This is a genomic window from Mesorhizobium sp. 113-1-2, assembly GCF_016756475.1.
In the GTDB taxonomy this organism is placed as follows: Bacteria; Pseudomonadota; Alphaproteobacteria; order Rhizobiales; family Rhizobiaceae; genus Mesorhizobium; species Mesorhizobium loti_C.
In genome coordinates this window covers 7051787-7109457 of the sequence record NZ_AP023242.1, presented here as the reverse complement: position 1 = coordinate 7109457, position 57671 = coordinate 7051787, and the positions used below count along the sequence as shown (strand labels likewise).

General features: G+C 61.4%; 50 protein-coding genes and 1 pseudogene (2 of these 51 running past the window's edge). 37 read left to right on the top strand and 14 right to left on the bottom strand.

Annotated features, from left to right (window positions below; all coding sequences use genetic code 11):
* Positions 1-1366: the 3' portion of an aminotransferase gene (locus JN279_RS34270; protein ID WP_096454201.1), read on the top strand. The gene continues 35 nt to the left of window position 1, outside the view; the window shows 1366 of its 1401 coding nt (coding positions 36-1401); its start codon lies off the left edge, out of view; its stop codon occupies positions 1364-1366.
* Positions 1367-1546: 180 nt separating this feature from the next.
* Here the strand turns inward: JN279_RS34270 and JN279_RS34265 are convergent, their stop codons facing one another.
* Positions 1547-2446 (bottom strand): helix-turn-helix domain-containing protein, encoded by a 900-nt coding sequence (locus JN279_RS34265; protein ID WP_096454203.1) that lies wholly within the window; start codon positions 2444-2446, stop codon positions 1547-1549.
* Positions 2447-2779: 333 nt separating this feature from the next.
* On the bottom strand, positions 2780-3691 hold the full coding sequence (locus JN279_RS34260) for a LysR substrate-binding domain-containing protein (protein WP_096454205.1): 912 nt from the start codon (positions 3689-3691) through the stop codon (positions 2780-2782).
* Positions 3692-3805: 114 nt separating this feature from the next.
* Here JN279_RS34260 and JN279_RS34255 point away from each other — a divergent pair, with 114 nt between their 5' ends.
* Genes JN279_RS34255 through JN279_RS34240 form a run of 4 tightly spaced genes read left to right on the top strand, consistent with a single transcriptional unit; the run spans position 3806 to position 9162 of the window.
* A complete protein-coding gene (locus JN279_RS34255) occupies positions 3806-4909 on the top strand; it encodes a glycine cleavage T C-terminal barrel domain-containing protein (protein ID WP_096454207.1) in 1104 nt (367 codons plus the stop codon).
* 29 nt (positions 4910-4938) lie between these two features.
* The gene (locus tag JN279_RS34250; protein WP_096454209.1) at positions 4939-6564 is read left to right on the top strand and encodes an acyl-CoA synthetase; all 1626 of its coding nucleotides are present in this window, start codon (positions 4939-4941) and stop codon (positions 6562-6564) included.
* Positions 6561-8312: an acyl-CoA dehydrogenase gene (locus JN279_RS34245; RefSeq protein WP_096454211.1), complete on the top strand. Its 1752-nt coding sequence runs from the start codon at positions 6561-6563 to the stop codon at positions 8310-8312. Before JN279_RS34250 ends, JN279_RS34245 begins: the two co-directional genes overlap by 4 nt.
* A gap of 43 nt (positions 8313-8355) precedes the next feature.
* Complete coding sequence (locus JN279_RS34240) at positions 8356-9162, top strand: crotonase/enoyl-CoA hydratase family protein (RefSeq protein WP_096454213.1); 807 nt, start codon at positions 8356-8358, stop codon at positions 9160-9162.
* 336 nt (positions 9163-9498) lie between these two features.
* On the opposite strand, the gene JN279_RS34235 is transcribed toward JN279_RS34240, so the two are convergent.
* From JN279_RS34235 to JN279_RS34205, 7 genes are all read right to left on the bottom strand, one after another.
* Complete coding sequence (locus tag JN279_RS34235) at positions 9499-10479, bottom strand: 2-dehydropantoate 2-reductase (protein ID WP_096454215.1); 981 nt, start codon at positions 10477-10479, stop codon at positions 9499-9501.
* A 2-nt stretch (positions 10480-10481) separates the two neighbouring features.
* Entirely contained in the window at positions 10482-12008 is a 1527-nt protein-coding gene (locus JN279_RS34230; protein ID WP_096454217.1) for an acyl--CoA ligase, read from the bottom strand.
* Positions 12009-12074: 66 nt separating this feature from the next.
* A complete protein-coding gene (gene ggt, locus JN279_RS34225) occupies positions 12075-13661 on the bottom strand; it encodes a gamma-glutamyltransferase (protein ID WP_096454219.1) in 1587 nt (528 codons plus the stop codon).
* 132 nt (positions 13662-13793) lie between these two features.
* Complete coding sequence (locus JN279_RS34220) at positions 13794-14486, bottom strand: ABC transporter permease (RefSeq protein WP_096454221.1); 693 nt, start codon at positions 14484-14486, stop codon at positions 13794-13796.
* A complete protein-coding gene (locus JN279_RS34215) occupies positions 14483-15196 on the bottom strand; it encodes an ABC transporter permease (RefSeq protein WP_096458646.1) in 714 nt (237 codons plus the stop codon). The genes JN279_RS34220 and JN279_RS34215 overlap by 4 nt, the downstream gene beginning before the upstream one ends.
* A 74-nt stretch (positions 15197-15270) precedes the next feature.
* On the bottom strand, positions 15271-16122 hold the full coding sequence (locus JN279_RS34210; protein ID WP_096454223.1) for a transporter substrate-binding domain-containing protein: 852 nt from the start codon (positions 16120-16122) through the stop codon (positions 15271-15273).
* Between the two features lie 91 nt (positions 16123-16213).
* Entirely contained in the window at positions 16214-16876 is a 663-nt protein-coding gene (locus tag JN279_RS34205) for a GntR family transcriptional regulator (protein WP_096454225.1), read from the bottom strand.
* Positions 16877-17129: 253 nt separating this feature from the next.
* Here JN279_RS34205 and JN279_RS34200 point away from each other — a divergent pair, with 253 nt between their 5' ends.
* The 6 genes from JN279_RS34200 (at position 17130) to JN279_RS34175 (ending at position 24823) form a co-directional block, all read left to right on the top strand.
* On the top strand, positions 17130-18029 hold the full coding sequence (locus JN279_RS34200; protein WP_096454227.1) for a LysR family transcriptional regulator: 900 nt from the start codon (positions 17130-17132) through the stop codon (positions 18027-18029).
* Between the two features lie 174 nt (positions 18030-18203).
* On the top strand, positions 18204-20579 hold the full coding sequence (locus JN279_RS34195; RefSeq protein ID WP_096454229.1) for an aminotransferase class III-fold pyridoxal phosphate-dependent enzyme: 2376 nt from the start codon (positions 18204-18206) through the stop codon (positions 20577-20579).
* A gap of 140 nt (positions 20580-20719) precedes the next feature.
* The gene (locus JN279_RS34190; RefSeq protein ID WP_096454231.1) at positions 20720-21817 is read left to right on the top strand and encodes a polyamine ABC transporter substrate-binding protein; all 1098 of its coding nucleotides are present in this window, start codon (positions 20720-20722) and stop codon (positions 21815-21817) included.
* 209 nt (positions 21818-22026) lie between these two features.
* The gene (locus JN279_RS34185; protein ID WP_202351400.1) at positions 22027-22998 is read left to right on the top strand and encodes an acetylxylan esterase; all 972 of its coding nucleotides are present in this window, start codon (positions 22027-22029) and stop codon (positions 22996-22998) included.
* Positions 22999-23502: 504 nt separating this feature from the next.
* Positions 23503-23907: an MAPEG family protein gene (locus JN279_RS34180; protein WP_244734282.1), complete on the top strand. Its 405-nt coding sequence runs from the start codon at positions 23503-23505 to the stop codon at positions 23905-23907.
* Between the two features lie 298 nt (positions 23908-24205).
* Positions 24206-24823: a DUF2062 domain-containing protein gene (locus JN279_RS34175; protein WP_202351399.1), complete on the top strand. Its 618-nt coding sequence runs from the start codon at positions 24206-24208 to the stop codon at positions 24821-24823.
* Positions 24824-25343: 520 nt separating this feature from the next.
* Here the strand turns inward: JN279_RS34175 and JN279_RS34170 are convergent.
* Positions 25344-26558, bottom strand: a complete 1215-nt coding sequence (locus JN279_RS34170; protein ID WP_244734280.1) for a LacI family DNA-binding transcriptional regulator — start codon at positions 26556-26558, stop codon at positions 25344-25346.
* Between JN279_RS34170 and JN279_RS34165 the strand changes: the two genes are divergently transcribed.
* The 12 genes and pseudogenes from JN279_RS34165 to JN279_RS34110 form a co-directional block, all read left to right on the top strand.
* A complete protein-coding gene (locus JN279_RS34165) occupies positions 26545-27762 on the top strand; it encodes a CaiB/BaiF CoA transferase family protein (protein ID WP_096454237.1) in 1218 nt (405 codons plus the stop codon). The two genes, JN279_RS34170 and JN279_RS34165, sit on opposite strands and share 14 nt — an antisense overlap.
* Positions 27762-28592, top strand: a complete 831-nt coding sequence (locus tag JN279_RS34160) for a 3-ketoacyl-ACP reductase (RefSeq protein ID WP_096454239.1) — start codon at positions 27762-27764, stop codon at positions 28590-28592. The genes JN279_RS34165 and JN279_RS34160 overlap by 1 nt, the downstream gene beginning before the upstream one ends.
* Before the next feature lie 51 nt (positions 28593-28643).
* Positions 28644-30137 carry a sugar ABC transporter ATP-binding protein gene (locus JN279_RS34155; RefSeq protein ID WP_096454241.1) on the top strand — a complete coding sequence of 498 codons (1494 nt, stop codon included), beginning with the start codon at positions 28644-28646 and terminating at the stop codon, positions 30135-30137.
* Positions 30138-30145: 8 nt separating this feature from the next.
* On the top strand, positions 30146-31615 hold the full coding sequence (locus JN279_RS34150; RefSeq protein ID WP_096458649.1) for an aldehyde dehydrogenase family protein: 1470 nt from the start codon (positions 30146-30148) through the stop codon (positions 31613-31615).
* Between the two features lie 8 nt (positions 31616-31623).
* Positions 31624-32466, top strand: a complete 843-nt coding sequence (locus JN279_RS34145; RefSeq protein ID WP_202351398.1) for an HAD-IIB family hydrolase — start codon at positions 31624-31626, stop codon at positions 32464-32466.
* A complete protein-coding gene (locus JN279_RS34140) occupies positions 32459-33454 on the top strand; it encodes an ABC transporter permease (RefSeq protein WP_096454245.1) in 996 nt (331 codons plus the stop codon). The genes JN279_RS34145 and JN279_RS34140 overlap by 8 nt, the downstream gene beginning before the upstream one ends.
* Before the next feature lie 146 nt (positions 33455-33600).
* Positions 33601-34485, top strand: coding sequence for a substrate-binding domain-containing protein (locus JN279_RS34135; RefSeq protein ID WP_244420723.1), 885 nt, complete (start codon positions 33601-33603; stop codon positions 34483-34485).
* Between the two features lie 66 nt (positions 34486-34551).
* Positions 34552-35514 (top strand): dihydrodipicolinate synthase family protein, encoded by a 963-nt coding sequence (locus JN279_RS34130; RefSeq protein WP_244734278.1) that lies wholly within the window; start codon positions 34552-34554, stop codon positions 35512-35514.
* A gap of 3 nt (positions 35515-35517) precedes the next feature.
* A complete protein-coding gene (locus JN279_RS34125; RefSeq protein WP_096454249.1) occupies positions 35518-36294 on the top strand; it encodes an enoyl-CoA hydratase-related protein in 777 nt (258 codons plus the stop codon).
* A gap of 76 nt (positions 36295-36370) precedes the next feature.
* Positions 36371-37984: a GMC family oxidoreductase gene (locus JN279_RS34120; RefSeq protein WP_096454251.1), complete on the top strand. Its 1614-nt coding sequence runs from the start codon at positions 36371-36373 to the stop codon at positions 37982-37984.
* Positions 37985-38008: 24 nt separating this feature from the next.
* Positions 38009-38431 carry a muconolactone Delta-isomerase family protein gene (locus JN279_RS38440; RefSeq protein ID WP_244734799.1) on the top strand — a complete coding sequence of 141 codons (423 nt, stop codon included), beginning with the start codon at positions 38009-38011 and terminating at the stop codon, positions 38429-38431.
* A gap of 29 nt (positions 38432-38460) precedes the next feature.
* Positions 38461-38834 (top strand): annotated as a pseudogene (locus tag JN279_RS34110) (enolase C-terminal domain-like protein); the annotation flags it as partial.
* Between the two features lie 17 nt (positions 38835-38851).
* Here the strand turns inward: JN279_RS34110 and JN279_RS34105 are convergent.
* Together JN279_RS34105 and JN279_RS34100 are read right to left on the bottom strand one after the other, a co-directional pair.
* Complete coding sequence (locus tag JN279_RS34105; RefSeq protein WP_096454253.1) at positions 38852-39745, bottom strand: NAD-dependent epimerase/dehydratase family protein; 894 nt, start codon at positions 39743-39745, stop codon at positions 38852-38854.
* Between the two features lie 63 nt (positions 39746-39808).
* Positions 39809-40966 (bottom strand): mandelate racemase/muconate lactonizing enzyme family protein, encoded by a 1158-nt coding sequence (locus tag JN279_RS34100; protein ID WP_096454255.1) that lies wholly within the window; start codon positions 40964-40966, stop codon positions 39809-39811.
* 291 nt (positions 40967-41257) lie between these two features.
* Between JN279_RS34100 and JN279_RS34095 the strand changes: the two genes are divergently transcribed.
* Positions 41258-42244, top strand: a complete 987-nt coding sequence (locus JN279_RS34095; RefSeq protein ID WP_096454257.1) for an aldo/keto reductase — start codon at positions 41258-41260, stop codon at positions 42242-42244.
* A gap of 86 nt (positions 42245-42330) precedes the next feature.
* On the opposite strand, the gene JN279_RS34090 is transcribed toward JN279_RS34095, so the two are convergent.
* Complete coding sequence (locus tag JN279_RS34090) at positions 42331-43026, bottom strand: FadR/GntR family transcriptional regulator (RefSeq protein WP_244734277.1); 696 nt, start codon at positions 43024-43026, stop codon at positions 42331-42333.
* 353 nt (positions 43027-43379) lie between these two features.
* Here JN279_RS34090 and JN279_RS34085 point away from each other — a divergent pair, with 353 nt between their 5' ends.
* The 12 genes from JN279_RS34085 (at position 43380) to JN279_RS34030 (ending at position 56675) form a co-directional block, all read left to right on the top strand.
* A complete protein-coding gene (locus tag JN279_RS34085; RefSeq protein ID WP_096454261.1) occupies positions 43380-44660 on the top strand; it encodes an ABC transporter substrate-binding protein in 1281 nt (426 codons plus the stop codon).
* Positions 44661-44662: 2 nt separating this feature from the next.
* Entirely contained in the window at positions 44663-45586 is a 924-nt protein-coding gene (locus JN279_RS34080; protein ID WP_244734797.1) for a carbohydrate ABC transporter permease, read from the top strand.
* Positions 45583-46461, top strand: a complete 879-nt coding sequence (locus JN279_RS34075) for a carbohydrate ABC transporter permease (RefSeq protein WP_202351396.1) — start codon at positions 45583-45585, stop codon at positions 46459-46461. The genes JN279_RS34080 and JN279_RS34075 overlap by 4 nt, the downstream gene beginning before the upstream one ends.
* A 58-nt stretch (positions 46462-46519) precedes the next feature.
* Positions 46520-47260: an RraA family protein gene (locus tag JN279_RS34070; protein WP_446720433.1), complete on the top strand. Its 741-nt coding sequence runs from the start codon at positions 46520-46522 to the stop codon at positions 47258-47260.
* Between the two features lie 25 nt (positions 47261-47285).
* On the top strand, positions 47286-48341 hold the full coding sequence (locus JN279_RS34065; RefSeq protein ID WP_096454269.1) for an ABC transporter ATP-binding protein: 1056 nt from the start codon (positions 47286-47288) through the stop codon (positions 48339-48341).
* Between the two features lie 643 nt (positions 48342-48984).
* On the top strand, positions 48985-50406 hold the full coding sequence (locus JN279_RS34060; RefSeq protein ID WP_202351395.1) for an LLM class flavin-dependent oxidoreductase: 1422 nt from the start codon (positions 48985-48987) through the stop codon (positions 50404-50406).
* Positions 50406-51173, top strand: coding sequence for an ABC transporter ATP-binding protein (locus tag JN279_RS34055; protein ID WP_202351394.1), 768 nt, complete (start codon positions 50406-50408; stop codon positions 51171-51173). Before JN279_RS34060 ends, JN279_RS34055 begins: the two co-directional genes overlap by 1 nt.
* A 7-nt stretch (positions 51174-51180) precedes the next feature.
* Positions 51181-52062: a branched-chain amino acid ABC transporter permease gene (locus JN279_RS34050; protein WP_096454273.1), complete on the top strand. Its 882-nt coding sequence runs from the start codon at positions 51181-51183 to the stop codon at positions 52060-52062.
* 2 nt (positions 52063-52064) lie between these two features.
* Positions 52065-53123 carry a branched-chain amino acid ABC transporter permease gene (locus JN279_RS34045; RefSeq protein WP_202351393.1) on the top strand — a complete coding sequence of 353 codons (1059 nt, stop codon included), beginning with the start codon at positions 52065-52067 and terminating at the stop codon, positions 53121-53123.
* A 95-nt stretch (positions 53124-53218) separates the two neighbouring features.
* Positions 53219-54559: an ABC transporter substrate-binding protein gene (locus JN279_RS34040; RefSeq protein WP_096454275.1), complete on the top strand. Its 1341-nt coding sequence runs from the start codon at positions 53219-53221 to the stop codon at positions 54557-54559.
* Between the two features lie 28 nt (positions 54560-54587).
* Positions 54588-55358 carry an ABC transporter ATP-binding protein gene (locus tag JN279_RS34035; protein ID WP_096454277.1) on the top strand — a complete coding sequence of 257 codons (771 nt, stop codon included), beginning with the start codon at positions 54588-54590 and terminating at the stop codon, positions 55356-55358.
* A 48-nt stretch (positions 55359-55406) separates the two neighbouring features.
* On the top strand, positions 55407-56675 hold the full coding sequence (locus JN279_RS34030) for an acyl-CoA dehydrogenase family protein (RefSeq protein WP_096454279.1): 1269 nt from the start codon (positions 55407-55409) through the stop codon (positions 56673-56675).
* A gap of 26 nt (positions 56676-56701) precedes the next feature.
* Here the strand turns inward: JN279_RS34030 and JN279_RS34025 are convergent, their stop codons facing one another.
* Positions 56702-57544, bottom strand: coding sequence for a LysR substrate-binding domain-containing protein (locus tag JN279_RS34025; protein WP_096454281.1), 843 nt, complete (start codon positions 57542-57544; stop codon positions 56702-56704).
* A gap of 90 nt (positions 57545-57634) precedes the next feature.
* Here JN279_RS34025 and JN279_RS34020 point away from each other — a divergent pair, with 90 nt between their 5' ends.
* Positions 57635-57671: the beginning of a bile acid:sodium symporter family protein gene (locus JN279_RS34020; protein ID WP_096458657.1), read on the top strand. The gene runs 965 nt beyond the window's last position; only the first 37 of its 1002 coding nucleotides appear in the window; it begins with the start codon at positions 57635-57637; the stop codon falls past the right edge of the window.

Genomic DNA, 57671 nt, shown 5'->3' with positions numbered 1-57671 from the left:
CGCCCCCACCAATGAGCGGTTTCACCTGATCCAGGCCGCCCCTCTGGCCGGCAGTATCGGTGCGGAAGCTCGCGAACTCATCACATCCTCGGAAGATATCTTCGTCACTGATCAGAGCGGCAGAAAACTGATCGACGGACCGGCAGGCATGTGGTGCATCAACGTGGGACATCGCAACCAAGCCCTGGCCGATACATTGCGCGACCAGGCAATGTCCCTGACCTATTCAACACCGTGGTATACAAGCAACGCTCCCGCGGAGAAGCTTGCGCAGATGCTCGCGGAGCGCGCGCCGGGTGACCTCAACCATGTCTTCTTGACGACTGGTGGTTCATCCGCGGTCGAAACAGCAATACGGCTCGTGCAATTCTACAACAACGTCCGTGGACTGCCGCAGAAGAAGTTGTTGATCTCACGCCAAGGAAGCTACCACGGCTCGACCTACCTGACGGCGTCGCTGAACGGCCGCCCGCGTGATCACGACTGGATGGATGGCGCAGGCGATCTCGTCAGAAAGCTGACTTGCCCCAATCCCTTCCACCGACCGGCGGACTTGTCGCTGGAGGCGTTCGAAGATTTCCTCGTCGATGAGTTCCGCGCGCTCATCGAGCGCGAGGGTGCCCAGCAGATCGCCGCTTTTATCGCCGAACCGATCCAGGCGAGCGGCGGAGTGTTGATGTCGCCGCCGAACTATCTCAAGCGCATGCGAGCGCTCTGCGCCGAAAATGACATTCTGTTTATCGCCGACGAGGTCGTCACCGCTTTCGGACGCCTCGGCCATATCTTCGCATCGCATGATGTGTTCGGAATCCAGCCGGATATGATCACTTTCGCGAAGGGCGTCACCTCCGGATATTTTCCTTTGGGCGGCCTCATGGTGTCCGATCGTCTGCTCAGCGGACTTCGCCGCCTGAACCATCCTAAGGCGAACTTCGTGCATGGTCTGACCTATTCCAGCCATCCCATCGGCTGTGCGGTGGCCATCCGCAATATCGAACTGTTGGAAGATGGCCTGCTTGAGCACGCGCGTGAAATCGGTCCCTATTTTCAGGAGCAGTTGCGGACGCTCGAGGAGCTGCCCCTCGTAGGCGAGGTGCGCGGCGCCGGACTGATGGCGGGGATTGAATGTGTTGCCGACGCCAAGACGGACAATCGTCTCGATCTTGATCTGACCGTCGGCAAGCGGATCGATTTTCACTGCCAGGAGAATGGGTTGCTAGTCCGCCCCCTGATCAACATGTGCGTGATGTCACCGCCGCTGACCATCAGCCGTTCGCAAATCGACATGATGACCGATGCTCTTCGCAAGGGGATTGAAGCCACCGCGGATGACCTGATCCGTGAGGGACTTTGGAAGCCGGCATGATCCGGCCGCCTGCCTTCCTTTTAGGCAGGGCAGATGGCTAGACGACAACCAACCAGCCTGAGCATTTTTGAAGCCGGGCCTGAAGCTCCCTTGGGGTGCCTTCAGGTTCTGAAGCGCAAGCCAGTGAACGCTGAGGATATGGAGCAAGTGCGGTGACGATGCGGGACGCCCTTGGCGATGCTAACCCTTCAGGGTCTGAGAGGGTGTTTCGCCGAAAAGCGACTTGTAGCGCAGCGCAAAGCGGCTCCAGTGAAAGAAGCCCCAATCCATTGCTATGTCAGATACCTTCCGCGGCGAACAACGAGCGTGCAGCAAGTCGCGGCGGGCGCCGTTGAGGCGAAGCATCATCAGGATTCTGTCGAGAGGGATCTGCGTGAAACTTTGGCAGGATGCCCTGAGGTTGAAGGGCGATACACCAAGATCTCGCGACAGCGACTTCACCGAATGGGGCATATCAGGCGCATCGAAAATTCGATCGCGGATCTTTCTATAGATTTTTTCTGTCTGCGCTATGTGCGGCATTTGGCGAACAAGGCTTTTCTGGAAAAGCAGCTCGAAACGATCTGTAATGACGTCCGCGAGCACGTCATCGAAGTCTCCCCACGCGCAGGGATGCGATTGTTGGCGAGCGCCACCGAGCAACGACAGCAGCCAGTCTGCAAGAAAAGCCGCATTCTCTAGCGGCGGTTCGACAAGCTCCGCTATTCTGCTGCGGTCCTCGTCCGCAACAGCATCACGCCTCAGGACGAGCATCAGCAGGTCGCTATCGGCATCCATGAACCCGATGCGATTGGTCCAGTTTAAGGCGAAACCTGAGACGCCGGGCGCTTTTTCGCCGCGGACCAATTCGCTTCGATCGCGTTTAGGGTAGTAATAGAAGATCATGCTGCCTTCAGGCGCCGAGAACATTTGTTCCGTGCCGACACTGATGGTCTCGCGCAAAATCTCCACGCCTGGGAGCAGGATAGCCATGGTTCGACCGTCATAGCCGCCGGTCGAGACCTGTCGGTATTCCTGCCGCCAACCTGGCAAGGACGCTTCCTGCTCCGTTGCGTCATGGAAGGTGGTCTCAAAATACACGCCGCGCGCACCTCCTGCACTACTCTGAAGAATTTAGCGCCGAACCCTCGGTTGAAGAAATTTCAGGACAAGACATCACTCGCTCGCCTGTGCGGCTATCCTAGCGCGGGACGTCGCTCGTCGCTACCGTACCACGCTCCGATTTCAGCCTGACCTGCGATCGTACTATCACCGGATCGTCGACCTCTATCCTTCCCGTTTCGGGTCAGTGCCCAGTTATTGGGCATTTTCCGGAGTCCATCGCGCCGGATGGCCCTCGCCGTTGGTGGGGGCACCACCTGATGCGGCTGCTGAAGCTGATGGTCATCGCCGCGAGCGCTACCTCATGGACGTTCAGCTTGCGTGCTTGTTGGCGTTTTCCGACTTCTGTACGGCGGACAGCAGCCATTCGACAAACAACGGGGCATCTGGATGGCGGCTGCTGCCTGCTGGTTGGATCAGATGAAACGCTTCATCGATAGGCACCGCGAGAGGAAACGGCGCTATCAATCGGCCGGAGGCCAGGGCATGTCCGGCAAGGGAACTGCGGCCCAGTGCTACGCCTGCACAGTCCGCCGCCAACTCAAACGCCGTCAAGGACGAGTCGAGATGCAACCCTGAACCGGCATCGACTTGCTGGGCTCCAGCCGCCTTTAGCCAGATGCCCCAGCCTTCATGATAGCCCAGCACGTGCAACAGGCGATGATGACGCAGGTCTTGCGGACTGTTCAGAGGATTGCGGCCAGGCAATTCGGGTGCGCAAAGGGGCGTGATGGTTTCCCACGTCAGGCGATGGCTGTTGAACCCAGGCCAGTGTCCGGTGCCGTATTGGATGTCGAGATCGAAGTCCTGCGCGTCAAAGGCGTCATTCCAGACGCTTGAAAGCAAGCGGATATTCTTGCCCGGATAACGTTCGAGATATTCGGGCAAGCGCTGAGCCAGCCAATTGACCGAGAAGGAAATGGCGCATCGCACGGTCAGCGAGCTAGTCCGGCGCTGGCCAAACACCTCACGCGTACCGATAGCCAGCCGTTCCATCGCATCCTGCACCTTGGGCAGATAGGCGGCGCCAGATTTGGTGAGCTCCAGGCCGCGCGGGCGGCGGATGAACAGCATATGGTGCAGATGGTGCTCCAACGATTTCACATGTTTGGACACCGCGGCTTGCGTGATGTGCAATTCGGAGGCGGCATGGGTGAAACTGAGCGTACGGGCCGAAGCCTCGAATGCGCGTAGCCATGTCAGAGGCGGCAGGTAACGGTTCATAAGCGCGCTCCAAAACACAGCCATAACTTTTTGTATGGGTATGCCCCCCTAATACGTCCTTTGACGAAACCGCGCCAGCCTGATCATTGGTTGTCGACCATAGGGGAGGGGCCGATGTTTTCAGTTTTCCCAACGGCGCGATTGCGGCCGTCACCGTTTTACGCCTCGGCCGTCGCCGAAGGTATGACCGCGGCAAGCATCTATAACCGGATGATCATGCCCACATCTTATGGTGATCCCGAGGCGGAATACTGGCGACTGATCAACGGCGTCTCTCAATGGGATGTCGGCGTGGAGCGCCAGGTGCAACTGAAAGGGCCGGATGCGGGCCGCCTGGCGCAGATCCTGTCACCGCGCGATCTGTCCAACTGCAAAGTCGGTCAGGGCAAATATGTGCCGCTATGCAACCATAGAGGCACGATCATCAATGATCCGATTCTGCTGAAGCTGGCGGATGACCTTTATTGGCTGTCGATTGCCGATAGCGACATCTGGTTTTGGGCCAGCGCCATTGCTGCCGAACGTGGCCTGACCGTCGAGGTCAGCGAGCCTGACGTCTCCCCCATGGCGCTGCAAGGGCCGAAAGCCGAGGATGTCGTGGCCCATGTATTGGGGGATTGGGTTCGACAGCTGAAGTATTTCTGGTTCAAGGAAACCGAAATCGAAGGCATCCCGGTGGCCGTTCAGCGCTCTGGGTGGTCCAAGCAAGGCGGGTTCGAAATCTATCTGAAAGACGGGACGCGCGGCACTCAGCTTTGGAATATTTTCAAGGAGGCGGGCCAGCCCTGGGGCATTGGCCCAGGCGCTCCTGCCACGGCGGAGCGCACCGAAAGCGGCCTTGTGTCGGTCGGCGGTGATACCGACGACGCGACCAATCCGTTCGAGGTGCGTCTGGGCAAGTACGTTGATCTTCATGTTGCCGATGACGTCGTGGGCATCCAGGCGCTACGCCGGATCGAGGCGGAAGGTGTCAAACGCCATCAGCTCGGTCTGGTGCTTGAAGGCCATGCCCCTGCTCCCCTGGGCTTCCGCCGCCAAGACATCATCCGCAATGGCCAGCGCATCGGCATGATGACCAATTGCGTCTGGTCACCGCGCCTGAAAGCCAACATCGGCTATGCGCTGATCGACGCAGGCGTGCCTGCAGGCGAAACAGTGCAGGTGATGCGCGATCCGGGGCCGGTTTCCGCCAAACTCGTAGAGCTGCCTTTTCTGTAACGCCGGGACCTTGGCCATAGGATCAGAGCATGAGACAGCACTACGACGCCGCCCGCCGCGATGACGCCAATTACGTGGCCCTGTCTCCACTGTCATTCCTGAAAAGGGCCGAGTTGGTCTACTCCGGGCGCGCTGCGGTGACTTATGGCGACATAAGGCGCACATGGGCACAGACTGGCGCTCGCTGCCGTTCGGTCGCGGCGGGGCTGGCGGCTTTGGGCGTGGGGCCGGGGGACACGGTTTCGGTGCTGTCGCCAAACATTCCTGAACTCTTCGAACTGCACTATGCCGTACCCTTGTTGGGGGCTGTGTTGAACACGATCAACACCCGCCTGGAGCCGGAAACCGTCGCCTATATCCTGGCGCATTCGGACTCGACGCTGGTGATTGCCGATACAGCCTTCGCGCCCCTGCTGCGTGAAGCCTTTCGATTGAATGGCAACACGCTCCCTGTGGTTGATATCGTCGATGCGCAGGCGCAGGCTTCTGCCGGGTTCGGCGAACGCAGCTATGACGATCTGGCGGCTCATTCTCCCATGGTATGGGAGCTGCCCAAGGATGAGTGGCAGGCGCTGGCGCTGAATTATACTTCCGGCACTTCGGGGCGGCCGAAGGGCGTGATTTATCACCATCGCGGCGCTTATCTGATGGCGATGGGGACGATTGCCGCATGGGCCTTGCCGCAGCACCCGACCTACCTGTCGGTCGTGCCCATGTTCCATTGCAACGGCTGGACCCATCCCTGGTCGATGGCGATCGTCGGAGCCAACATGGTTTTCACCCGCGATGCGTCGCCAGGCACACTGCTGGAGGCCATGGCGGCGCATCGCGTCACCCATATGGGAGCTGCGCCAATCGTGCTGCAAATGCTCTGCGACGGCCGCGATGCTTCCGCGCAGCCCTTCAATCCCCAGATCAGGGTCATGACCGCGGGTGCACCGCCTCCGCCCGCGGTTCTGGAAAAGGCCACGCAAATGGGTCTCGATGTGATGCAAGTGTACGGTCTGACCGAAACCTACGGTCATATTTCCCAATGTCTTTGGCAGGACGAATGGGAAGCCCTGTCCGTTTCTGCAAGAGCTGAAAAACAGGCGATGCAGGGCGTCGCCTTTCCGATGGTCGAGGACATCCGCGTTGTCGACCGCGACACCGGCACGGATGTACCGCGCGATGGGCTGACACAAGGTGAGATCGCCATTCGCGGCAATACGGTGATGAAGGGATATTACAAGGACGCGACCTCCACCGCGGCGGCCTTCGAGTCTGGCTGGTTCTGGTCCGGTGATGCCGCGGTGGTCCATCCTGACGGGTATATTCAGATCCGGGACCGGCTGAAGGATGTGATCATCTCAGGCGGGGAAAACATCTCGTCCGTCGAGGTCGAGTCCGTTCTATACCGACACCCTGCGATCAGCCTTGCGGCCGTGGTGGCCCGCCCGCATCCGAAATGGGGCGAGAGCCCATGCGCCTTTGTCGAACTGCGCGAGGGCGCGAGCGCGACCGAAGCGGAAATCATTGCCTTCTGTCGCGCCAATATCGCGCATTTCAAAGCGCCGAAAACGGTGGTGTTCGGCCCTTTGCCAAAAACCGCGACAGGCAAGATTCAGAAGTTCATTCTGCGGGCGGCAGCCCGTGACCTGGGGCCTCAGGCATGACTTTTGAAGCACCATTAAAGGACTTGATGTTCAATATCGCCCACATCGCGCCATGGTCCGGCGATGCGATGGGTGATCTCGAGATAGCGTCAGCGATCCTCGAAGAGTTCGGCCGCTTTTGTGCCGAGGAAATCGCACCGCTGAATGCCGCGGGCGACCGCATCGGCTCGCACTGGGACGGAGGTCACGTCCAAACGCCGCCCGGATTCCGTGAGGCCTATGCCAAGTTCATGGACATGGGCTGGCAGGGGTTGCGTCATCCTTCGGAATTTGGCGGGCATGATATGCCCCGCGCTGTCGCCGCTGCGGCGACCGAAATCATCAACGCGGCCAATATGAGTTTTGCGCTATGTCCTCTTTTGACCGATGGCGCGATCGAGGCGCTTCTGCGTTTCGGGTCGCCTGAAATCCAACAGACCTATCTGCACAATCTGGTTTCCGGCAAATGGACCGGCACGATGAATCTGACCGAGCCGCAGGCGGGCAGCGATCTGGCCCTGATACGGACAAGAGCCGAACGCCAGGCGAATGGCACCTATCAGATCTCCGGAACAAAGATCTTCATCACCTATGGCGAGCATGATCTGGCCGAGAATATCATTCACCTCGTCCTTGCTCGAACGCCTGGCGCGCCCGACGGCGTCAAGGGCATCAGCCTGTTTCTCGTGCCGAAACTGCTGGTGGGCGAAAGTGGCGAACCCGGCGCGCAAAATTCGCTCCGCTGCCAAAGCATTGAACACAAGCTCGGCGTCAGAGCGAGCCCGACGTGCATGCTCGAATTCGAAAGCGCCACGGGCTATCTGATCGGCCGCGAAAACGCCGGGCTGGAATTCATGTTCACGATGATGAACGCGGCCCGCTTCGCCGTAGGCGTTCAAGGGGTTGCGATAGGCGAACGTGCATATCAAATGGCTCTGTCTTACGCAAAGGCCCGTATACAGGGCCGTCCAGTCGGTGGTAGCTCCCTTGAGGCAGTTCCCATTATCCTTCACGCCGATGTCCGCCGCATGCTGGCGCACATGCGCGCCACGACCGAAGGGGGCCGTGCCCTTGCCGCCGCTGCCGCGGGATGGCAGGACCGTGCGCAGTTTGCCGCCACGCCGGAACTGAGAGCGGAGGCCCTGGCGATAGGTGAATTTCTTGTGCCGCTGGTCAAGGGCTTCTGCACCGAGATGAGCCTGCAGGTCGCATCAACCGGCGTGCAGATTTATGGTGGCATGGGATTCATCGAAGAAACGGGCGTTGCCCAGTACTACCGCGATGCACGAATCTTGCCGATCTACGAAGGTACAACGGCCATCCAGGCCAATGATCTGCTGGGCCGCAAGACGCTTCGGGACGGTGGATCAACGGCGAGACGCCTCGCTGCATTGATAGCTCAAACAGAAAATGCCCTACGGCAAGGCTCGCCCGTGGCGCAGGAGATCGCCGCGCAGTTGTCCGGCGCGCGGGAAGCATTTGAGTCCGTCGTTGCCCATCTGGTTGCGGTCAAGCCAACGGAGTTGAACGCCGCTTATGCCGGCGCCGTGCCCTATCTGATGCTGGCTGGCAATCTTGTAGCGGGCTGGCAACTGGCCCGCTCGGTCCTCGTCGCCGAAGCGGAACTGGAGGACGGCCAAGATCCCGATTTCATGACCGCCAAGATCGCCACGGCACGGTTCTACGCCCGACACATTCTCGGGGAGACCGACCTTCAGCGAGCCCGGGTCATGGACGGCGCCGCAAGCCTGTTGGACATCGAATTCTGAATAGAACAATCAACCCTCTTCAACTCGGGAACAGGACCGTACAATGGCCATCCAAATCGACATCACCCGATACAAGAACCTTGCCGTGGAGGCTCATGACGAGGGGGTTTGGGTCGTAACGCTGAACCGCCCCACCAAACGCAATGCGCTGGATGCCGACACGATCGAGGAACTGGTCGACTTTTTTTCCACCGCGCCTCGCGCGGGTGTGCGCGCGATTGTGCTGGCCGGGTCGGGGGACCATTTCTGCGCGGGACTCGACTTGATCGAACATCATCAAGCTGACCGCAGCCCGGCGGACTTCATGCATATTTGCCTGCGCTGGCACGAGGCCTTCAACAAAATGGAATATGGCGGCGTGCCGATCATAGCGGCGCTGCAGGGTGCCGTCGTCGGCGGTGGGCTGGAATTGGCGAGCGCCGCCCATATCCGGGTGATGGACAAGACAACCTATTTTGCACTGCCTGAAGGCCAGCGCGGGCTTTTCACCGGCGGCGGCGCAACGATCCGCGTCACCGATCTGGTGGGCAAGGCGCGCATGATCGACATGATGCTGACGGGCCGGGTGTATCAAGGGCAAGAAGCGGTCGATCTGGGGCTTGCGCAGTACATCGTCGAAGGCTCAAGTTTCGAGAAGGCCCTGGAACTCGCCCACAAAACAGCGCAGAACCTGCCCCTGTCCAACTTTGCGATCTGCTCCGCTGTGAGCCATATGCAGAATATGTCCGCGCTGGATGCCGCTTACGCCGAGGCTGTCGTCGCGGGTGTGGTGAACACCCAGCCGGAAGCACGTGCTCGGCTCGCCGCCTTCGCCGACAAAAGCGCGGCGCGTGTGCGGGCCAACTATTGATAGACGTCACGCCTGTCGATATTGAAAGCCTGCACGGAGCGTCTTGCGGCGCCCTGAGAAACGCATTTCCCGGCGATGAAAAAGTTGACGCACTGAAGGAACGCGCCGTTCCGCAGAGTTCCGCGCCGCTGATGCTCGAGGGTCAGCTTCTCGCAGATGCGGCGTGAATTTCCGATAGGGTCAAATGGCAACCGACTGTTGAGGTCGATACCGTCGGTAGGGAAAAGCCGTGCGCATGGGCCGCCTGGCAGCCTGCGACGAGGTGTATCGTCGTTGTGAAGCGTTGAATTCGTCTCTGCCTTTGGCCTTTCGGTGGTTAGGATAGCGCGTCCTGTCTTAGGAATAGCAGCCGCGCTCCACCGCCAGCCTCTTAACCAGTGCCGACACCGTGTCGATAGCCGGTGTCGGTTTGCCGGTCAGCCTTCCAAGTTCCTGCACCGCACTGACCAGCGCGTCGATTTCCATCGGCCGCCCGCGTTCCAGGTCCTGCAGCATCGAGGTCTTGTGCTCGCCGACATCGCCGGCCCCCTTGATGCGGCGGTCCACCCCGATCGGAAAACGCACGCCGAGGCTTTCGCCGATCGCTTGCGCCTCCAGCATCATGGTGCGGGCCAGCGTGCGAGTGCCTTCGTCGGCGACAATTGCGGCCAGCGTGGAGCCGGTCAGCGCCGAGATCGGGTTGAAGGAGAGGTTGCCCCACAGCTTCACCCAGATTTCGCTGCGGATATCCTCGCGCACCGGCGCTTGCAGGCCGGCCTTGACCATTTCCTCGGCCAGTTGCGTCACCCGTTCGCTGCGTTCGCCCGAGGGTTCGCCGAGCGAGAAGCGCTTGCCCTCGACATGGCGGATGAGGCCGGGCGCGTCGACCTCGACGGCGGGATAGACGACAGAGCCGATGACGCGCTGCGGCCCGATCCGCTGCCAGATCGCGCCGCCGGGATCGACAGCGCTCAGCCTGGTGCCTTCGAGTTGCCCGCCGACGCCGTGGAAATACCACCAGGGCACGCCGTTCTGCATGGTGACGACAGAAGTGTGGTCGCCGAGCAGCGGTGCGATCTGGTCAAGGGCCGAGGTGAGGGAATGGGCCTTCAGCGCCAGCACGACATAATCCTGGGCGCCAAGTTCGTCGGCCTTGGCGGCGGCTCTCACCGGCGCCACCGATTCCTCACCGTCTTCGATCAGGCGCAGGCCATTAGCCCGGATCGCTTCGAGATGGGCGCCGCGCGCGACGATCGACAGGTCGGTGCGGCCGGCGATCGCCAGTCTGGCGGCGAGATAGCCGCCGATCGCGCCGGCGCCGAAAATGGTGATCTTCATCGTCAAAGCCCAAGTTTGGCGGCAAGGCCGATGCGCTGCAGCTTGCCCGTCGCGCCCTTGGGGATTTCGTCCAGGATCAGCACCTTGCGCGGCACCTTGAAGTCGGCGAGCCGCGTCGCAGCGTGAGCGCGGATGTCGCCTTCGCTGGCGCTCATGCCTTCGCGCAGCACCACGGCGGCCGCCACCTCCTCGCCGAGCTTGTCATGCGGCATGGCGAAGGTGACGACCTGCGCCACCGCCGGATGGTCCATCAGCACGTCGTCGACCTCGAGCGGCGAGATCTTTTCGCCGCCGCGGTTGATGATCTCCTTCAGCCGGCCGGTGACCCTGAGATAGCCATCTTCGTCGAGCACGCCCTGGTCGCCGGTGTGGAACCAGCCATGCGCGAAGGCCGTGGCGTTGGCCTCCGGGTTCTTTTCATAGCCGGCCGTGACATTGGGTCCGCGAATGACGATCTCGCCGGTCTCGCCGGCTGTCAGCAGCCGGCCGTCTGGCGCCATCACCGCCACCTCTGGTCCGGCGCCGGCGCCGACGCTGCCCGGCTTGCGCTGGCCCGGCGGCAACCGGTTCGACGCCATCTGGTGCGCGGCCTCGGTCATCCCGTAGGATTCGATGACCGGACAGCCGAAGGTCGCTTCCAGCTCCGCCATCACTTGCGCCGGCAGCGACGCCGAGGACGAGCGGATGAAGCGCAGGCGTGCCGCCGCCAGCACTTCGGCATTGCGCGCCGCCCGCGGCAGGATCGCCTGGTGCATGGTCGGCACCGCCGTGTACCAGCTCGGTTTGGCGTCGCCCAGCCACTGGAAGAACCGCAGCGCGTTGAAGCCCGGCGTGCAGTAGATGCTGCCGCCCGCAGCCAGCGACGACAGGACCGCCGCGATCAGGCCATGGATGTGGAACAGCGGCATGATGTTGAGGCAGCGGTCATCGGCGGTCAGGCCGAGCGTCGCGCCGATATGAGCTGCCGAGGCGGCGATGTTGGCATGGCTGAGCGGCACCAGTTTTGGCCGCGATGTCGTGCCCGACGTGTGCAGCAGCAGCGCGATGTCGCCATCCCCTGCCATGTCAGGCGCCGCCTGTGGGCCGATCGGTGCGCCCTCGATGGTGAAACTGCCGGCAGGCGTATCGGGTTGCGCGACGAGCCTGAGCACGCCGATGCCGAGCCGTTCGGCCACCGCCGCGGCCGGCCCGGTCTCGGTTTCCGCGACAAGGATCGCCTTGGCGCCGATGTCGGTGAGGTAGAAATCGAGCTCGTCGGCGCGGTAAGCGGGATTGAGCGGCGCCGTTGAGGCAGTGGCCGCCACAGCGACGAAGGCTGTGGCCATCTCCGGCCCGTTCGGCAGCACGATCGCCATCCGGTCGCCCTTGCCGATGCCGAGCGCATGCAGCCGCTCGGCCGTGGCCTTGATCAGGGCGCGCAGCCCGCCATGGGTCAGTGTTGCCCTGTCGGGCGCCAGGATCGCCGGCGCGTCATCGTCGCCGGCGGCGAGACGGCGGGAAAGTCCTTGCGAATTTGCTTTGCTGGTCATGGTCACCGACTATCGTTCCAATCCGTTAAAATAAGCCGCGACACACAGATGCGATGCAGCCGGCCATCAATATCCTAGCGCCATCCCGTCCTTGCGCGGGTCGGAGGCGCCGGTGAGCGTGCCCTTTTCCCAGTCGATCAGCACCGCCTGGCCGCCGCCAAGCGGCTGATGCGGCTCGACGACGCGATGGCCGCGCTTGCGCAAGCCTTCGACCGCCGCGGCGGGAACGCTGCGCTCCGCCTCCACGGTGTCATCATTGTAGAACACACGCGGCGCATCCAGCGCCTGCTGCGGGTCCATGCCGAAGTCGATCATGTTGGTCAGAAGGTGGACATGGCCGAACGGCTGGTAGCCGCCGCCCATGACGCCGAACGGCATCACCACGCGGCCGTTCTTCGTCGCCATGCCAGGCATGATCGTGTGCATCGGCCGCTTGCCGGGCGCAATCGCGTTCGGATGCGCCGGGTCGAGGCGGAAGCTCGAGCCACGGTTCTGCAGCACAACACCGGTCTTCGGAGCGACGACGCCGCTGCCGAAGGAATAATAGGTCGAGTTGATGAAGGAGACCGCATTGCGGTCGCGGTCGACGATCGAGATGTAGACCGTGTCGCTGCCGGGCAGTTCCAGGCGCGGCAGATGCGTCATGGCGCGGTCGCGATGGATTTCGGCGCGCAGCCGGTCGGCATAGGCACCGGACAGGAGCTGTTTCACCGGCACCGGGACATGGTCCTGGTCGCCGATGAAGCGGTCGCGGTCCTGATAGGCCAGCCGCCCGGCCTCGATCTCCAGATGCAGGCGCTCGGCGCCATTGGGGTCAAGGCCGCCGAGCTTGAAGCCGGACAGCACGTTCAACATCAAAAGCGCCGTCAGCCCCTGATTGTTCGGCGGCATCTGGTGGATGTCATGGCCGCCATAGGTGGTGCTGACCGGCGCCACATAGTCGCCCTTGGTCGCGGCGAAATCCTCTTGGCTATGCAGCCCGCCCAATTCCCTGAGCCGGCGCACCATGTCGTCGGCGACAGCGCCTTCGTAGAAGCCGGCGCGACCCTGTTTGGCGATTATCCGCAAGGTGGCGGCGAGTTCCGGCTGGCGGTGGACCTCCCCCGCCCGTGGCGCCTTGCCGCCGGGCAGGAAGATGCGCGCGGCGTGTTCGTCGGCGGTAAGGTCGATCTCCGGGTCCGCCCAGTCGAAGGCGACGCGATCATGCACGACATAGCCGTTCTCGGCATAGTGAATGGCGGGTGCCAGCACCTCGGCAAGGTCCTTGCTGCCATGGTCCTCGAGCAGCCGGCACCATGCGTCGATGGCGCCCGGCACCGTCACTGCGTGCGATCCCTGCTTGGGAAGCTCGCTGAAACCCCTGTCCAGATACCAGTCCACGGTCGCTGCCGCCGGCGCGCGGCCAGAGCCGTTGAAGGCCAGCACGTCCCCTTGTCCCGACTGGCAGTAGAGCACGAAGCAGTCGCCGCCGATGCCGGTCGATTGCGGCTCGACCACGCCCTGCACAGCGGCGGCGCAGACCGCCGCGTCCATGGCATTGCCGCCAGCGCGCAGCATCTCGATCGCCGCCAGCGTCGACAGCGGGTGCGATGTAGCGGCGACCGCTTCCGTGGCGCGAACCGGCGAGCGGCCGGGAAACTGGAAATCACGCATTCTGTTTTTCAATCCCTTGGTCTGATGGATGCGACGTTGCCGCCATCGCTTGATGCGACATGGCAGCGCGTCCCTCGGCTTTTCGACAGCGGCGCATGCCGCCAGATCTCCTCGTCATGACACCGGCACTTTTCATGCGCGGACCCGGTAGGGCGTCAGCCGCGTTTCCAGCGCGTTCAGCGCCGAGATGATTGCGAAGTTGAGGGCCAGATAGATCGCACCGGCAGCCACAAAAACCTCCACGGCGCGATAGGTCTGCGAAATGAGCCCCTGCGCGATACCGGTGATCTCCATGAGCGTAATGATGGATGCAAGCGACGTGCCCTTGACCATCAGGATGATCTCGTTGGTGTAATTCGGGATCGCTTGACGAAGGGCCAGCGGCAGCACGATTAGCCGCAGCGTCAGCAGCTTCGACATGCCGGAGGCTGTAGCGGCCTCGGTCAATCCTCGCGGCACGGCCTTGATCGCGCCGCGCAGGATTTCACTTCCATAAGCTGCTTCATTGAGACTGAGCGCCACGATGGCGCACCAGTGCGGCTCGCGGAACAGCCACCAGATTCCGATCGCCTGGAGCGACGGGCGAAACTGGCCGAGACCATAGTAGATGAGGAATATCTGTACCAGCAGGGGCGTTCCGCGAAAGACTGCAACGAAGGCACGGATGGGCCATATCACGATGCGGCGATTTCCCTGTTGGGCGAGCGCCAGCAGCAATGCCAAAAAGAAGCCGATGACCATCGAGGCTGTTGTAAGCAGCAGTGTCAATGGCAGGCCAGCAAGCAGGACGGGAATGATCTCGAGAAAGAAGGCGAAGTCGATCACGCGTGAACCATGCCTCTCCAGGCCCGCGCCTCGCTAAAACGGAAGACGGAAGCGGTCACGACGGCGATGACGAAGTAGAGCGCGGCGGCGGCAATATAGAAGATGAAAGGTTCTCGTGTCGAACCCGCTCCGATCTGCGCCTGGCGCATCAGTTCGACGAGGCCAATGACGGAGATCAGCGCCGAGTCCTTCAGCACCAACTGCCAGACATTGCCGAGGCCCGGCAGCGCGTGGCGCATCAGTTGCGGCACGATGACAAGGCGCAACGATTGATATCGAGACAGGCCAAGCGCCTTGCAAGCCTCGAACTGGCCGCGATCCACGGCCTGGTAGGCACCGCGATAGACTTCTCCCTGATAAGCCCCCGATATGATGCCGATCGCCAGGACACCGGTTGCAAACGTCGGCAGCCCGACGAAGCCATCGCTACCAAACAACGTGCCGATCTGCGTCAGGGCGATGCTGCCGCCATAGTAGAGGAGATAGATCGTCAGCAAGTCTGGCACACCGCGAAATACAGTGCCGTAGACATGGGCGAGCCAGGCCGGGACGCGGCGGGAAGACAGGCGACCGGCCGCGGCCGTGGCGCCGAGGGCCGCACCGAGGATAAAGCCGAGAACGGACAGTGCAAGCGTGACACTGGATGCGGCGAGCAGAGCTGCTCCCCAGCCGCCCTGCTGAAAACCCAAGATATGCATAATATTGGTCATGTAAGTCATAGCCTTTCAGCGCGCTGCCCGACGCGGACGGCTCGCTCCGCCACGCCGGGCAGGTTCGCCCGCGCCTACTTCATCGGCGTCACATCGGTTTTCACCCATTTCTCCGAGATGCGCTTGATGGTGCCGTCGGCTATAGCCCCGTCGATTGCCGCATTGAGCATCTCCTTGAGCTTGGTATCTTCCTTGCGCAGCCCCGCACCGGTTCCACGACCGAAAAGGCCGCCCACAAAGCCCGGTCCGGCAAGGGTGTAATCGGCAAATTCAGGTTTTGAGAGTGTCGCGGCGAGCGCCGTCCGCTGCGCGAAAAGAGCGTCGACGCGGCCGGCGGCGAGGTCGAGATCATGTTGCTCGGTGGTCTTGTACTCGCGGATTTCCACCGTGTCGCCGAAGTATTTCTTGACGAAATCGAGCATCATCGTGGCCGCCTGTACGCCGACCACCTTGCCTTTCAGCAGCGGCTTCAATTTCTCGATCGCGGCCTTGGAAGCAGCCTCGTCGTCAAGATTGAACTTCTCCGCGGAAACACCGAGCTTGCCAAGCTCGCTGTCCTTGGCAACGGCGAATCCACCCGGATCGACCGCATAAGGCTGGGTGAAATCTATGGTTTCGAGCCGCTTCGGCGTGATGAACATGCCGGCCATGATCACATCGAACTTGCCGACCTTCAGCGACGGAATAAGTCCGTCCCAGTCCTGGGCGATGATGGTGCATTTGACCTTCATCCGCTCGCAAAGATTGTTGGCGAGTTCGATCTCCAGTCCGTCGAGCTTGCCGTCCGCGTTGGTGAAGTTCCACGGAGCGTAGGCGCCCTCCGTGGCAATGGTTATGGACTTGGGCGCATCTTCTGCCAACGCTGTGTGCATGAAGCCGAACATGCTGAGTGCGGCCGCGGCTACGGCCAAACGATTGAATTTCATTTGGTTCCCCTTTTTTTGATAGGCTGATTGAACTGTTCCCGCGCCCGGCCGCATTGCCGGTTCGAGGCCACTCCTGCCCGGCCGGCTTTCGTCACCGGCTGGGACTCACGAACTCGGCCAGCAGCGGCGCTGTGCCGAGAACATGTTCCTGCATCACCTGTTCCGCGTGATGTGCGTCGCCGGAGCGCAAGGCAGCGATTACGGCGGCATGCTCCTCGCGCGCGGAAAGCGGTTTGTTACAATCGTCGAACCAGATGCGCATGTAAGGCTCGATGACCACATGCAGCGCCGATATCTGGTGGATCAGCTTGGGCCTCTGGCTCAACGCACAGATGCGGCCATGGAATTCCTGGTGGCGGACGACCCAGTCGCCGCCGCCGCTCTGGCCCGCACGCTCCATGCGCTCGAGCAGGCGGTCGAGTTCCTCGAACTCCTCGTCGTCGATCCGGGGCACCGCCAGCCTGACGGCGAGTCCCTCCAGAACCGAGCGAATCTCGAAAATCTCGAAAAGTTCATCGACAGTGAGGCCCGCGACCACGCATCCCCGATTAGGACGAAGGACCACCAGCCCGTCGGAGGCCAGGCGCCGAAAGGCTTCCCTCACCGGCATGCGGCTCATGCCGATCTCGGCGGCAATCTCCTCGGGAATGAGCCTGTCGCCCGGTTTGTAGCGGCCGAGGCGAAGGGCTCTCTGAACGTGATTGTACGCCTCTACTTCCGCAGTGGCGGACATCTCTGGAAAGTTCGTCGCCATGGGACCTCAAAAAGTATTTTTGTATCCACGTATCATCAAAGCCGCATTTTGATGCATCGTCAATACCCCGTGACGCACCGCGGCGGACCGGAGATCCGATGGGCTGGTTCGGACGTGAGGAAGGAACTGCAAGAACCTGGGCGACGTCTCGATCGGTCGCTTCCGGCTTCCGGAATCAAGGCCGTCCTCAATACGGGTAGCCACAGTATGTCAGCCGAATTGCCTTCCCACTCGTTTGGTGCAATCTGCTTTCATGAAGATATCGGGCTCCGATCTCCATCTGTTTCGCGTTTTTGAAAGCGTGGTCCGCAATGGCGGCATGTCTGCAGCTCAGATGGAACTGTCGCTTAGCCAACCTACGATCTCCAACCATCTGACGGCGCTTGAACAGCGGCTCGGCGTGAAGTTGTGCGAACGGGGGCGTCGCGGGTTTTCACTGACGGAGGAAGGGCGGCGGGTTTACGAAATCACCACGGAAATCACCGGGATGCTGGACGCCGGTTCGGCCCGGCTTTCGCGTGTCAGAAGCGCTTTGGCGGGAAAGGTCGGCGTCGGCATTGTTGACTGCCTCGCGACCGACCCAAGTTTCCGACTGGCCGATGCAATTGCCGAGCTTTCCAAAGCTGCGCCGGAAATCGAGATGGATCTCAAGATCATGCGCCCCAACGACATAACGAAGGCCGTGGCGGAAAGCGAAATAGACATTGGGATAGGTGGCTCCGACATCAAAGTCGCAAGCGTGCAATACCAGGTCCTCTACCACGAAGAGCACGCGGTATTTTGCGCTTCGACGCATCCCTTGTTTCGCCGAAATGACGAGATGATTACGAGTGCGGAATGCTACGGCCATCCTTGGGTAGAGAGAGGCTATTGGTATGGGATTCGGCGTCATCGCTTCGACACCGCCGCCGCGAACCGGGTGGCCTTTGATATCGAGGCGCAGCTTCTGATGGTCCTGTCGGGCGCCTACCTCGGGGTCCTGCCGATACATTTTGCCCGCGTGTTCGAACAGCAGGGGCGTCTTCGCCGACTTCCCCTAGCCGACGAGGCTTATTCCGCCGACATCGAGGTCGCCACGCGAACAGGCGAGCAGGCCGCCAACGTCGCCTATGTCCGCGACGCAGTCATCAGGGCGCATCGGATGCATTTGTAAAAACCAATATATCGGTTCTCTGAATGATATTCTTGCCACGCCGATGGAGGTCTAGCCTCTGGCACGGCTGGCGAACCGCTGCGCAAAAATGCGCACCTGCGGACTTCTCTGCCAAACGCGCAACTTCGAATTGGTTGCCACGTCGGGTGTCGATATTTGGCCTTAAGGTATGGAATGAGCACGGACGCTCTGCTGTTTCGCAACCTTCCTAGTTTTTCGCCGGAAGCGGTCAGGCGCCTCGTGGCCACCCGGTACGGGATCGACGGGACGTACACGCAACTGGCTTCCGAGCGCGATCTGTCCTGGCGGATCGACGGCACCGACGGCCGCGACGTCGTCGTGAAGATATCGAACATAGGCGAACCTGAAGGCGTCGTGGATATGCAGGTCAAAGCCCTGAACCATATCTTCGAGCGCGATCCGTCTCTGCCGGTGCCTCGCGTCGTTCCCTCCCTCGCCGGCGCGCCATATGAATGGATCGAGGACGAGCGCGGCTGCCGGCACATGGTGCGTGTGCTTACCTTCCTTCCGGGGAAGGTCATGGAGCAGGTTGAGGAAGCCTTTTCCGCCGCCACTCGGTTCAACATCGGTGTGATGGTAGGACGGCTGGCCTATGCGCTGCGCGATTTTTTTCATCCGTACGCCGGCAGCAATGTGCACCTCTGGGACATTTCACGTGCCCTGGCCTTGCGCCCGCAGACAGCAAAAGTCTCCGACCTCAGGCTTCGGCAATTGTGCGAGGAAATCTTCGAGCGCGCCGAGCGCTTTACCCTTCCGCAATTGTCGAAGACGCGTCGCCAAGTCGTGCATCAGGATTCGCATGGCGGCAATATCCTGGTCGATCCGACGGACAGCACATCGCCGGTGGGCATCATCGATTTTGGCGATATGGGCCACAATTCCATCGTCGCGGACATCGTGACCGCTTCCGAGACTTTCGCGGACTTCGATGACGATCCGATCGCCTACCTTTGCGACGTGACCTCAGGCTTCGATTCGATATACCCGCTTGAAGAAAACGAGGTCGATCTCCTTTTCGATGCGCTGCTTCTGCGCCTCGCCATGGCTACCGCGATTGTCGAGGCGAGGGGGGCCACCAGTGAATCCGGCATCCCCCACATCGAAAACGCCGGCCAATATCCTCGAATGATGGAGTTGCTGAGCCGGCAAGGCCGCGCAGAGGCGGTGCGCCGGCTTCGCCAGGCGTGCCGGTTTCCGGTGTACGGCGCCATAAGCAAGGATGGCGAGCATCTCACATATGACTATGACTTGCTCAGGCGCGAGCGCGAAGCTCACCTGGGACCGATATGGCATTTCTACGCCAAGCCATTGCACATCACCCGCGCCCGCGGCGCCTGGATGTATGCCGCCGATGGCACTGCCTATCTGGATGTCTACAACAACGTCCCCCAGATCGGTCATTGTCACCCGCACGTGGCGAAAGCGATCTACCGCCAGGCCAGCGCGCTGAACACCAATACCCGGTATATGTGCGACGTGGCTGTCGAGTACGCGGCGCGCCTGACCGCCGACCTGCCTGATCACCTCGACACCTGCATCTTCGTCAATTCGGGCAGCGAAGCCAACGACCTGGCGATGCAGATAGCCTCTTCGCTCAGCAGGCAGGACGGGGGTCTGATAATTGACCAATCCTACCATGGATGCACGGAGCTGACGACGGCCCTGTCCAATGAAAGCTGGCGTCATCTTCCCGCTGACGAGCATCCCAAACGCATTGAGACACTGACGGCCCCGGATATGTATAGGGGCCGTTTTTCCCGCGACCCCCAAGCGGCAGCGAAATATGCCGCCGACGCCGACAGGGCGATAGCCGCCTTGCGCGAAAGAGGCCACAGGCCGGCAGCATTCATGGTCGACACGGCCCTGTGTTCGAGCGGGGTACTGCGGGCGCCTGAAAACTACTTCAATCTTGTCGCGGAAAAGGTCCGGGCGACGGGCGGATTTGTCATCGCGGACGAGGTGCAGGCCGGTTGTGGCCGCATGGGAACTTTTTGGGGTTTCCGGGCAAACGGGCTCAAGGACGAAAACATCGATTTCATAACAATGGGCAAGCCGGTTGGAAACGGCCACCCCCTTGGCGTCGTCATTCTCAGCTCGGAATTGATGAAGCGGTTCCTCAATGGCACCTACCCGCTGTTGTTCAGCACATTCGGCGGCAATACCGTCGCGTGCGCGGCCGGGATGGCTGTGCTGGACGTCCTTGAGCGAGAGGATCTGATCAAGCGGAGCGCCGCCATCGGGGAGTATCTGCGCCAGGAGCTTGGGCGCCTGGCTGAACAGCACCCCGTGATCGGCGACGTACGCGGGCTTGGAATGATGACTGGCGTGGAATTGGTGACGGATCGCCTGACGAAGGAGCCGGCCATCACACTGACCGAGCGACTCATCGAAGACATGCTTGCCCGCAACATCCTCATCGGGAAAGGCACGCCCAACACGCTCAAGTTACGCCCCCCGCTGATTTGGTCGCGCGGCGAAGTCGACATCTTCGTCAACGCTCTCGACGACAGCTTGAGAAAGCACCAATGAGGCCGCCAATGCCTTTGCTGGAGAATGGGTGACAGTCTCGCAGACAATCGGGAGGGGAGGGCAACGCCACTCTCCTTGCCTTCGAGAATGCAGCAACGGCCTGCCACCAGAATGGCGGGCGCCACAACAGGAGAATCTTCATGAAGAAGGAGCTACTCGGACTGGCTGTCACGATGACGGCCGTCCTGTTTTCCGCAGGCGTCTCGTTGGCGCAGGACAAGGTCGTCAACGTCTACAACTGGTCTGATTATATCGACAGTTCCATCCTTGATGATTTCACCAAGGAGACCGGCATCAAGGTCGTCTACGATACGTTCGATTCGAACGAAATTCTTGAAACCAAGCTGCTTGCCGGGGGCTCCGGCTATGACGTGGTGGTTACCACCGGGCCGTTCCTGGCCAGGCAAATTCAGGCCGGCGTGTTCCAGAAGCTCGACAAGTCCAAGCTGCCGAACCTCAAGAACATGTGGCCCGACGTGATGGCTCGCCTGGCCAAGTATGATCCGGGCAACGAATATGCCGTCAACTATATGTGGGGCACCACCGGCATCGGCTACAATGTCGACAAGGTGAAGGCTGCGCTCGGCGACGTGCCGATCGACAGCTGGGACGTGCTCTTCAAGCCGGAGAATGCGGCCAAACTAAAGGACTGCGGCATCAATATCGTCGATGCTCCGGAGGAGACCGTGGCCGTTGCCATGAACTATCTCGGCAAGGACGGCGACAGCAAGAAGAAAGAGGACCTCGAAGCCGGCGGTGACATCTACACGAAAATCCGATCCTACGTCCGCACCTTCAACTCTTCTTCCTACATCAACGATCTGGCGAATGGCGATAAATGCATCAGCATCGGCTGGTCGGGCGACGTGCTGCAGGCCAAGAACCGCGCCAAGGAAGCCAAGAACGGGGTCAACGTCGAATACCTGATCCCCAGGGAAGGCACCTATATGTGGTTCGATAACCTGGCGATACCCGCCGATGCCAAGCATGTCGATGAGGCGCACGCCTTCATCAACTACCTGATGCGGCCGGAAGTCATTGCCAAGTCAACCAACTATGTCCAGACGGCCAACGGCAATCTCGCCTCGCAGAAATTCATCGACGAAGCGGTGTTGAAGAACCCGTCGGTTTATCCGCCGCAGGAAACGCTGAAGAAGCTCTTCACGATTTCTCCGTACGGATCCAAGGAGCAGCGCGTCCTCACCCGCCTCTGGACGCAGATCAAGACGGGCAGCTAAACGGGATATGGATGGGGCGGTCGCCGCCCCATTTTTCCAGCGGCGCCCCGAGGTGCGGGTCTGTCGCCACACTGACAGGCATGCGCAGAAGAATGGCGGGCGGAATCTCTTGGGCGGTAACGCGCAGATTCACCCGCGGGCGGATCCCAATGCGGAGCCATCCATATCAAAATCGCCGACTTTGCTTCGATTTAAAATAGGGAGGAACAATGCCGTTCCCGGATCTAATCCAGCCCGAACTGGGCGCTTATGTCAGCAGTGTCGGCATGCCGGACGACTTTGCCCAATTCTGGGCGTCGACCATCGCCGAGGCCCGCCAGGCCGGCGGTGAGGTCAGCATCGTGCAGGCGCAGACGACCCTGACGGCGGTCCAGTCCTTCGATGTCACCTTTCCGGGATACGGTGGTCACCCGATCAAAGGATGGCTGATCTTGCCGACGCATCACGAGGGACGGCTCCCTCTCGTCGTGCAGTACATCGGCTATGGCGGCGGCCGCGGCTTGGCGCATGAGCAACTGCATTGGGCGGCGTCAGGCTTTGCCTATTTCCGAATGGATACACGCGGGCAGGGAAGCGACTGGAGCGTCGGTGAGACCGCCGATCCCGTCGGCTCGAACTCGTCCATTCCCGGCTTTATGACGCGTGGCGTGCTGGACAAGAATGACTACTATTACCGGCGCCTGTTCACCGATGCCGTGAGGGCGATAGATGCTCTGCTCGGACTGGACTTCGTCGATCCCGAACGCATCGCGGTTTGCGGTGACAGTCAGGGCGGCGGTATTTCGCTCGCCGTTGGCGGCATCGACCCGCGCGTCAAGGCCGTAATGCCCGACGTGCCATTTCTGTGCGACTTTCCGCGCGCTGTGCAGACTGCCGTGTGCGATCCCTATTTGGAAATCGTTCGTTTTCTGGCCCAGCATCGCGAAAAGAAGGCGGCGGTCTTTGAAACGCTCAACTATTTCGACTGCGTCAACTTCGCCCGGCAGGCCAAGGCGGCGGCGCTGTTTTCGGTGGCCCTGATGGACGAAGTCTGCCCGCCCTCTACCGTGTATGGCGCATTCAATGCCTATGCAGGCGAAAAGACCATCGTAGAATACGAATTCAACAACCACGAGGGTGGGCAAGGTTATCAGGAGCGCCAACAGATGACGTGGCTCAGCAGGCTGTTCGGTGTCGGCTGATGTTTTGAGCGGCCGCTCGCTAAATCCGGCAATACGAGCAATTATTACGCGTCTCGCGCTAAGTTGTCCGGCCGGGAAGATTTCAATAGCGACGGCCAGCTACAGTGATGGTTCGAACCGCACATACGCGTGCCCGGCTGCAAATAGCGTTCGCTATATGAGCTAGCGATTTCGGCAAATTGGGGCGATCGGCCGCCCGGCATTCCATTTCCAATTTGATCCAGTTCAGGCAGCAGAAAGATGCTGTCTCTGAGCGTCCCGGCGGGCGCCGACAGCGACGTTGTCGGCTTCGACGCAGGCTACCTCGATGGGGAGTAAGGCTCAGTGAGCCGAATGCAATGTCGGATTTCCGACGCGACATCCCGAAAGCAGGCCGTCCGCTTTCGGCCCCAATGCTGCCGGGCGGTAATGCGCCACTGGTGTGCCATTGGCCTCCACCAACGCACAGCGGTAGACTAGTTGATTGGTTACGAGGACAGAGACTGCTAGCAACGGGGACGGCATATGTCGGCGACTGCGTTTGCATTGACTGGATTCATCTCGTGGGCACTGGGACTGCTGATCGTGATGGAAGCGATCCGTACATATCTGGTGATCTCTGGAAAGGTCGCAGCAAACGGCTTTACGCCAGATAACGCGGCTCTTTCTCCCTTTATGCAGAGGTTGGCCCGCGCCCACGCCAACTGCATAGAAGGGCTTCCAATCTTCGGAGGTCTGCTCGGAGTCGCGATCCTTATTTCAAAGACTGATGTCACGGATCCGCTGGCTTCTACACTGTTAGTCGCGCGAATAGTTCAGTCGATAATTCACCTCGTCTCCACGAGCCAGATCGCAGTCAGTCTCAGGTTCACTGCGTTCGCAGTGCAAATGGTAATTGGTGCGTATTGGTCCTGGGCGATGTTGAGGTGAAAAGTGCTGCCACTTCAGAAGCCCGGCGGCCCGTGGCGCATTGCGCGGGAGCCGAAAAAGGGGCGCCCGACGTAGGGGCGGGTTGGCGGAATGCCGATTACCAGACGCTCTACCCATTCAACTCGGTATAAAACTATGCCGCGTTCTCAGACTGGGTTTCTTCCGGCTGTTGCCCACTATCCGCACTGCGCTTCGGACACCCGGTTGATCAGCAAATTCAGAACAAAGCAGCACAGGCTGCGTTTTTTAGAGACGAGGCCCATCCGTTCAACCGACCGCGTTTGAAGTGGGCAAGAGAGTGCTCTTTAGACGCCGAAATCCTGATGGTCTCTTCGAGCGATTGCGCATTTATATGTGGCCGCGCCGCTCCTTCTCGCGATCGTTTCAGTATGTTTCAAAGCGTATCCTCCGTCTGAACGCCACTCCAAACGCCGTCGCGGCGGGGGTGGCGGCTGGGATTTTCGCGTCTTTCTTTCCACTAGGGTCCCATTTCGCTATTGCCGCCATCGTGTGCTGGCTGATTTCAGGAAACATGGTGGCGGCAGGGCTAGGAACATTTGTCTTTGGCAATCCGCTGACCCTCCCGTTTGTTGTGGGAGCGACTTGGGAGACCGGCAAGATCATGTTGCACGGCCACATGCAAAGTCACGAACGGCCAGCCCATCTGAGTGAGATGTTGCAGACCCTTTCAATTTCGCGACTGTGGGCACCGGTCTTAAAGCCCATGCTGTGCGGTGCGGTGCCACTCGGGCTGATTTTTGGCCTGTTGTTCTATGGCATCACCCGCTATGGCATGACAGTTTTCCGCGAACAAAGGCGCAAGCGACTGGCCGAAAAGGGGGGCTTGCTCCAGCAGCAGGAAGACATCGTGTTATCGCCCCCTCTGCCCACTCGACATCGCCGTTCTGGAGGGTGAATTACGGAAGGGCAGCCGTAGAAATGCGTCCGCTCGTCGGCAATATCGCCGCTATAAGCGCGTCCCTACAACTGGCGGCCCGGATCTGGAGCCTCCGTCATGGATTCCTCGCCGCACCTTTATTGATGAACTTCCCACCCTGTCTGTTTGGCGCGATGTCAGGCCGTTAGACGCTCATGAAACTCTGTGAGACAGCGCTATGTGAGAACCGCTCCTCAGAACCCCGGGGCATCTGTATGCATGCAACTCGCATCAACGTCCGCTCAGAGGTAGTTCGTCGAATGGGCAGCTATCCGCCGAGCTCGCCCGATAGCGGACCGGCCGGTTCGGGGCATAATTGCGGTCATTCCGGAACGAGGCTCCGAACGGCCGCGCGAACCTCGACGTCTCTCGCCCGCCGAACCGTCAACAAGCGACATCGGGAATGTGCTACATATTGTGATACAAATCGAGAGTTGCGGCCAGAAAAAGTAAATAAAAACAATATGTTGTGCTATGGATCGATCCCAGCCTGCCAGTATTAGCATCTGACGACAGCCGTACTTCCCCTGACAATCAGCCTGATGGCCAGCTCCCGTTGTCTGAGATGCAGTCGCTGCGATGGCGACGCCAAGATGTAGTCGGCGGCAATCCGGCCCATGTCGCGCGCGGGCACCTCCAATGTGGTCAGTTCGGGCGAGGTCAGTTCCGCAATCTCCAGATTGTCGAATCCGACAACCGAGACCTCCTTCGGGACTGCGATGCCTTCGGCGTGGCAGTACTTGATGGCGCCGGCCGCAAGGATATCACTGCCGCAAAATACCGCAGTAGGCCTTCTGACGTCGTCCATTAGCCGCTGCATGCAGGTGCGGCCGTCATCCAGCCTGTAGGCTCCCTCGACGACTGGAACCATGCCCTGATCGATGCCTGATCGTTCGAGTTCATTCAAGAAACCGTCGCGGCGGCCTGCTGCGCGATCATTGTCTTGGGTGATGCCGGCGATCATCGCGAATTTGGTGTGGCCGAGGTCGAGCAGGTAACGGGCGGCGGTTCGCCCTGCCTTTTCGTTGTCGAACCCCACGGCCGCACCTGCCTCGGTCGCCTTTGACGTGTAGGTGTATACATAGTTGATGCGCTTCTGTTCGAACATGGCCAGAGTGGCTGGTCGGTGCGTTGACCCGACAAGGACTACAGATTCGACCCCGCGCTCGACCAGCAGACGTGCCTGCTCATATTCATGATCGATGTCGTAGCCCGAGGTGTTGATAATGAGCGAAACGTCTTTTTCGGAAAGACGCGCCTGAAGTCCATCGACCATCGTGGCGTAGATGGCGTGGTCCAATGTGGGAATGATCGCGCCGACCAACCTTGTCCGGGTCGATCGCAGCGCCCTGGCGGAACCATTGGGCACATAGCCGAGATCACGCGCCGCCCGGACAACACGATCCCGCACGACCTCGTTCACGTTGGGATTGCCGTTGAGCACGCGGGAGACGGTAGCCGGCGAACAGTTTGCAAGCCTGGCCACGTCAATCAGCTTTGCGCCGCCATCCTCGATATCCATTGAGCCTCGAATCCGACGGTTTTCGAGAAACCGTTTTCCAGATGACACATTTCTTTTCTGAAGGCTACACCATCTTTCTTTGACAAAGCCTTTCAAAATGGGCTTGACAGCTATGAGAAAAGACGTGAAAACGATTTCACAAAGGCGCAACTTATAGCGCAGAACCAAGGGAAGAGAAATGCTCAGCGGCATCAAAGTCGTCAGCTTCTGCCATTTTCTGCAGGGTCCTGCAGGCGCCCAATATCTCGCCGACATGGGTGCAGATGTCGTCAAGGTCGAACCTATCGATGGCGCCCATGAACGCCGCTGGTCGGGTGCTGACGTTTATGTGGAAGGGGTCAGCGGCTTCTACCTCTGCGCCAACCGCAACAAGCGCTCCATCGGCATTGATCTGAAGAGCACCGAAGGCAAGCAAGTCGCCCGGCGTCTGATCGCCGGCGCCGATGTGGTGATGGAGAATTTCCGGCCGGGCGTGTTTGCCAAGCTCGGCTTTGACGATGATGCACTCCGGGACATCAATCCCAATCTGATTTTCGCCTCGGCGAGCGGTTTTGGCGCAACAGGCCCGATGGCGACGAAGCCCGGCCAGGATCTTCTCGCCCAGGCGCGTTCCGGTCTAATGAGCGTCACCGGAACTCCGGAACGTGGCCCCACGCCGGTCGGTGCGGCGATCGTCGACCAACATGGCGGGGCACTGCTGGCGATGGGCATTCTGGGTGCGCTGGTGCGCCGCTTGCGGGATGGCAAGGGGACTCGTGTCGAGGCAAGCCTGATCAACTCGGCGATCGACCTGCAGGGCGAGGCGCTGGTCAATTACTTCGCCGGCGGCATGACCCGCGAGGTGCTCAACCGCGAGGCGAATCTGGCGACGTGGTTCCATGCCGCGCCCTACGGTGTCTATCCTGCGTCCGACGGCCATGTGGTGGTGTCGCTTTGCGATTCTTCCGTGCTGGCCGAAGCGCTCGACAGCGACGGACTGCGCGAGGTAGTCGGTGTCGACCGCTACGTCGAACGCGACGACTATGCTCGCCGGCTCGCCAGTGCCACGGCCCGGTTCGCGGTGGCCGAACTTGCCGAGCGCTTTGACCGCCATGGCATCTGGTGGGCGCCCATCAATTACTATGACGATCTGCTGGCCGACGCGCAGCTCAGCCACGCGCAAGTGTTCCGGCAGGTGAACGTGCGTGGCCGAACGATCCACCTGGTCAACCATCCCAACCGCTACGACGGCGAGGTGCCTGCGCTGCGATACCTCGCTTTGGAGATCGGCGAGCACACGCGCGAGATCCTGGATGAGCTTGGCTATGCCGATGACGAGGTTCAGCGGCTGCTGGCGTCTAAGGCCGTGGTCGCATCCCGCGAAAAGGACGATGCATTGGCAAGGAAGGCTTCGTGATGCTGGAACAGGTTTCCCCGGCTGCAATCGGCGTTGCTATGCCCGAGCACGCAGCCTCCATCAACCGCGGACTTGCCATTGTGACGGGTGGCCGTCGCGGCATCGGCCGAGCCATCTGTTGTGAACTCGCGCAGGCGGGTTTCGATATCGCTGTGGTCGACATAGTCGACGATGAGAATGGCAGCGAGACCGTCAACCTTGCCCGCACGCACGGACGAAATGCCGCCTTTTATCGCAAGGACATATCCGAGACCTCGGACAATGCGGCGCTCATAGAGCGCATCGAAGCCGATCTGGGGGCAACCACCTGCCTGGTCAACAACGCCGGCGTCCAGGTTTCCGTGCGCGGCGATCTTCTCGATGTTACCGAGGAGAGCTTCGACCGGCTGGTCGGCATCAATCTGCGCGGCACGTTCTTCTTCACCCAGGCCGTAGCGCGCGCGATGATTTCCCAGCCGCAAGCCCGGCTCGAACGGTCGGTGGTGACGATCACCTCTGCTAACGCGGGGCTAGTCTCTCCGGAAAAGGGGCCGTACTGCATATCCAAGGCCGGACTGTCGATGGCTTCCCAGCAGTTCGCCATTCGTCTGGCGGATGCAGGCATCCGGGTGCACGAGATTCGCCCAGGCCTGATCCAGACCGATATGACCGCCGATGTCTACGATAAGTATTCGGGGCAGGTCGAGGCCGGACAACTCTCGGCAATCAGGCGGTGGGGGCAGCCCGAAGACATCGCCCGCGGCGTGGCGACGTTGGCCATTGGCGGCATGCCCTTCAGCACCGGGGACATCTACCACATCGGCGGCGGCATGCAGATGCATCGCCTGTGAGCTTTTTTTGAGGGACCGAGAAAACGATTTCTCGGATTGGGAGACGACGTGATGAAGGACGCAGTTCTCGAAATGCGCGGCATCCACAAGCGCTTTCCGGGTGTGTATGCGCTGAACAATGTCAGCTTCGCCGTCCGCAAGGGAAGCGTGCACGGCGTCATCGGTGAAAACGGCGCCGGCAAGTCGACATTGATGCGCGTCCTGGCTGGCGCGTTCCTAGCCAACGAGGGTGAAGTGGCCATCGACGGAGATGTGGTGGTTGCGCCGACGCCTGAGCGGATGCTCGAGCTCGGAATCGCGGTCATCTATCAGGAGCTCGCCCAGGCTCCGCATCTCACGGTGGCTGAAAATATCTTTATCGGCCGCCTGCCGAAAACGCGTCTGGGCACGATCGACTGGCGCCGGGCGAAAGCCGCAGCTCAGGATGTGCTCGACAGGCTTGGATTCCGTGTCGATCCGGCAGCGCGCATCGACACAATCAGCGTCGCGCAGCGCCAGATGGTGGAGATCGCCAAGGCGATTGCCCGCGAGGCTCGCATCGTCGTGCTTGATGAGCCGTCCGCTGTTCTGGGCGACGCCGAGCTTGAGCATCTTTTCAAGACGATCAGGCGGCTGAGCAGCGAGCACGGCGTTTCGTTCATCTACATCACCCATCGCCTGAAGGAACTCTATGAGATCTGTGACGAGGTCACCGTGCTGCGGGACGGCCAGGTCGTCGCGTCGATGCCGCTTGGCCAGACGACCACAGCCGATCTCATCAGGCATATGGTGGGGCGCGAACTCAAAGACGTGTTCCCACCGCGCTCGCAGCCCGGCGACGAGATTCGTTTAGACGTACGCAACCTGTCGCGGGCCGGCGTGCTGAAGGATATCTCCTTCAATGTCAGGCGCGGCGAGATTGTCGGCATCTGCGGCCTTGCCGGCGCGGGCCGGACCGAGGTGTTGCGTGCCATCGCCGGCGCCGATGCGCTCGACGGCGGCGAAATCAGGATCGACGGCCAATTGGTCGCCATCGACGGGCCGCGCCGCGCGCTTGCGCACGGCGTCGGCCTGCTGCCGGAGGATCGCAAGACCGAGGGGCTCTTCCTCGACCAGTCGGTCGCATTCAACGTCACCGTTTCCCAAATGGCGCCGTTGACCCGCGGCGGCCTGATCAGTGGCTGGCGCGAGCACGACGCTGTCTCCCGATTCATCCAACAGATGCGCATCAAGACGCCGAGCCCCAGCACCAAGGTCCGCACGCTGTCGGGCGGCAATCAGCAGAAATGCGGCATCGCCCGTCAACTGCATGCGGGGACGGAAATCCTTCTGGTCGACGAACCGACGCGCGGCGTCGACGTGGCAGCCAAGCGCGAAATCTACGACCTGCTCGCCGAACTGACATCGAAGCGCGGTGCAAGTGTCGTGATGGTCTCGTCGGAATTGCCGGAAATCCTTGGCCTCTGCAATCGCATCATCGTCATGCGCGAAGGGGCCATTTCGGCGGTTCTCGAGGGCGAGGGCGCGACCGAGGAAACAATCATGACCCATGCGGTTTGGCAGTGAGCAACGAAATGAGCAGGCGCAGCTATCAACAATTCATCGGCGGGCGGTTTGTCGACGGTTCAGGCTCCGGCTCAATCGAGCGCCGGTCGCCGGCCACAGGTGACCTGGTCGCCCGCTATTGCGATGGCACGCCCGAGGATGTCGATCTTGCCGTCGAGGCGGCGCGCATCGCATTTGAGGAAGGGCCGTGGCCGCGTATGAGCGGCATGGAGCGCGCCGAGGTCCTGAACCGTCTTGCCGATCTGATCCGCACCAACCGCGACCGGCTGGTCAGGATTGAGGTCGAGGAGGTCGGCAAGCCAGTTCGTTTTGCGCGCCGCGATATTGATGGTGCAGCCGGCCTGACACGCTATGCAGCTTCGCTGGCCATGCAGATGGCGGGCCTCACCTACACGAACATAGGCGATGGCAAGTCGGCGCTGATAAGCCGCGAAGCGGTGGGCGTCGCGGCGCTGGTCACGCCGTGGAATTTCCCGGCGCTGATCCTGTCGCAGAAAGTGCCGTTTGCGCTCGCCGCCGGCTGCACGGTGGTGCTGAAGCCATCCGAGTTCACGTCAGGCTCCGCGTTCGAGATCGCCGCGCTTGCTGCCGAAGCCGGCGTGCCGGCCGGCGCCTTCAATGTCGTTAGCGGTTATGGCGCAACCGTTGGCGACCACCTGACGGGGCATGCGGGCATCGACTTCGTTTCCTTCACGGGTTCGACCCGCACCGGCAGCCGTGTCGTCGGCAACACGTCCCGTCATCTGGTCAAATCCTCGGTCGAACTGGGCGGCAAGTCGGCCAATATCGTCTTTGCCGATGCGGATCTGGAAGCCGCGGCGGATGGCGCGCTGATGGGCGTGTTCTTCAACAATGGCGAGTGCTGCGTTTCGGGGTCACGGCTGTTCGTACAGTCGTCCATCGCCGACGACTTCATCGCCAAGGTGGTGGCGCGCTCCCGCAAGATGAAGGTCGGCGATCCGTTCGACGACGACACGGATGTCGGCGCGCTGATCGACCACAATCATCTGGCCAAGGTGACCGGCTTTGTCAGAAGCGGGATCGAGGAAGGCGCCCAACTGGTGCTCGGCGGCAACGTAGCAGCAGGGACGGTCGGTCATTTTCACGAAGCGACCATTTTCGACCGGGTCGAGCCGCATATGACCATCTTCCGCGAAGAGATCTTTGGCCCGGTGCTCAGCATCACACGGTTCGATACGGTTGATGACGCGGTGCGGTTGGCCAACGACACCGCCTATGGCCTGTCCAACTACATCTGGTCGAAGAATATCGACACGGTCCTGACCGTCGCCAAGCGGCTGAAAAGCGGCTGGGTGCAGGCCAACACAATCATTGACGGCGCCCCGCAACTGCCGCTCACCGGGGTGAAGGGATCCGGCTTCGGCTACGAGATGGGCCAGGCCGGCTTTGAAGAGTTCACCCAACTCAAGACACTTCTCATTCAGACCGGGCCGCGCGCTCCGGTGTTTCCGGTCTGAGGCGGGTCATGACCATTCCGCGCCTTATCGTCACCGAAGTCGACCGCACCTTGCTGACGCACGACCATGTGCTTCCGCAGCGTGTGGCCGACGCTCTGCACGTGGCACGAGAGGCCGGCATCATGATTGTTCTGGCAACGGCGCGCTCGCCGCTCGGGCTAAAGCCCTATGCGGAGAAGCTTGGGATTGCAGGCCTCGCCATTTGCTTCAACGGTGGCTGGATCGGTAATGTTTCGACCGGCGTTGCGCTGTCCGGGCAGCGGATCAGTCGCACCGATGCGCTGCACACCATGGCCACGGCGCAAGCGGCGGGCGTTCGGCCAATGTGGTTCACCGGCCACGCCATTCACGCACTTGCCGAAGACCCGATCATCGCACGCGAAGCCGGCGTGACCGCAGAGCCTTTAATCGTGGCGAAGGCGCTGGAAGACCTGCCGGGGGAACCGGGCAAGATCATGTGTGTCGCCGCGCAGCCCACGGACCGTGAAGCCTTTGGAGCTCTCCGCGTACAGCTTGCCCGGTGCCTGTCGGTATCGGGATCGCATCCACGTCTGCTCGAGATCGGTCCGCTCGGCATCTCCAAGAAGACCGCCATCGCGACCGTTGCTGCCGAACTCGGAATGGCGGCGTCGGACTGCGCCGCCGCCGGCGACGCCGAGAATGATCTTGAGATGCTGGCCTGGGCCGGAACGGCGGTCACGGTCGAAAACGCGGTCCCGGAAGCCAAGGGGCTCGCGCATTTCGTTGGACCGTCCTGCGACGAGGGCGGGCTGGCCGATGCGGTGGCCTGGCTGCTGCAACGGCAATCGACCCTCGCAATGGCGCACGAATCGGGAGGAAGGAATGGCTGAGATGACAACGGGACAAGGGTTGGCGTCGATCCGGCCGGGGGCGGTGGGTCGGTTGCGAGTCTGGGCGCAAAGCCTTGGCCTGCTCTGGGTCCTGATCGTGTTGTGCGCTGTCGCGGTGTATCTGTCGCCGAGCTTCATCCAGACCGGCAACATGTTGAATGTCGGCCGCCAGGTCGCGCTGTTTGGCATCGTCAGCGTCGGCATGACCTTCGTCATTCTGACACGCGGCATCGATCTTTCCGTCGGTTCCATTGTCGGTGTCGTCGCGGTTGCCACCGCGCTGATGCTCTCATCTGGCGTTCCAATCCCGCTGGCGATGATCGCGGCGCTGGGGATGGGAGCCCTGTTCGGCGCCATCAACGGAGCTGGCGTCGTTTTCTTTGGCATGCCGCCCTTCATCATGACCCTCGGCACGCTGGTGATGGGGCGCGGCATTGCCATGACCATCGCCAACGGCGAGCCGAAGACGCTTGGCGATGCTTCGGATGCTTTCTCCTATCTGGGCAGCGGTTTTCTCTTCGGCATTCCCGTACCGATCTGGATCTTCGTTGCCATAGCCGCCGTGGCTTTCGTCGTCCTGCGACAAACGCCGTTCGGTCGCCAGATCTACGCGGTCGGTTCAAACACCGAGGCGGCGCGGCTTGCCGGCATCAACGTGCCGCGCGTGTTGATGTCGGTCTATGCAATCTCCGGCGTGCTGTCGGCGCTGACCGCCCTGGTTTTCGTCTCGCGGCTGACCGTTGGTGAGCCCACCGCTGGCACCAATCTCGAACTCGAGGCCATCTCGATCGTCGTCATCGGCGGCACCAGCCTGTTTGGCGGCGAAGGTGGCGTCATCGGCACCGTGATCGGCGCCGCGATTATCGCCGTCATGGCTAATATATTGAATTTGCTAGGTATATCGCCATTCACGCAGCAGATCGTGAAGGGCGCCATCATCATCGCCGCGGTGATGTTCGAGGTCTACCGTCACAAAAGACGGTCCTGACATCCATGCGCGGCAGTACTTGCCAGACGGGCCGGCCGTCGCGCTTTGGAGCCTGAAACGAAAAACAATGGAGGAGTGAAAAAATGACCAGTCGCAGACATTTTCTACGAACCACGGCTCTTGCCGCCACCCTGGTACTGGGCGCCATGATGCCGGGCGCGGTCTTGGCTCAGGACAAGATCAAGATCGGCTTCAGCCAAGGCACTATGAACCATCCTTGGCGCGTCGCCATGGTGGAGGGCAACAAGAAGTACGCGGCCGAGCATTATCCAGATGTCGATCTTATCGTTACTGACGGCAACAACGATGCTTCCAAGCAGGTGGCAGACGTCGAAAGCCTGATCGCACAAGGCATCAAGGTGCTGATGATCTCGCCGCTGACAGAGCAGGCACTGACGCCGGTCGTCAAGGAAGCAATGGACGCCGGCATCAAGGTTGTGACTCTCGACCGCAAGGTCAACACGCCCGTCACCGTTCATGTCGGCGGCGAGAACCTGCCGCTCGGCGTTGGCGCGGGGGAATTCCTTGCGAAGAAATTGAATGGCAAGGGCAACATCATCGAGTTGCAGGGGACAGCTGGGGCATCGGCCACCATCGATCGCAACAAGGGGTTTGCGGAAGCGATCGCAAAGCACCCGGACATGAAGGTGGTCGCATCGCAGAACTGTGACTACACCCGCGACAAGGCGGTGAAGTTCATGGAAGACATGGTGCAGCGCTTTGGTCCCGGCCAGATCCAGGCGGTATACGCGCACAATGACGAAATGGCACTCGGCGCTATCCAGGTGCTGGAGGCCGCCGGCCGGCTCAATGAAGTGGCCGTGGTCGGTATCGACGGCCAGGAGACTGCTTTCGAGGCGGTCAAACAGGGCAAGCTCGCCGCAACCTTCGTTTATCCGTTCGTGGCGCCGGAAGGCATCGAGACCGCTTACAAGGTGGCCAAGGGTGAAGAGGTCCCGGAGACGATCACCTTGCCAACGGTCTCAGTGACCCCGGACAACATCGCCGACATGATCGGCAAGGGCTTCTAAGTCTTGCCTGGGCAACGGGACGCCGCACTGGCGCGGCGTCCCGAAATTTCAAATAGGAACTGAATGATGAGCGACAAGAAACCGTTTGCTGCCCATGGCGTCATTCCCGCCTGCCTGATGCCGTTCACCGCCGATCTGGCTGTCGATGAGAGCGCCTACCGCAAGCACCTCGCTGACGTCTCCTCGGTCGAAGGCATTTCCGGCGTCACCATCAATGGTCATGCGGCCGAAGTGCACGCGCTCACCATCGACGAGCAATACCGCGCGATCGTGGTAACCAAGGATGTGTTGCAGGATCAGGTTCCGACCATTGTCGGTGTCTACACAAACTCCAGCCTCGAGGCCGCGCGCATCGCCGCTTATGCTGAGCAAGAGGGGGCGGACGGGCTGCTGGTTTTCCCGCCGGACTTCATGACGCTCGGTGGGCACCTGCGGCCAGAGATGATCGTCGAGCATCTGAAGTGCATTACCGATGCGTCCAACCTTCCCATCATCCTGTTCCAGTATCCGTTGGCATCGAACCTTGCTTACCCGCTTCAGACATTGCTCGACCTCTGCCGTCGTTTTACCTCGATCGTCGCGATTAAAGACCAGTGCGGCGATGGCAATTTGCATGAACGTCAGATCCGCGAATTGAAAGCTCTCGACCGTCCGGTCAACACCCTCACCACCCACAGCGCCTGGCTGCTCGGCTCGCTGACGCTTGGCTGCGACGGGCTCCTGTCGGGTGCCGGCAGCGTCATCGCCAGCCTTCAGGTCGCGCTGTACCGGGCCGTGCAGGCAAACGATCTCAAGACTGCCAAGGCGATCAATGACCGCATCTATCCGACGGTACGGGCCTTTTATGACGCGCCGCTTCTCGATATGCACAATCGCATGAAAGAGGCGCTGGTGCTGCTCGGGCGACTGGACGAAGCTCACGTCCGGCCCCCATTGATGAAGCCAGACCCCGCCGAGATCGAGAAGATTCGGGGACTGCTGAATGCTGCCGGATTGAGCGCGGAGACGCTTTACAGGAAGGTCGCCTAGTCGATGATGGACCGCCTCGTTCAGGCAGTGGAACCGGCGCCCGGCATCCGACTGCTGACGCTCAACCGGCCGGACAAGCTGAACGCGTTGTCCAAAGCGCTGCTGGCCGAATTGAGCCAACTACTTGCTGGCTATGACGCCGACACGGAGGTCGGGTGCGTGGTGCTGACGGGTGCCGGTCGCGCCTTTGCGGCAGGCGCCGACATCTCTGACATGCTGGAACGCGGCGTCGCCTCCTATACCGATCCGGAGCGGCTGGCATGCTGGCACGCCATTGAGGGCTTCTCCAAGCCGATTATCGCTGCCGTGAATGGCTATGCGCTGGGCGGCGGGCTGGAGCTTGCGCTGCTGTGCGACATCATCATTGCCTCGCAGGCAGCTCAATTCGCGACTCCTGAAATCAAGATCGGCTCGTTTCCCGGCGATGGCGGCACGCAGCGTCTGCCACGCCTCGTCGGCAAATCCTTTGCCATGCAGATGATCCTGACCGGCGACATGGTCGATGCGACCCTCGCCGAGCGCAAAGGATTGGTCAGCGAAGTCGTGGAGGCCGACAGGCTCCTGTCACGGGCGCTGGAGATCGCCGCTGCGATCGCCGCCAAGTCGGTTGCCATCACGCCCTATGCCAAGAAGGCCGTTCTGGCGGCATTCGAAACCGAACTGCAAAGCGGGCTCGAGATTGAGCACCGGCTGACCGTCGAGGCATTCGGCAAGGAGGACCGGATTGAAGGGCTGCGAGCCTTTGCCGAGAAACGGGCGCCGGCCTTCAGGGGCAAATAGGACTGAGGAGCAAGGTCCGCCCGGGTTTCGTTGCGTGGACGGAGAAGGCGCCCTCGGGCGCGAGTGGAGGCAGAATATGTGGGATTACATCATTGTCGGCGCGGGCTCGGCCGGCTGCGTGCTCGCAAACCGCTTGTCCGAGGATCCCCAAGTCAAGGTCCTGCTGCTGGAGGCTGGCAGCCGGGATTGGAATCCGATGATCCATATTCCTGGCGGCATCGGCAAGCTATTCGGGCCGGGCGTCAACTGGCGGTTCCACACGGTGCCGCAGAAGAACCTCGACAACCGCTCGATCTGGTATCCGCAAGGCAAGACCCTTGGCGGCTCAAGCTCGATCAACGCGATGATCTACATCCGATGCCAAAAGGAGGACTACGACAATTGGGCAGCACTCGGAAACGACGGTTGGGCTTATGAGGATGTCTTGCCCTATTTCCGTAAATCCGAGGACAATGATCGGCTCGCCAATCGCTATCACGGGCAGGGCGGTCCGCTCGCAGTTTCGGATCAGGTCGGTCCGCACCCATTGACCCGGGCCTTTGTCCGTGCCGTGCAACAATATGGCCTGCCGTTCAATCCCGACTTCAACGGCGACACCATGTATGGCGCCGGCTTCTACCAGGTCACCTGTCGCGATGGCCGCCGCCGCTCGTCCGCCGTCTCCTATCTGCATCCCGTCGGTAGGCGGCACAACTTGACAGTCAGGACCCAAGCCCGGGTCACAAGGATCGTTGTCGAGAACGGCCGCGCCGTCGGCGTCGAACTTTCCGAGGGCAAAGCGCGGAAAGTGCTGCGGGCCGAAAGCGAGGTAATCGTATCGGCAGGAGCCATTAACTCGCCGCGCCTGCTGATGCTGTCCGGTATCGGCCCGGCTGACGAGTTGAAAGCTCTCGGGATCGCTCCGGTCACCGATCTCAGCGGTGTCGGGCGGAACCTCCAGGATCATCTCTGCACCAATGTCCATCTGACGCTCAAGGACCCGATCAGCTATGACGGCCAGGATCGCTATCCCAAGGCGCTCCTGCACGGCCTTCGCTGGCTGCTCTATCGCAATGGCCCTGCCGCCTCGGTCATTGTCGAGGGCGGCGGCTTCTTCCAGAGCGAGGGAGCGAAGCGGCCCGACCTTCAGATTCACATCGCGCCGGCTATGGTGGTACGCGGCGGCCAGACGCGACTGGACGGGCATGGTTTTACCATCAACTCAACATTCCTTCGGCCACGTAGCATCGGCTCGGTGAAACTGCGCTCGTCGAACCCCGCCGACGAGCCGCTGGTCGACCCCAACTATCTATCCGATCCCTACGATCGCGGCATGGCGTTGAAATCGGTTCGCATCATCCGCGACGTGCTGGCGCAAAGTGAAATCGCCAAGTTCGTCAAGGTCGAACGGCTGCCTGGGCCGGCTGCGAAAACCGACGAGGAACTGATGGCCTACATCAGGCAATATGCCTGCTGCGACTATCACCCTGTTGGCACCTGCAAGATGGGTGTCGACGAGACCGCAGTCGTCGATCCCGAACTGCGTGTGCGCGGACTCGACGGTTTGCGGGTGATCGACTCTTCGATTATGCCAGTCCTGATCAGTGGCAACACCAATGGGCCAACGATGATGATCGGCGAAAAGGGCGCCGATCTGGTCAAGGGGGTCCGGTCTGCACATGCCCGCCACGTGATCGCAGCAGTAGCGTAAGTCGTCGGAGACCAGGCCGATGCAATTTCTTGTTTTTCTCGCCGTCGAACGGACCAGCTCAGCGGCGCTGATTTCGAACGCCTAGTACCCAGCGAGGGTGCACAAGCCCGCCATCTCTATAGCATCGGCTTCACGCGCCAGATCTGGCATCGCGGCGACATGCCCGGCGCTTGCCAGGTGGTTGAGGCAAAGGATGAGGGTGAAGTTCACGAGACGCTGGCGGCGCTGCCGCTGGCGAGGGCAGGGATGCTCGATTTCGAAATCGTTACGCTTAAGCCCTATGCCGGTTTTGCTGTTGTCGCCGAGTGTACAACGCCGCCTATGGCGCGATTCCTGGCTCGGACAACCGACAGTAACTTATTACGGCTAATATTGCGTCGCTGGCGGAATGCGCCTCTCGGGCCAGTCCTTTCCGGAAGCGGACCGTCTGCTTCCGGCCCAAAATGAGACGTTAGACCCTTGAGGGCAGAGGCTGGCTGATCGAAACGCAGGCGGTCCGCGTCATCGGTCCGGATCCGGCCGATATCGGCGGCATCGCCGAGCTCAAATGGGTCGCCGAGCACGCCAATATGCTTCGATCCTGATGGCGCCGTACGGCACCGCGAACGGCCTGCTCGGTCTCGGCGTGGAGATCAATGTCTACGCCACCTTGCCCGCCAACTACATCGCTTTCGAATATCCGAGCGCGCCCGACCCCTGGTGGGAGGATCTGGTGATCGGCTTGCCATCACAGATCGTGAAGGCCAGCATGGTGGACCTGCTGGAGGCACCGGGGCTGGGTCTCGATATCGACGCTGAAGCGGCCAGGAAATATCTCAGGGAAGAGGATGCGGGCTTCTTCGATCGGTGAAGTTGCCCGTCAGCGCATCAACCGGATCGCTGTGTCCGCCAGTTATACTCCTCCCGGAAGCCAAGGACGTCGCGCAGCTTGCGGTTTGAGATCGGTCCTTCGAACGTATCCATAGCGCGTGTGACGGGTATATTGGGTGCGTGCTTGCCCAGAAACTCCGCCGTCGGTAACTCAGCCACAATGTTGTCGTTGACGGCGTTGAAGATCTGGAAGCCCAAGCCATCCTTCTCGATGCACAGATCGACGATCTGGCCGAGATCGCGCGCGTCCATATAGGTCCAGGCGTCGCGACGTCGTTTTGACGCGTCGGCCAGAAATTCCGGGAAGCGGACATAGTCTTGCGGTTCGACGACGCCGCCGATCCTGAGTGCATAGATGTCGGCTCCGCTACGGGAAGCGAAAGAGCGCGCGATCTTCTCGCCCAGCACTTTGGAAAGACCATAGCTGTCGGTCGGATCGACGTCGTAATCCTCATCCACCGGAAACGATGTGAAATCGCGGACCCCTTCGGCGAAGCACACGCCATAGACCGTTTCGCTGGAAGCGGTGACGATCTTGCGGATGCCGAGCTTGGTGGCGGCTTCGATCACATTGTAGGTCGACTGCACATTGGCGGCGAACATGGCGTTGTCCGGCCGCAGGAATATCCGCGGGAGCGCCGCGAAATGGACTACCGCGTCGACCGGACCGCGGCCCTTGCCGCCGAAATATTCGTTGAACCCGAAATGCAGCGTGAGCGCATTGTAGGTTTCGCCGGCATCCGCAAGGTTGGTGATGACGGTGTCGACACCGGGCACATCGAGCGGCGTCAGGTCGAGGTTGAGGACCTGATGCCCGCGTTTGAGCAAATAGGGTATGACATGCCGGCCGATCTTGCCGCTGCCGCCGGTGAAGACGATCCGCTTGCCCATGGTTTCCTCCCAAAGGATTTATTTGATCGAGCGGCGGATCCCGCCAGCCAAGCCGGTCATCCGTTATTCGAAGATGCCGTAGCCGGGAACGGCGTGTTTGCGGACACCGTCCATGTCGAGCTCGACGCCGATGCCGGGCGCGTCAGGCACCACGATGTGGCCGTCTTCAACGATCGACCTGGCGCCGTTCGGCAGGCGGACATAACTGTCCCAGGCTTCCCGTTCCTCGAGCGCGTGCCACTCCAGCACCAGGAAGTTCGGGACGCTGGCGCAGACATGGCATGTCGCCATGGTGCCCAGCGGCGTCGACACCAGGTGCGGCGCGAACGGCACGTAGTACATCTCGGCGAGGTTCGCGATCTTGCGGCTTTCGGCCAAGCCGCCGCATTTCGGCACGTCGGGCATGATGACGTCGGCGCCGTAATTCTGGAACAGTTCCCGGAAACCCCAACGCAGATAGAGATTTTCACCCACGCATATCGGCGTCTTGGTTCGCATGCGGATCTGCTTCAGGGCTTCGACGTTTTCCGCCGGGATCGGCTCTTCCAGCCACAGAAGGTTGAAGCGCTCCATCTCGGCCGCTATGCGGCTGGCGCTGAGCACGTCATAGCGCGCGTGCAGGTCGATGCAGAGATCGATGTCAGGACCGACCGCATCGCGCACCGCCGCGACGCGCTCGATCATGGAGCGCAGCTCGGCGCCATTGATAGTGTGGTTGACCGCGTCGAACTTCGCCGGGTGGCGCAGATTGTCGATGTCGAATTTCAGTGCGGTGAAGCCTTCCGCCACCATGCGGCGCGCGCGCGATGCACAGCCCTCCGGCGATCCCGATGCCTCATCGCCGTCGCCGCAATCGGCATAGAGCCTTATGCGGTCGCGGAACTTGCCCCCGAACATGCGGTAGAGCGGCTGGCCGGCGGCTTTCGCCGCCACGTCCCACAAAGCCATTTCGAGCCCGGTCAGTGCGATGAGAAAGATGCCGGCCTGCGCGCCGGAAAACACATGATCGCGGCGGATCTTGTCCCAACAGTATTCGACGTTGCGCGGATCTTGGCCGATGAGTTCCGACTTCAGCTCCGAGATCAGTCCGACGATTGCCGCCGCACCTGCGTCGGGATTGGCTTCGCCATAGCCGGAGATGCCGGCGTCCGTATCGATACGGATCAAGGTCGCCTTGCCGTGGTACGCGACCACCGCCGTCTTGATATCCACGATCTTCATCGAATCCTCCTCCCCGTGACGGCGCCGCGCTTGCAAACACGGTTTTCGGTCAAAAGTAAACTTGTCTAATAAGCATACAAGATGAAGCAGCAAGACGTAAACCCCCTTTGAAGGATTTTACGGGAATGGGCCCTTCAAACTCTGATACGCATTGAATCATTTGAGAAATTCTGGATTTCCGATCAGGAATCACAAATCGGCAGAACCCACTTGTTAGACGAGTATATAAGCGTATAAATTAGAGTCCGGTAGGGCGATGGCCCAAGCGGGCCGCCAATCAGGAGGAACAGGATGCAACAGCGACAGCTCGGATCGTCGCCGGTCAAGGTATCGGAGATCGGCCTGGGGACTTGGGGTATGTCCGGCGCGTTTTGGGGCGCGGCCGACGACGAGGAATCGATCCGGGTGATCAGGCGCGCCCTGGATCTCGGCATCACGCTGATCGACACGGCCGAAGCCTATGGACATGGCCATGCCGAGGAGGTCGTCGGCAAGGCGCTGGCCGGCCGCCGGGACAAGGCTGTTATCGCGACCAAGGTCGCGCCCAATCATCTCGAGCCCGCCGCGATCGAGGCGGCGCTCGATGGTTCGTTGAAGCGCATGCAGACTGACTATGTCGACGTCTATTTCGTCCACTGGCCGAATTCGGATTTTCCGATCGGTCCGACCATGGAGATGATGGAGCGGCTGCGCTCGTCAGGGCGCATCAAGGCGGTCGGCGTTTCGAATTTCAGCACCGCCGACATGGACAGCGCTCGCCAGCACGGCGTCATCGATGTGCTCCAGCCGCCCTACAACATGCTGTGGCGCGAGGTCGAGGCCGAGACGCTGCCTTATTGCCGCAAGCACAATATCGGCGTGATGCCCTATAGCGGTCTCGCCCAGGGCCTGCTTACCGGCCTGCTGTCGCCGGACACCAAATTCGTCGAAGGCGATGAGCGCCGCACCACCGTTCTGTTCCAGCCGGGCACCTACGAGCGCGCGGTGAATGCCGTCGACGCCCTCAAGCCGATCGCGGCGCACTATGGCAAGACGGTTCCGCAGCTGGCGATCCAGTGGCTGACCAGCAGGCCGGGCGTGAACTCGCCGCTGGTCGGCGCGCGCACCGTCAAGGAGCTGGAGGAAAATGTCGAGAGCGCCGGCTGGACGATCTCCGACGCGGACATAGCCGCCATTGACAGGATCACCACGCCGGTATGGGCGGAAATCAAGGACAAGGGCGACATGTTCGGTTTCCGCGCACGGCAGCGCCAGGAACAGCAAGCCAAGAGAGCCTAGTTCACTTTCCGGATTGCTCCAGATCAAGCCGTGTCCTCCCGACACGATGCGGCGCGGCCAGCGCAAATGCTGGCTGCGCCGCTCCTTCACCGAGGCAAGCCGACCGCGGTGGTTTTCTTGAGGTGCCGGCGCATGGCTTCTTCCGCTCGCTTTTCATCGCGGGCGACGAGCGCCTCGTAGATTGCCCTGTGCATATCGGTTGCCGAGGGCAGCGCATGAGGCATCTGGTTGCTGATGCGCCTGCTCGCCATCTGCCACCACCGCGACGAATACATGAAACGGTCGAGGATCCTGTTCTGGGCCGCCCGGCAAATCTCCATGTGGAAATCCAGGTCGAGTTTCAGATAGGCGTCCGGATTGTCCTCGCTGGCCGACATCGCCGCCAGCAAGGTGCCAAGACGCTCGAGATTTTCCTTGGTCATATGCTTGGCCGCGATCGCGGCGATAGCCGGTTCGATGATTATCCGCGTCGCATGCGCTTCCGCCAATATCTCGCGGCTCTGCTCGGGCGGCAGCCAGTCGATGAGCAATGGGCTGAGATAGTCCCATTCTTCGGCCGGGCGCACCACCACGCGCCGGCCCTGCGCGATCTCGATCATGTCGAGAGACGCCAGGATCTTCAGCGCTTCCCGCGCCACCGCGCGCGAAACCCCGAATTCCTGAAGGATCTGCTGCTCCGACGGTCCCTGACCGCCGGCGGCGCCGCTGCTGGCGATGCGACGCGCGAGCACGCCGGCCACCTGCTTGGGCAAAGTTTGAAGCTTGACCTCCACGGCATCCATCATTAACATCCACTTGTCTGATAAGCTTATAGGCTGATAGCTAGATATGCAGTCAACTTATCTCATGGATGCTCACTAGCCTATAACTCGGTCTGCGGGAAGGGAGGATTGAACGGTGGAGGTCCCCGACAGTTCCATTCCTGGCTTTCCGTCGTCCGAGATCAGGATCGTTACGCTTTCGCGTTGGGACAAACGTGCCTAATCGCCCGGCGGGCGCGCAAGCGTCGTCCGGGACGTAATCCCAGGCAGTATCGCTGCGGGAGGAGCAAGCCGCCGCGGACTTGCCAGAAAGGTTGAAAGTTATCGGCCGACCCCTGGATGGGCCGACCAATCAAACCAAGGAGGAGATTGTGATGTCCGCAAACCTATCGAGACGCAAATTCCTGGCCGCAAGTGCCGCAGTGACCGCCGGCTCGCTCGCCGCGCCGTGGATTGCCAGGGCAGACGCGAACGAGATCACCGCACTGCTGATCACCGGCGGCCCGCTCTATCCCAAATACTGGGAAAAGATCGTTCAGGATTTCACCGCCAAGACCGGCGTAAAGGTTCGCTACGACCTGTTGGAATTTACCCCGCTGACGGCGAAGGTGGTCACGCTGAGCGCGGCGCGATCAAGCCAATACGACGTCTACAGCACCCACACGGCGCAGATCGATTCCTACTTCAACCATTTCGCTCCGCTGAACAGCTATTTCAGCGATTCCGAACTGGCGGAATTCTATCCGGTTGCGGTCAAGTACCTGCGCGACCCCAAGACAGGTAATCTGGCGGCCATTCCGCGCAACATGGATTCCCGCGTCCAGTACTACCGCAGCGACATCTACCAGGAGAAAGGCCTGAAGCCGGCCGAGACCTGGGAGGAACTCGTCGATGTCGGGCTGAAACTGACCGGCAATGGCCATTATGGGCTGGTCGTGCCGGGGCAGGGCGATCCCGCGCAACGCACCTTCAGCGATCTGCTCTGGCAAGCCGGCGGCGATTGGGTGGACCAGGCCAACAAGCCGGCTTTCAATTCCGAAGCCGGCATCAAGGCCCTGACCTTCTATCGCGATCTCATCCAGAAGCACAAAATCGTGCCGCCCGATGCGGTCGGCTATCAGTGGAACGAAAATTCGACCGAATTCTCCTCGGGCACGGTCTATGCCAATTTCGATTGGCCGGGCGCCTTCGCGACCCTGTCCAATCCGGAGACCTCGCGCGTCGTCGGCAAATGGTCGACAGCACCTTATGTCAGGGACAAGGCGGCGATCTCATGCGCCATCTCCCATGCCATGGCGCTCAACGGGCAATCCGGACGCAAGGAAGCCGCCGTCGAATTCATCAAATATACGGTCGGTCCGCAAGCGCAGCGGCTGCAGTTCGATCAGTTCACCAACTTCCCCAGCAGCCAGGCGATCGCCAAGGAAGTGATAGCGGCGGCAAAGGGCCCCCAGGCCGTGTGGCTGCAGCAGCTCGAGACGACGATAGCCAACGGCAAGGAATGGCCAAAGCTCGCCGGCTTCTCGAAAGTCTGCACGCTTATGTTCTCGGCCATCGAACAGGCCCTGAGCGACCAGGTCTCTCCCGCCGACTCGCTCAACCAGGCGGCAACCGAGGCTGAGGAGATCATGCGTCGGGCCGGAGCTTACGATTGACGATGCCGCCCCTCGCCCAGCATCAGGTGTCAGGGCGTCGGCGGCGTTCGCCGCTGCCCTACACCTGGCAGAGAGGATACCTTCTGGCCAGCCCGGCGCTCCTCGTCATGCTGGCCATCCTGATCTATCCGCTTGGATACTCGTTCATCATGAGTTTCTTCCGCTGGGATCTGAGCGGCTCGGCGCCCTTCGTCGGGATGGGAAATTACGCCGACGAACTCTCCGGCCGCCAGTTCAACCAAGCGCTGCGAAACCAGGCGATATTCAGCGTCATTTCCATCACGATCGAAGTGGTAGCCGGAATGGCGATCGCCGTGCTCGTCAACGGCAAATTGCGCGGCATGCGGCTCGCCCGCACTTTGCTCCTGGTGCCGCCGATGATCGCGCCCGCCGTGGTAGGCCTGAATTTCCGCTGGCTGTTCAACACCCAGTACGGCCTGGTGGACGCGTTGCTGCGCATGTTCAACCTGCCCGATATTCCATGGCTCAACGACCCCACCTGGGCTCTTGTCTCGGTGATCGTGGCCGATGTCTGGCAGAACACGCCGCTGATGGTGCTGCTGTTCCTCGCCGGCCTGCAGTCCTTGCCGCAGGAGCCGCTCGAGGCCGCTACGGTGGACGGCGCCACGCCATGGCAGCGCTTCTGGCACATCGTGCTGCCGCTGATGCGCCCGGTCATCATGATAGCCTTGATGCTGCGCATCATCGACACGTTCCGGACCTTCGACGTGGTGTGGCTGATGACGCAGGGCGGGCCAGGCGGCGCCACCAATCTGCTTACCGTCTACTCCTACCTGCTGGCGTTTCAGGCGGTGGATTTCGGACACGCGGCGGCGGTCTCCTACATCGCGCTCGGGATGTCGCTGTTCGTGCTCGGGCTGCTCTACGGAGTGCCGTGGCTTATTGCGAAACGGAGAGCGATATGAGCAAAGCCGCCATCGTCACCGCACGCCCCAGGCCAAAGCGCCGACGCCGCCGATTCACGGCAGGGATCGCCGGTCAATATCTGGCGCTGGTCCTGACCGTCGCCCTCACCGTCTTTCCGCTTGTGTGGCTGTTCCTGACCTCGATCCGCAGTTCGGCCGACATATTCTCCGTCCCGGTGCATATCATCCCCGAGACCGCGACCCTGACGCAGTACGTCGCCGTTTTCGCGGAGTACGACACGATGGGCTATGTCTGGAACACCGTCATCGTCTCGGTCGCGACGGTCATCTTGGTCCATCTGCTGGCCATTCCTTGCGCCTATGCGCTGTCGCGCTTCAGGATGCCTGGCGCCATGCTGATTTTCGGGCTGCTCTTGATCATGCGCATGATCCCGGTCATCGCGCTTGCCATCCCGCTCTTTGCCGTGTTCGCCGCTTTTGGCCTGCTCGACACGATCTGGGCGCTGATCCTGAGCCATACGGCGGCCAAACTGCCTGTCGCCATCTGGCTGCTCCTGGGCTTCATCCAGGACGTGCCGAAGGAGATCGAGGAGGCCGCCCAGTCGGACGGCGCCGGCACGGTGCGCACGCTGGTCCAGATCGTGGCGCCGCTGATTGCACCCGGCATCGGCGCGAGCGCGGTCATCACCTTCCTTTTCACCTGGAACGACCTGCTGCTCGCCTTGACCCTGACCTCGAGCAAGGCCGCGCAGACGCTGCCGGTCGGGCTCACCAACTTCGTCTCGCAGTACGGCATCGACTGGGGCGCCATGTCGGCTGCCGGCGTCCTGATGGTCATCCCGACCCTGGTGTTCGTCTGGTTTGCCCAGGGTCTGCTGGTCAAGGGCCTCACCACAGGCGCGGTTCGCGGCTGAATGGCCGGCATTCGCCACAAGGCCCTCGATTGGAGGATAAGGCATGGGAACTGATCAGATAGCGGCGATATCGGATATTTCGCGGCCGCCGAGGCAATTGGTCAACGCGCTTGCGGCGATCGGTTCGGCGACTTTGGCCAGCGAGCTCTACCACAAGATGGGCATTCGCGACCCGCAGATACGGGGCCCGCATCCGCTGAGGCCTGGCCGCACGGCGGCGGGACCTGCTCTCACGCTCCAGTGCATGCCAAAGCGCGAGGATCTCTACAACGAGACCGAGTATGAGGAGCCGGAGCGGCAGTTGCACCGTCACGTACTCTATCCCACGCAGCCGGGCGACATGGTGGTGGTCGATGCGCGGGGCGACCTCGGCAGCGGCATCTTCGGTGAGATGATGCTGACCTATTTTGCCGGGCGCGGCGGAGCCGGCGTGGTGGTCGATGGCTGCATCCGCGATTCCGCCCAGGCGGCAGCGTTGGACATCGGCATCTGGGTGAGGGACGTCACGCCGAATTTCCACGCCCAGACCAACATTGTGCCGTTCGCCGTCAACGTACCCATCGCCTGCTCGAACGTGCTTGTCATCCCTGGCGACATCATTGTCGCCGACGATGACGGCGTGGTCGTCGTGCCGGTCGCCCTCGCGCCAAAACTGGTCGAGCTCGCCGGCGCGCATATCGAGTGGGAAGAGTTTTCGCGCTCGCGCCTGGCGCAAGGAGGAGACCTGCGGAAATACTACCCGCTGAGTCCCGAGGGCGAGGCCGAATACCGCGCATGGCGGCATGCTCAACAAAAATGAGTGGCGCCGAACGGGAGGAAACCAGATGTCTGCAATCGAGATAGAACAGCTCGGCAAGAGCTTCGGCGCCGTGGAAGTTCTGCGCGACGTGAACATCGAGATCGCCAGCGGCGAGTTTGTGGTGCTGGTCGGCCCGTCGGGCTGCGGGAAGTCGACGCTGCTGCGCATGATAGCCGGGCTGGAAGAGCAGACGACGGGCGAGATCCGCATCGGCGGACGTGTCGTCGACGAGATGCCCGCCAAGTCGCGCGACATAGCGATGGTCTTCCAGAGCTACGCGCTCTATCCGCATATGAGCGTGGCCGACAATATGAGCTTCGCGCTTCGGCTGGCCAAGGTTCCCAGGCAAGAGATCGTCTCGAGGGTGAAGGCTGCGGCCGAAATCCTTGGCCTGCAGGATCTGCTCGGCCGCATGCCGCGGCAGTTGTCCGGCGGCCAGCGCCAGCGCGTCGCCATGGGCCGCGCCATCGTGCGCGACCCCTCCGCCTTCCTGTTCGATGAGCCGCTCAGCAACCTCGACGCCAAGTTGCGTGTCAAGATGCGCGCCGAGATCAAGAAACTTCACCAACGGCTAGGGCGAACGAGCATTTACGTCACTCACGACCAGACCGAAGCGATGACGCTCGCCGACCGCATCGTGGTGCTGAACAAAGGCCGCATCGAACAGATCGGCACCCCCTCCGAGCTCTACGAGAACCCGGCCAATCTGTTCGTCGCGAGCTTCATCGGCTCCCCGGAGATGAACCTGATCAAAGGCCGAATCGACAACGGCGCGTTCATCGCCGAGCAGGGCCTGCGTCTGCCCTTGCCGAGGGAGGCGAGGATAGGGGACAGGCAAGGCGTGGTTTACGGGATACGCCCTCAGCACATCGCTGTAGGCGGCAGCCACGCAAAGGCCAAGGTCCAGGTGGTCGAGCCGACCGGCGAAGCGCAGGAAATCATCTTAACTGCTGATGGCGTCGACCTGATGGCCGAAATCCGGGAACAGCCACCATTCAAACCTGATCAAGAGGTTAATCTGGAGATTATGGTGCGTAAGGTGCATCTGTTCGACGCCCAGAGCGGCGCAAGGATAAACTAAGGGCGCGCCTGTTCTCTCGATACCGCCCACCTTCGCCAAGGCGGCGCGCCCCGGAGCGGCAGCCGTTCGCGTCTGGTTCCCGAAACCAGTCTGTCTGCCTACGGCCCCATTGCGGCCATTCCGAACGAGGCTCCTAACCTCGACGTCTCTGGCCGGCCGAACCGTCAGCAAGCGACACCGGAATGTGCTACATATTGTGATACCTATTGTGATACAAATCGAGAGTTCTGGTCTAAAAAAGTAAATAAAAACAATATTTTATGTTGCAGACCGATCCCAGCCAACGGTACCATTAGGTTGTCCAACTCGGCCACAGCCTCAAATTCTCGAAGGCGCTCGCCAGTTCAGACGATCTCTGCCGCGTATTGGCACCGGTTGCAGTTGGCGATAGCTCTTAGGAGCCCGCTGCGCTCAGCAGCGCTGCGCTTGATGCGGCTGCTCGCCGCGCGCTTGTTTCAGCTTTGCCATGGTCACCCTCTTCCGGCGTCCCAAGCCGCGTCTCGGGGAAACCACGATGCGCGCCCGGCGCGGAATAATAATTCTCTATATAATCCATAGACATTATATTCTGTCTTCGTTGACGGCCGGCTTACCGTTAGTTTCCTCCCGCTGTCGCCTGACAGGGCTATCAAAGGAGTGACGGATGGGTCGGCATATTCGCTTCAACGCTTTCGACATGAATTGCGTTGGCCATCAATCCCCTGGCCTGTGGAAGCATCCGCGCGATAAGTCCTGGAAATACAAGGATCTGGACTACTGGCAGGACCTGGCTCGGACGCTCGAGCGCGGTATTTTCGACGGCATATTCATCGCCGACGTCATCGGCTACTACGACGTCTACAAGGGCTCGAACTACCACGCGATCGAGCAGGCGGCGCAGATTCCGGTCAATGATCCCTTGCAATTGGCCGCGCCGATCGCGCTTGCCACCGAACATCTCGGCATCGGCATTACCGCCTCGACCTCGTTCGAACATCCCTACACATTCGCCCGCCGCCTTTCGACCGCCGACCACCACACCAAGGGTCGGGTGGGCTGGAACATCGTCACCTCGTATCTGGAAAGTGGCGCCAAGAATGTCGGCCAGACCGGCTTGAAGAGCCATGACAACCGCTACGAGGTCGCGTCCGAATATGTCGAGGTGCTCTACAAGCTGTTCGAAGGCAGTTGGGAGGAGGGCGCGGTGCTGCGCGATCCGGTCCGCGGCATCTTCACCGACCCCAGCAAGGTCCACGAGATCGGCCACAAGGGCAAGTTCTTCGAGGTGCCCGGCTACCATCTGTCGGAGCCGTCGCCGCAGCGCACCCCGGTTCTCTATCAGGCGGGCGCCTCGGGTCCGGGCAAGGCCTTCGCCGCCGCGCATGCCGAGTGCGTCTTCGTCGGCGCGCCGACCAAATCGCTGCTCAAGGCCTATGTTTCCGAAATCCGCCAAAAGGCAGCCGCCGCGGGCCGAAATCCGAAGAAGGTTCTGATCTACAACCTCACCACGCTGATCATCGATGAAACGGACGAAAAGGCCCGGAAGCGTTTCAAGGAGTATCAGAGCTATACGTCCTATGACGGCTCACTGGTGTTCATGTCCGGCTGGAGCGGCATCGATTTCGGCCAGTATGCGCCAACCGACGCGCTCAAGAAGGTCGAGACCAACGCCATCGTTTCGATGGTCGAGCACTTCGCCGGCAAGGACAAGGCCTGGACCGTCGAGGAGCTGGCGAAATGGGGCGGCATCGGTGGCGTCGGGCCTGTCTTCGTCGGCTCGCCCGGCACCATCGCCGACATCCTGCAGGAATGGGTCGATGAAACCGGCGTCGATGGCTTCAACCTCGCCTATGCGGTGACGCCCGAAAGCTTTGAGGCCGCCGTCGACCTGCTCGTGCCAGAGTTGCAGAAGCGCGGCGTCTATCCCACCGCCTACAAGTCCGGCACGTTGCGTGAAAAGCTGTTCGGCGAAGGGCCCTATCTTCCTGCGACGCATCCCGCCGACGGCTATCGTGACATCGAAGCCGTCAAGCGTCGCGAAGCCGAACGGACCTCGGCGGCCCGTCTAAAATCCGTGAGTGCGTGATGGCCGGCCTGCTGGAACTCCGCGACGTGTCGCTGTCCTTCAAGGGCGTGCGAGCGCTGAATGCGCTGAGCTTCAGCGTCGCCAAGGGTGAGATCTGCGCCCTGATCGGCCCGAATGGCGCCGGCAAGAGCTCGCTTCTCAACGTCATCAATGGCGTCTACCGCGCCGACGCCGGCGACATCGTCTTCGACGGGCTGCGCTTCGAAGCGATCCATCCGCAGAAGGCAGCCCATCTCGGCATCGGCCGGACCTTCCAGCACAATGCGTTGTTCCGCCGCCTGTCGGTGCGCGAGAACGTCTTGGCCGGTCTCTCTCGTCATGGCAACGCCAGCTTTTTCGAAAACATCTTCCGGCTGGGCAGGGACGGCGCCGAGCGCCAAGGCTTCCTTGCCCGCGCCGAGCGCACCATGTCGTTCCTTGGGCTCGACCGCCATGCGGGAAGGATCGTTTCGACACTTCCTTACGGCCTGCAGAAACGCGTCGATCTCGCCCGGGCATTGGTCGCCGGCCCGAAGCTGCTGCTGCTCGACGAACCGATGGCCGGCATGAACCAGGAGGAGAAGGAGGAGATGAGCCGCGTGATCCGCGAGGTCAATCGCGTCTTCGGCTCGACCGTGGTGCTGATCGAACACGATGTCGGCATCGTGCTCAACCTCGCCAGCCATGTGGTGGTGCTCGACTACGGCCGCAAGCTCGCGGACGGGGCGCCCGACGAGGTGCGCAAGAACCCCGACGTGATAGCCGCCTATCTCGGCACGGTTCACTGAGGAACCCATGTCCTATTTCCTTGAAACATTGGTCAGCGGTCTGTTTGCCGGAGTGATGTACTCACTCGTCGCGATTGGCTTCGTGCTCATCTACAAGGCATCCGGAGTCTTCAATTTCGCGCAAGGGGCGATGCTGCTGTTTGCGGCGCTGAGCTTCGTCACCCTGATCGAGAACGGCATGCCGTTCGCCCTGGCCTTCATCGTCACATCGCTCGTCATGGTGGCGATGGCGATCCTGATCGAGTGGCTGGTGCTGCGGCCGTTGCGCAACCGCGATCCGTTGACCCTGTTCATGGCCACTTTGGGATTGAGCTACGTCATCGAGGGCTTTGCCCAACTGCTGATGGGCATGGATGTTCACATGCTCGATCTCGGCATCCCCGATGTCGCCGTGCAGGTCGGCGGCATCTATGTCAGCCAGTTCGACATCATCGCCTCGTTGATCGCGCTGACGCTGGTCGCCACTCTGGCTATCGCTTTCAACAAGACGCGCATGGGCATCTCGCTTCGGGCGGTGGCTTCCGACACGCTTGCGGCGCAGTCGATCGGCATCCGCCTGCCCGTCATCTGGCGCCTCGTCTGGAGCGTCGCCGGCATCGTCGCCCTGGTTGCCGGCCTTGTCTGGGGATCGCGCCAGGGCGTGCAATATTCGCTGTCGCTGGTGACGCTCAAGGCGCTGCCGGTGCTGATCATCGGCGGCTTCTCGTCCATCCCGGGCGCCATCGCCGGCGGCCTGCTGGTCGGCGCGACCGAGGCATTGGCCGACATCTATGTCGGCCCGCTGGTCAATGGCAGCGTTTCCACCTGGTTTGCCTACATCCTCGCTGTCGGCTTCCTGCTGGTGCGTCCGGCCGGCCTGTTCGGCGACCGCGAAATCGAAAGGGTCTGATCGTGACCACGCTGCAGGAATCCGCCCCGACCAAGCCGCTCCGCCGGCTTGCCTTTGGGGGCGGCACCATCGCCATCGTCGCTGGCCTGATCGCCGCCTTCGCGGTGCCGGCTCTTGCCGACGATTACTGGCTGAGTTCGATCATCATCCCGACGGTGATCATGGGGCTTGCGGGCATCGGCCTGAACCTTTTGATGGGCTATACCGGGCTTGTGTCGATCGGTTCGGCTGCCTTCATGTCGATCGGCGCCTTCTCGACCTACAATTTGCTGTTGCGCGCGCCATTCTTGCCGCTGCCGGTCGTTCTGATCCTTGCCGGCCTGATCGCGGCGATTGCCGGCGTCATCTTCGGGCTGCCGTCGCTGCGCATCAAGGGCTTCTATCTCGGCGCTTCGACGCTGGGCGCCCAGTTCCTGTTCGAATGGCTGTTCACCAATTTCAGCTGGTTTTCGAATGACAGCCAGTCGCTGACCATCTCGGCGCCTCGACTGCAGATCCTCGACTATGACCTGCAGTCGGCCACCGGCCGCTACTATCTGGTGATCGCAACCACGGTGCTGCTCATCGCGCTGGCCTTCGCCATCGTCAAAAGCCGTGTCGGCCGCGAATGGATGGCGATCCGCGACATGGATGTCGCTGCCTCGGTGATCGGCATCCGCGTTGCGCGCCGCAAACTTCTGTCCTTCGGCATAAGCTCGTTTTTCCTCGGCATCGCCGGCGCGCTCTGGGCCTTCGGATATCTCGGCACCGCGGACGCGCATGCGTTCAATCTCGATAAATCGTTCCAGATCCTGTTCATCGTCATCATCGGCGGCGTGGCAACCATCTTCGGCAATTTTCTCGGCGCCGCCTTCATCGTGCTGACGCCGATCCTGCTCGACCGGCTGTCGCTGGTGATCGATCTGTCATTCCTCGGCGACCAGGGCGCGCTGGCAAACCTGCAGCACATCATCTTCGGCACGATCATCATCGTGCTGCTGATCAAGGAGCCGGATGGATTGTCGAGTCTGGGAAGGCGCGGCGTGGAAGCCCTTCGCTCGCGAGCACGATCATCGAACTGAAACCAGACAGACGAAACACCTCGGCGCCGGGTCTTTCGCCTCCTCCCAAGCATCGGTCGTCACTTTCTCCAAACCACTCAAACAAGGGTTGCACAATGTCATTGCTAACCAAGACCATGTCGCTGGCGGCCGCTGCCGCGATGGCCGTCACGCTGCTGGGCAGCGCGTCCTTCGCCGAAGACGGCACTGGCCAACAGCTCTATCCGCTGTTCACCTACCGCACCGGGCCCTATGCCCCATCGTTCATTCCGTTCGGCGCCGGCAATATCGATTATCTGCGATACATCAATGAGGTCGAGGGCGGTGTCGATGGCGTCAAGATCCTGGTCCAGGAGTGCGAGACGGCCTACACGATCGAGCGCGGCATCGAATGCTACGAGCGCTACAAGAACGGCTATAATGGCGCGCTGACGGCGGCAATCTATCCGCATTCGAGCGGTCTCGACGTGGCCCTCACCGACAAGGCTCGCATCGACAAGATCCCGATCGTCAGCCCTGGCGGCGGCCAGAACATCGCCACAGACGGTCGCGTGTTTCCCTACCAGTATCCGCTGGTGTTCGACTACTGGAGCGAAGCCCAGATCATCGTCGATTACATCGCCCAGCAGGCGGGCGGCTATGACAAGCTCAAGGGCCTGAAGATCGCGACGCTCTATCACGATAGCGGCTATGGTCGTGATACGATCGAGCCGCTCGGCATCCTTGCCAAGAAATACGGCTTCGAGGACATCCAGATCCCGGTTCCGCATCCCGGCGAACAGCAGCAGACACAGTGGCAGCAGATCCGCCGTGCAAACGCCGACTGGGTCTTTCTGCGCGGCTGGGGCGTCATGACGCCGGTGGCGATCAAGACAGCGGCCCGCGTCGGCTTCCCCGCCGATCGCATCATCGGTGATATCTGGAGCGGTTCGGAGGACGATGCCCGTCCGGCGGGCGCCGCCGCCAAAGGCTACCTCGCCGTCTCCGTCTTCCCGCCGGGCACCGACTACGGCATCTTGAACACGCTCAAATCTGACATTCTCGACAAGGGCAAGTCCGACCTGAAGGACAGTTCGAAGTTCGGCACGGTTTACTACAATTACGGCGTGATCGAAGCCATCACCTTCGTCGAGGCGCTACGCACCGGGCATAAGAAGTTCGGCAACAGGCCATTGACCGCCGCCGAAGGCCAGTGGGCGCTCGAACACCTCGACATCGATCAGAAGCGGATCGCCGAGCTTGGCGCGGAAGGCCTCATCAGCCCGCTGAAAACCTCCATCGACAACCACAAGGGCGAAACCATCGCCGCCAAGATCATCCAGTGGAACGGTCAGTCCTGGGACACAAGGACCGATTGGATAAAGGCCGACGCCTCGCTGTTTGCCGACGTCATCAAGGCGAAGGCTGCCGCCTACGCCAAGGAAAAAGGCATCGAGCCCCGCGTTGCGACGAACTGACATCAACCCGCACGGACAGGATCGACCCATGACCATTTCAGCAACAGGCATCCTCGAGATCCAGAACATGGAAGCGCTCTATGGTCAGGCGATCCTTGCCGTGCGCGACGTGTCGCTCAAGGTCGAGCAAGGCAAGATCGTTGCCCTGCTCGGCGCCAATGGCGCGGGCAAGACCACAACGCTGAAGGCGGTTTCCAATCTGCTTGGACCAGAGCGCGGCAAGGTCAGCCGCGGCAGCATCCTGTGGCAGGGCGAGCCGGTCAGCGGCCTCTCTGCGTCCCGACTCGTCGCCAAAGGCGTCGTGCAGGTGCTGGAGGGCCGTCATTGCTTTGCGCAATTGACGGTCGAAGAAAACATCCTCTCCGGCGGCTTCCTCCGCAAGCCGAACAGGACAGACCTGCAGCGCGACGTCGAACGGATCTACACATGGTTTCCCCGCCTCAAGGAGAAGCGCAAGGTCAAGGCCGGCCTGACCTCCGGGGGCGAACAGCAGATGGTGGCTATCGGCCGCGCGCTGATGACCAGGCCGAGCCTTGTGCTGCTGGACGAGCCGTCGATGGGGCTCGCGCCGATCATCGTGCAGGAAATCTTCGAGATCATCCGCGTTCTGAACCGTGAGCAGGGCGTCAGCTTCCTGCTTGCCGAGCAGAACGCCAATCTCGCGCTTCGCTATGCCGACTACGGCTACATCCTCGAAAACGGTCGCGTCGTTCTGTCGGGAACGGCCGAGGAACTGCGCGCCCGCGAGGATGTCCAGGACTTTTACCTGGGCGGTGCCAATGTCGCCAAAGCACACTGACCGCTTCGCCCGCGCCGGGTGGGGCGGCCAATTTCAGGACAATGCAAAATGACACAGATCGATACCGCTTGGGGCGCGGGCCCCAGCGCTCGCTACGAGACACTGGCAGAACGGTTCCGGCCGATATTTGCAGAGATCGCCGCCGGTGCGGTCCAGCGGGAGCTTGGCCGCGACCTGCCGGTAGCGGAGATTGCGAAGTTGAAGCAGGCGGGCCTCGGCGCGCTGCGCCTGTCTGAAGCCGAAGGTGGCCTTGGCGCGACGCTGCCCGAACTCGCCAACATTCTGATCGAGCTGTCGGAGGCCGATTCCAACATCACCCAGGCGCTGCGCGGTCATTTCGGGTTTGTCGAGGATGTCGTCAACAAGACGCCAGGCGAGAGCCGCAAGCGCTGGGCGGAGCGGATTGCCCGTGGCGAGATCGCCGGCAATGCCTGGACCGAGATCGGCGATGCCAAACAGGACGCTTTCTCGACCCGCATCTCGAAGAAGGATGGCAGGCTGGTGCTCAACGGCACCAAATACTACACCACCGGCTCTCTGTTCGCCGACTGGATCGATGTCGGTGCGACAGGGCTCGACGGGAAAGGCATTGTCTTGCAGGTGCGCCGCGATGATCCGGGCGTCGATGTCGTCGACGACTGGGACGGTTTTGGCCAGACGCTTACGGCCAGCGGCACCACGACCTTTACCGATGCGGCGGTCGACCCGGACGATGTCGTGGTCGACGATGACAAGTTCCGCTATGGCGCCGCCTTCTACCAGCTGGTGCATCTTGCCACCCTTGCCGGTATCGGTCGGGCGATCGCCAACGAGACGGCCGCCGCCGTCGCCGCCCGCCAGCGCTCATACTCCAATGGCGCCGGCCCACGCTCGAGCCAGGATCCGCAAGTGCTTCAGGTCGTCGGCCGCATTCGCAGCAACGCCTATGCGGCTGGCGCGATCGTCTTGCAGGTGGCGCAAGCCATCGAACGTGCTTATCAGGCGCACTTTGCCGGCGATGCCGATGCCGAGGAAAGGGCCAACGCCGTCGCCGAACTCGAGACATCGCAGGCGGTGACGGTCGTCACAAACCTGGTCCTTGAGGCGTCGACGATTATCTTCGATGCGCTGGGTGCGTCCTCGACCAGGAAGCCGATCGGCCTCGATCGCCATTGGCGCAACGCTCGCACCCTGTCTTCCCACAACCCGCGCATCTACAAGGATCGCATCGTAGGCGACTTCGCAGTCAACGGCACGCCGCCACCCTATCAGTGGCGGATCGGACGCAGCCCGTCGCCGGCTCCGGTCGCTCCGGTGATCGAGGCTGCCGCGGAATAGGTGAAATCGGCCTGCGACGGAATGGGTCAGCGCAGGCCTTTCACCTTTGCCAGAATATCGTCCGAAAGCGCCGAGACGAGGGCCCTGTCAGCGCCCTTGCTCGGGATCAGGACGAATTCCACATCTTCCAGCTGCGGCAGGCGGCCGATTTCCTTCAGGCCCGACGGCGACATGCTCTGCGGTTGCACCAGAACCCCCATGCCGGCGCGGGCGGCGGCCGTCAGCCCGCTCAGGCTTCCGCATGTGCAGACAATGCGCCACGGCATGCGGTGCCGTTCGAGCACTTCCAGCGCGATGCTGCGCGTGACGCTCGGCGCGGGGAAGGCAATCAACGGCAAGGCTGCGAGCGACAGGACGTGTTCCGGATCGCGGGCAAGCCAGACAAGCGGCTCGCGATAGACGAGCCGGCCACGGCTGTCGCCCAGCCGGCGCTTGGCCAGGACGAGATCGAGCTCGCCATTGTCCTGCATCTGGTAGAGCACGCCACTGAGCGCGACGGTCAGTTCAAGGTCGACGGATGGATGAGACCGGACGAAATCCTCCAGCACCAGCGGCAGACGGCTGGCAACCAGGTCCTCGGATACGCCGAGCCTCAAGGTGCCGCGCAGTCTCTGCGCAGTGAACAGCGCCTGGACCTGTCCCTCTATCGACAACAGGGTCCGGGCATGGCCGAGCAGGGCTTCGCCGTCTGGCGTCAGCACCACCTTGTGCGTATCGCGGGCCAGCAATTGCCGGCCAAGCGCGGTCTCCAGCTTGCCGATGTGCTGGCTGACGGTGGATTGCCCGAGGCCCAGCCTCTCGGCCGCGAAGGTAAAGCTTCCCATTTGCTGGACGGTGACGAAGCTGCGCAGTTGGACCAGGTCGAGCATTGACATCCTAAATCACGATAACTGTTATCCATTGTATCCTGTTTCGCAATGCGCGAGAAGACGGCGCCACCACTCTGGAGCGAACATGTCATGCGCCGCTTTCTGCCGGACACCTTTCTGATCCTGC

Bases quoted from the DNA above. Each gene is read 5' to 3' on its own strand.
- JN279_RS34260 (WP_096454205.1), bottom strand. From the start codon at position 3,691: ATGAACCGTTACCTGCCGCCTCTGACATGGCTACGCGCATTCGAGGCT.
- JN279_RS34255 (WP_096454207.1), top strand. From the start codon at position 3,806: ATGTTTTCAGTTTTCCCAACGGCGCGATTGCGGCCGTCACCGTTTTAC.
- JN279_RS34250 (WP_096454209.1), top strand. From the start codon at position 4,939: ATGAGACAGCACTACGACGCCGCCCGCCGCGATGACGCCAATTACGTG.
- JN279_RS34245 (WP_096454211.1), top strand. From the start codon at position 6,561: ATGACTTTTGAAGCACCATTAAAGGACTTGATGTTCAATATCGCCCAC.
- JN279_RS34240 (WP_096454213.1), top strand. From the start codon at position 8,356: ATGGCCATCCAAATCGACATCACCCGATACAAGAACCTTGCCGTGGAG.
- JN279_RS34235 (WP_096454215.1), bottom strand. From the start codon at position 10,479: ATGAAGATCACCATTTTCGGCGCCGGCGCGATCGGCGGCTATCTCGCC.
- JN279_RS34230 (WP_096454217.1), bottom strand. From the start codon at position 12,008: ATGACCAGCAAAGCAAATTCGCAAGGACTTTCCCGCCGTCTCGCCGCC.
- ggt (WP_096454219.1), bottom strand. From the start codon at position 13,661: ATGCGTGATTTCCAGTTTCCCGGCCGCTCGCCGGTTCGCGCCACGGAA.
- JN279_RS34215 (WP_096458646.1), bottom strand. From the start codon at position 15,196: ATGACCAATATTATGCATATCTTGGGTTTTCAGCAGGGCGGCTGGGGA.
- JN279_RS34210 (WP_096454223.1), bottom strand. From the start codon at position 16,122: ATGAAATTCAATCGTTTGGCCGTAGCCGCGGCCGCACTCAGCATGTTC.
- JN279_RS34205 (WP_096454225.1), bottom strand. From the start codon at position 16,876: ATGGCGACGAACTTTCCAGAGATGTCCGCCACTGCGGAAGTAGAGGCG.
- JN279_RS34200 (WP_096454227.1), top strand. From the start codon at position 17,130: ATGAAGATATCGGGCTCCGATCTCCATCTGTTTCGCGTTTTTGAAAGC.
- JN279_RS34195 (WP_096454229.1), top strand. From the start codon at position 18,204: ATGAGCACGGACGCTCTGCTGTTTCGCAACCTTCCTAGTTTTTCGCCG.
- JN279_RS34190 (WP_096454231.1), top strand. From the start codon at position 20,720: ATGAAGAAGGAGCTACTCGGACTGGCTGTCACGATGACGGCCGTCCTG.
- JN279_RS34185 (WP_202351400.1), top strand. From the start codon at position 22,027: ATGCCGTTCCCGGATCTAATCCAGCCCGAACTGGGCGCTTATGTCAGC.
- JN279_RS34180 (WP_244734282.1), top strand. From the start codon at position 23,503: ATGTCGGCGACTGCGTTTGCATTGACTGGATTCATCTCGTGGGCACTG.
- JN279_RS34165 (WP_096454237.1), top strand. From the start codon at position 26,545: ATGCTCAGCGGCATCAAAGTCGTCAGCTTCTGCCATTTTCTGCAGGGT.
- JN279_RS34170 (WP_244734280.1), bottom strand. From the start codon at position 26,558: ATGCCGCTGAGCATTTCTCTTCCCTTGGTTCTGCGCTATAAGTTGCGC.
- JN279_RS34160 (WP_096454239.1), top strand. From the start codon at position 27,762: ATGCTGGAACAGGTTTCCCCGGCTGCAATCGGCGTTGCTATGCCCGAG.
- JN279_RS34155 (WP_096454241.1), top strand. From the start codon at position 28,644: ATGAAGGACGCAGTTCTCGAAATGCGCGGCATCCACAAGCGCTTTCCG.
- JN279_RS34150 (WP_096458649.1), top strand. From the start codon at position 30,146: ATGAGCAGGCGCAGCTATCAACAATTCATCGGCGGGCGGTTTGTCGAC.
- JN279_RS34145 (WP_202351398.1), top strand. From the start codon at position 31,624: ATGACCATTCCGCGCCTTATCGTCACCGAAGTCGACCGCACCTTGCTG.
- JN279_RS34140 (WP_096454245.1), top strand. From the start codon at position 32,459: ATGGCTGAGATGACAACGGGACAAGGGTTGGCGTCGATCCGGCCGGGG.
- JN279_RS34135 (WP_244420723.1), top strand. From the start codon at position 33,601: ATGATGCCGGGCGCGGTCTTGGCTCAGGACAAGATCAAGATCGGCTTC.
- JN279_RS34130 (WP_244734278.1), top strand. From the start codon at position 34,552: ATGAGCGACAAGAAACCGTTTGCTGCCCATGGCGTCATTCCCGCCTGC.
- JN279_RS34125 (WP_096454249.1), top strand. From the start codon at position 35,518: ATGATGGACCGCCTCGTTCAGGCAGTGGAACCGGCGCCCGGCATCCGA.
- JN279_RS34120 (WP_096454251.1), top strand. From the start codon at position 36,371: ATGTGGGATTACATCATTGTCGGCGCGGGCTCGGCCGGCTGCGTGCTC.
- JN279_RS34105 (WP_096454253.1), bottom strand. From the start codon at position 39,745: ATGGGCAAGCGGATCGTCTTCACCGGCGGCAGCGGCAAGATCGGCCGG.
- JN279_RS34100 (WP_096454255.1), bottom strand. From the start codon at position 40,966: ATGAAGATCGTGGATATCAAGACGGCGGTGGTCGCGTACCACGGCAAG.
- JN279_RS34095 (WP_096454257.1), top strand. From the start codon at position 41,258: ATGCAACAGCGACAGCTCGGATCGTCGCCGGTCAAGGTATCGGAGATC.
- JN279_RS34090 (WP_244734277.1), bottom strand. From the start codon at position 43,026: ATGGATGCCGTGGAGGTCAAGCTTCAAACTTTGCCCAAGCAGGTGGCC.
- JN279_RS34085 (WP_096454261.1), top strand. From the start codon at position 43,380: ATGTCCGCAAACCTATCGAGACGCAAATTCCTGGCCGCAAGTGCCGCA.
- JN279_RS34080 (WP_244734797.1), top strand. From the start codon at position 44,663: ATGCCGCCCCTCGCCCAGCATCAGGTGTCAGGGCGTCGGCGGCGTTCG.
- JN279_RS34075 (WP_202351396.1), top strand. From the start codon at position 45,583: ATGAGCAAAGCCGCCATCGTCACCGCACGCCCCAGGCCAAAGCGCCGA.
- JN279_RS34065 (WP_096454269.1), top strand. From the start codon at position 47,286: ATGTCTGCAATCGAGATAGAACAGCTCGGCAAGAGCTTCGGCGCCGTG.
- JN279_RS34060 (WP_202351395.1), top strand. From the start codon at position 48,985: ATGGGTCGGCATATTCGCTTCAACGCTTTCGACATGAATTGCGTTGGC.
- JN279_RS34055 (WP_202351394.1), top strand. From the start codon at position 50,406: ATGGCCGGCCTGCTGGAACTCCGCGACGTGTCGCTGTCCTTCAAGGGC.
- JN279_RS34050 (WP_096454273.1), top strand. From the start codon at position 51,181: ATGTCCTATTTCCTTGAAACATTGGTCAGCGGTCTGTTTGCCGGAGTG.
- JN279_RS34040 (WP_096454275.1), top strand. From the start codon at position 53,219: ATGTCATTGCTAACCAAGACCATGTCGCTGGCGGCCGCTGCCGCGATG.
- JN279_RS34035 (WP_096454277.1), top strand. From the start codon at position 54,588: ATGACCATTTCAGCAACAGGCATCCTCGAGATCCAGAACATGGAAGCG.
- JN279_RS34030 (WP_096454279.1), top strand. From the start codon at position 55,407: ATGACACAGATCGATACCGCTTGGGGCGCGGGCCCCAGCGCTCGCTAC.
- JN279_RS34025 (WP_096454281.1), bottom strand. From the start codon at position 57,544: ATGCTCGACCTGGTCCAACTGCGCAGCTTCGTCACCGTCCAGCAAATG.